Raw genomic sequence first — 57,671 nt, forward strand, 5'->3', positions numbered from 1 at the left:
CGTCGAGAGTGGGGTTTTGTCCCGCACTCGACGCTGGGACAACGCAAACAGCAGTAACAAAAAGAAAGGACCCCTCACGCTCCCATGAAAGGAGCGCAAGGGGTCCTCCCCCTAATTAAGGAACTACGGTTTGACCAGGGTGAAATTCTTGGTCGTCACCGCGCCCTGCTTGATCGACACTGTTGTCGTTTGTGGACGGAAGCCGTCCTTCGCGACGATCAGGGTCAGCGGGTTGTTGCGGTAGTCCAGCCAGAGGCCGTAGTTGCCGTTCGCGTCGGTCTTGAGCGTGTACGACGTGGCCCAGCTGTCGATTTCGACGGTGGCGCCGGCGAGTGGGACCAGGGCGCCGGAGGCGTCCTTGGTGGTCACGGTGCCGGTGATCTTGCCCCAGGTGGTCGGCGGCTTGACGGTGAAGGACACCGGGATGGCCGTCGAGCCGTACGGGGTGTTGCCACTGATCGAAAGGTTGGCGGTGAGTACACCCGGTTGGGTGATCTCCGGGACGCTCGCGTCCAGGGTGACCGTCACCGTGGCGCTCTTGCCGGGGGCAAGGGTGCCGGTGGTGGCGCTCTCGGACAGCCACGTCACGTCGCTGCTGCCGCCCTGGTCGTACCCGGGCAGCACCTCGGCGTTGGCCTGCGGCGGGACGCCGAAGCCGCCAGGGTTGCCGCCGACCTTGTAGAACCCGAGCGCGCTACCGGCGCGGTAGAGCGAGTTGTTCGAGTTCGGCAGGGCGGTCCAGGCGTTGCCGGCCGGGTCGTACGCGAAACCGGTGTTGGTGATCGCCGCGCTGGAGTTGATGACGCCACCGCTGACGAGCAGCTTGCCGTTGGCCGCCGCGTAACCGGCACCCCAGGCGTCGGACGGGAGGTCCGCTACCGGAGACCAGCTGTTGGAGCTGGGCGAGTACGCGTACGAGTGCTTCGTGGTCGCCGCACCGGTGTTGCCGCCGGCGCAGTAGAGCACGCCGTTGATGCCACCGCAGGACACCCAGGAGATCGCCTCCGGGTAGTCCGCCACCTTCGACCAGGTGTTCGCGGCGGTGTCGTAGACCTGTACGTCCTTGACGCCACAAGCGTCGGCCGTGCAGCCACCAACGGCATAGATCTTGCCGTCGAGGACCGCGTGACCGGAGCCCGCGTACGGGGTCGGCATGGCCGCACCGGTGGACCAGCTGTTGCTGGCCACGTCGTAGATCGAGGTCGCCGCGAGCGGGGCGCCAGAGGCACCCCAACCGCCGGAGGCGTAGATCTTGCCGTTGACATAGCCGCCGGCCGGGGCTTCCCGGGTGCCGGCCGGGGAGGTGCCCAGCTTCGTCCAGGCACCGCTGGCCGAGTCGTACGAGTAGAGGTCGGCGGTGTCGTCACTGCCGGCGTACCCGAACTCGGAGAAGACCTTGCCGTCGCCGGCGATCGCCAGGTTGTCCTGGATGATCGTCGGGAAGTTGGCCAGCGCGGCCCACGGCGCGTCGGACGGGTTGGCGTCCTTCGGCGCGGCGGTCTTCTTGGCCGCCTGCGCCGCGATCTTCATCGAGCCGGTGACCGGCTTGACCGGGACGTTGTGCACAGCCGCGCCCTTGCCGCCGGGCGTCTGCTGGGTGAACCCACCAGGCGCTTCGCCGATCTTGTACGTGGCGGGTGCGCTACCGCTGTTCGTGATCTTCACGTTCGCGGTGGCCTGGCCGCCCCACGGGACCGTCTTGCTGATCGTCGCGGGAGTCACCTTCAGTTGGCCGGCGGCCAACGTGAAGTCGGCCTTGGTGACGCCGTCGGTGCCGACGTTCACGCTCGCCGTCGCCGTGGTGTAACCACCCTTGGCGGCGGTGAAGTTGTGCGCGCCGGTGGCCGACGAGAAGAACCAGTAGTAGCCGTCGCCCTGGCCAGCGTCCGTCGCCGTGGTGGCGTTCTCGGCCGGCTTGTCCGTGTCGGTGACGACCGCGCCGGTGACGCCGGCGTGGGTGTTGCCGTCCGTCACGTGACCGACGACGAGCCCACCATGAACCGGCACACAGGACCGGTCGCCGACGAACACGTTGTCGAGCTCCCAGTAGTACGCGAACGAGCCGGTGTAGTGGAATCGCAACTGGACGGCGTTCTTACCGGCCGCGCCGGTCACCGGCAGGTCGATCTTGGCCGGTCCGGGCACGCCGACCGTGCTGCGCTGCCAGAGGTTCGTCCAGGTCGTACCGCCGTCGGTGGTCACGTCGACCGCCGCGGTGGAGTTGCCGAACGGCTGGTAGTGGGTGTCCGCGGTCAGCACCGGGTTGGTGCTGCCGGACAGGTCGTAGACCGGGCTGGTCAGCGTGGTGTTCTGGGTCTTGCCGACGCCGAGCTTGTCGGAGTCGACGATCGCGAACCCACCGGCACCGCCGGTCTTGTTGCCCCGCTTGCCCGGGTCGTCGAACTCCCAGCCGCCGTCGGCGGTGGCGTTCGCGACCGTCCAGCCGGCCGGCGTCGACGTGGTGTCGAACGACTGGCTGGTGCCGTTCAGGGTGTACGTGTAACCCGGCGCGGTGCAGGCCGACGAGACCTTCAGCGTCAGGTCCTTGTGCAGGTCGCTGCTGCCGAGCGTGACGGGCACGTCGGCCGCGTCGTAGCCAGGCACGTTGGACGCGACATGCAGGGTGTACGTGTTGCTGGCTGGCAGGTCGATGCTGTAGCGGCCGGTGGCCGGGTCAGTGGAGACCTTGGTCGTCGTACCGTTCACGCCGACGCTCGCGTAGAGCGGCCAGCCATGCCCGGAACCGTCGATGATGGTGCCACTGAGACTGACCTTCGGCACTGACGCGAGCGCGAAGTTGGTGGTGATCTTCGCGCCGTCGCCGACCACGACTCCCGACACCGTCTGGCTGGTGTAGCCATAAGCGCTGGTGGTCAGGTCGTACGTGCCGGCACCGATGGACAGGTCGTATTTGCCGGTCGCGTCGGTGGTGGCGGACAGGTCGCCAGCGGCCACCTTCGCGCCGGCCACCGGGGCGCCGGAACCACTGTCGGTGACGGTGCCGAGCAGCTCGCCGTGCGGGCCGGAGCTGAACGCGGCCACGCCCTTGGGCGTACCGAGACCGGTCGGGCCGTCGTAGCCGGGGCCGGCGGTGCACAGGTACGCCGGGTTGCACGTCCCGTTGAGACCGGTGGTCACGTCGTTCAGCGCTGAGGTGTGGTCGTACGGCAGCGAGTTCGGGAAGCTGCCGGCGGCCGGGGTGCCGGCGCTGGCGTACACGCCCGCGATGATCGGCGACGACGCGCTGGTGCCGCCGTACTGCCGCCAACCGCTGTCGCCGTACGTGTTGTAGACCGAGACGCCGGTGGCGGGGTCGGCGACCGCGGAAACGTCCGCGACCGCGCGGTTCGCGCAACCGGTGTCGTGCTGGAAGGCCGGCTTGGGCTCGATGGTCGAGCAGCCGCTGCCGGGCCCGCCGTACTGGTTGTGCCAGACGCTCTCGGACCAGCCGCGGGCGCTGCTGTCCTTGGTCAGCGCGGTGCCACCGACGGAGGTGACGTACTGCGAAGCGGCCGGGTAGGCCACCCCGTAGTCACCGTCGCCGGAGCTCACCGTGACGGCCACACCGGGGTGCTTGTAGTACTGGTCGTCCCAGGTCAGCTCGGCCGGGTCCTCACCGCTGCCGGGGGTGCTGGTGTAGTTGGTGCCGTAGCTGTTGGACACGAACTTCGCGCCCAGCGAGACGGCGGTGTTCACCGAGCTGCCGAGGTCGTCGAAGTTGGCCGAGTCGGCCTCCACCAGGATGATGTGGGCCTGCGGCGCGGACGCGGACACCATGTCCACGTCGAGCGCGATCTCGCCGGCCCAGCCGGTGTTCGGCGCCGGGTAGCTGCCCTGCACGCCGCGCTGGTTGACCTTCTTGAAGCAGCCGTTGGCGGTGGTGCACGCGGGCAGGCCGTACTGCGCGCGGTAGACCGTCAGGTCGGCTTCGGCGTTCGGGTTGTCGTACGCGTCGACGATGGCGACGGTCTGGCCGGCACCGCCGTTGGCGGGCAAGCCGTACGCGGCCTGCAGGTCGCCCGGGCCGTAGCCGGCCGGCGGGTCGGCCAGCGGCCGGATCCCGGTGCCGGACGCGGTGTCGGTGCGCTTCAGCGCGAAGCACCGGAACACGGTCTTGGAGCTGGTGCCGCACTGGGCGGTCACCGCGGGCTTGGCAGTGCCTGGTTTGGCCGCGGACGGCCCAGTGGGTGCGGCGCCTGCCGGCTGCACGACACCCAGCACCAGAGCCACCGCGGCGGCTCCGGCGAACAACACGTTTCGTGGTCGGAATATTCGGTCGTGGTCTCGCGTCATGCGTTCTCCCTGCGCAGCACGATCATCGGCGACCTGACGCTATGGAGCGCAAAGAGTATGGGTAAGACGGGAAAACCCTTGTAATTCCCTTGCCTACCCGACCTGCTATACGTCCCTATGTGGCCATGAGAGGCGCTACACAGCCTTTTGATAGGCATTCTGCGGCTAAGCGCACCCCGATCAAGATCACTCTGTGTACGCCAAACGGCACTCTTGGGGCTGATGCGGGGATTTGTCGGCTACGCGGGGTGGTGACAATAGCGGGAAATCCCTGATGCTCGACCGAATGGGGACATCGCGTGGTTTTCCCCGGCAGGCCGGCCGATCAATCTTTTGGTGGGCATCGTCGACCAAACGGACGTTGCCTGCCCGATGTTGACGGACAAGCCTTAACCCCGTGTTTTCCGGACAGCCCGCGGGGCGATCAGAACTGCTTGAGCAGTGTTGGTCCGGGGTGTCCGCTGGCGGTTTAGTGCTTTATGGGACCGCCGGGATCGGAAAAACGACCGTCCTGCGGGCATTAACGAACCTTGTTCGCAGAGCCGAGCCGGACGCGGTTTTCCTGCATTGTGAGCCGTCCGAGCCGGACCGGCTGCTGCCGCTGTCCGCGCTCGCGGATCTGCTCGCCGGAGACAGCGGCGACGATATCGGTGCCGACGCGATGGCGGCCGCGATGTCCGCGTTGCCGGGCCGCCAGCGGTCCGTGTTGGTGGGGCTGTGCCGCGGCGAGCTGACTCACGTGTCCGAGCGACTGGCGGTCCGGATCGCCGTTCGGGATTTCCTCGCCGAGCTCGGCCGAGATGGCCGGCCGGTGTTGCTGGCGCTGGACAACGCGCAGTGGATCGACCCTGCTTCGGCCGCGGTGCTGGAGTTTTCGCTGGGCCGGATGGGGCCGGCCCGGCTCCGGGTGGTGGCCGCCGAGCGGGTGTCGGCCGGCGGCGCACCGGCGGCTACCCGGCTGTGCCCGGACGGTGGCACCGAAGTGGAAGTGCCGTCGCTGCCGGCCGGCGCGTTGATCGCGCTCGTACGCGCCAGGGCCGGCGACGCGCTGCCCGGCTGGGCGGCCCGCCGAATTTGCGCGGTCAGCGACGGAAATCCTTGGTTCGCGGTGGAAATCGCGGCCGCTGCCGCCCATCGCGACCGGCCGCTGCAACTCGGCGAGCCACTGCCCGTACCAGCCCGACTGCGCGCCTTGGTGGCTCCGCAGCTGGCGCAGTTGTCGGCCGCCGCCATGGAAACTCTGCTTTTCGCCGCCGCCACTGACCGGCCCACTATCGAGCTGCTTCGGCGCGCTGGTCGGAGCCGGGTCGCCGAGGACCTGGCGGAGGCGGCCGGCGCCGCGGTCGCCGACCTCGACTACGACGGTGTCATCCGGTTTTCCTATCCGTTGCTGGCCGCGGTGGTTTATGACCGCGCGCCGGGCATTCGGCGGGCCGCCGTACACGCGGCTCTGGCCGGGGTGGTCGAAGATCCAGTAGCGCGGGCGAGGCACCGGGCTTTGGGCGACACGGCCAATATCCGGTTCGCGGCCGCCGAGCTGGACCGGGCCGCCGAGCTCGCCGCCGGTCGTGGCTCACCGGCCGCTGCCGCCGAGCTGGCCGCCCTGGCGGCCCGTCGTACGTCCACAGTGGACGGTGATCTGGTGGTGGAACGTACGTTGCGCACGGCCGAATACGCGGCCGGTGCGGCGATGTTCGACTTGGCCCGGCCAGCTGCCGAAAACGTGCTGGCGGTGGCCGTGCGCCCGTCCGACCGGGTGCGCGCCGGGTTGGTGTTGCTGGACGCGGCCGGGCAGGGTTTGGTGCACGCGGCCGGACTTTTCAACAGCGTGTTGGTCGATGCCGGCGACGACCCGGCGCTGCTCGCGCCGGTCCGGGTGTGGGTTGGCATCCGGTATTTGCTGGAAGGGCGGCTGGTCGAGGCCCGGGTGGAGGCGCAGCAGGCGGTTTCGCTGGCCGAGATCGCCGGTGACGAAGCCGTTCGCGGGGTCGCTCTGCAGGTGCTGAGCATGGCGCAGCTTTATCTCGGTGACCCGAACGCGGAGCGTACGATAGAGCGCGCTTTCGCTGATTCGGTCGGGGCTTTTGGTTCCCGCGCCAAACGGGCCCGGCTGTGGTTGATGTCCGGCCGGCTCGTACCAGCGCGCAACGAACTGGCGCAGTTGGCGGTCACCGCGGACCGGCTGGGGCTGCCCAGCCAGCTCTGGATGGTGTTGCCGGATTTGATCGACGCCGAGGTAAGACTGGGAAACTGTGCCGCCGCTTTGCAGTTTGGGGCGCGTGGCCTGCGACTGACCGACGAAGCCGACCTCGGCCGCGGCCCGGTGCTGTTTTCGGCCGCCCTCGCCGAGGCCGCCGGCGGATCACTGCAACGCGCTGGCGAGTTGGCCCGAGGTGGGGTAGCAGCCTCCGAGGCGGACGCGGATCGGTTGATGCAGCTGCGATCTTCGGCCCTTGACGGGCACGTTTCGTTGCTGGCAGGGCGACCCGCCGAGGCCCTGGGTCCGCTTCGCCGCGCCGGCAAGCTGTCCGAGTCGATGGGCATTGGCGAGCCGGCGTTGTGCGACTGGCAGGCCGACCTCGCCGAGGCGTACATCCGGCTCGGCAACGACGACCGCGCCCGTACGGTCATCGAGCGGGCCGTCGGCCAGGCCGAACATCTGGACCGGTCCGGAGTGCTGGCAGCGCTCGGCCGGGCCGAAGGCCTGCGGCTCGCCTCCATCGGGCAGGCGGACGGCGCCGCCGACGTTTTGCAGGCCGCCGCCGACCGGTTCGCCATGTTGAGCATGCCGCTGGAACACGGTCGTACTTTGCTGGAACTGGCCCGAATGGAACGCCGTCGCCGGCACCGGTCGGCCGCCGAGCGCGCCTCGGAAAACGCACTGGAGATTTTCGAGCGGGCCGGAGCCCAACCCTGGTTGGAAAAAGCCCGGTCGGAAGCTGGCACGCCGGATGCCGTACGGACAGCCGGGCCGGTTTTGACCGCCGATGAGCGGCAAGTGACCGCGATGGCCATTGGCGGCGCCACCAACGCCGAGATCGCGCGTACGTTGTTCGTGAGCGTCAAGACCGTCGAGGCGAAACTTTCCCGGATCTACCGCAAGGTTGGCGTCCGGTCCCGCCGGCAGTTGGCTTTGAAACTGGGAAACTCCAGCGACTCCGACGGCGTGGTCGACATCGCCGCCGGCTGATCGTGTTGATCTTGGTTAGTTGGTCTACCCAAAACGGACATTCACGCAATATGTCTGTTTTGGGTAGACCAACTAACCAAGATCAACAGCGCAAGCAACAACTGGGACCGGGGGCCGCCGAGGCTCCCACCTGGGAGTTCATAGACTGGGCGGCATGGACGCGCGTACCGGCTTACCGGTGGTCGGCATGGTGGGTGCCGGGCAGCTGGCCAGGATGACCCACCAGGCGGCCATCGCGCTCGGGCAGTCGTTGCGGATCCTGGCGGAGCGGCCGGACGATGGCGCGGCGCTGGTGGCGGCGGATGTGCAGGTCGGGCATCACACGGACCTGGAGGCGCTGCGGCGGTTCGCGAAGGGCTGCGAGGTGGTCACGTTCGACCACGAACATGTGCCGCCGGACCACTTGCGGACGCTGGCCGCGGAGGGTGTGCCGTTGTTGCCCGGGCCGGACGCGCTGTTGTACGCGCAGGACAAGCGCGCCATGCGGGAAAGGTTGACCGGCCTGGATATGCCGGCGCCGCGGTGGGCACCGGTGTCCACTATGGATGATCTGGTGGCGTTCGCGGATCGGGTCGGATGGCCGGTCGTACTCAAGGCCAGTCGCGGTGGGTACGACGGCAAAGGTGTGTGGGTTGTTGGCAGTGCGGCGGAAGCGGTTGAGGTCGTAGGATCGCCAACTCCGTTGATCGTGGAGGAAAAAGTCCCGCTCGTACGGGAACTGGCCGCGGTGGTCGCGCGGTCGCCGTTTGGGCAGGTGTCCGCGTGGCCGGTGGTGGAGACCGTGCAGCGGGACGGGATCTGCGTCGAAGTGCTCGCGCCGGCCCCGAATCTGCCCGATGACCGGGCGGTGCAGGCGCAGGAAATGGCGATCCGGATCGCCACCGAGCTCGGCGTGGTCGGGATTCTCGCCGTCGAGCTTTTCGATACCGGCAAGGAAATGCTCGTCAATGAGCTGGCGATGCGGCCGCACAACTCCGGGCACTGGACCATCGACGGCTCGATCACCAGCCAGTTCGAGCAGCACTTGCGCGCGGTGCTCGACTATCCGCTCGGCGCGACCACCGCGCTCGCGCCAGCGACCTGCATGGCGAATGTGCTCGGCGGCGCCAGCGGCGGAATGGCGTTTGATGAGCGGCTGCACCACATGTTCGCCGCCGAGCCGACCGCCAAGGTGCACTTGTACGGAAAATCCGTACGACCAGGCCGGAAAATCGGGCACGTGACGGTGCTCGGCGAGACCTTCGATGACGTTCGCGCGCGGGCCGCTCGGGCCGCGCGGTGGCTGTCTGACGCTGCGGAATAAGGGAAAACATGGCACCGGCAGTGGGCATTGTGATGGGAAGCGACTCGGACTGGCCGACCATGCGGGCCGCGGCCGAGGCGCTGGCCGAGTTCGGAATTGAGTATGAGGCGCAGGTGGTTTCCGCGCACCGTACGCCCCAGGAAATGCTGGACTACGCGAAAAACGCGGCCGGTCGCGGGTTGAAGGCGATCATCGCCGGTGCTGGCGGAGCCGCCCATCTGCCGGGCATGGTGGCGTCGGCGACGGTGTTGCCGGTGATCGGCGTGCCCGTACCACTGAAATACCTGGACGGCATGGATTCGCTGCTGTCGATCGTGCAGATGCCGGCCGGCGTACCGGTCGCCACCGTTTCCATTGCCGGCGCCCGCAATGCCGGCTTGCTGGCGGTCCGCATCCTAGCCAGCTCAGACGTTGCCCTGCAACAGAAAATGGCCGACTTCCAACAGTCCCTGGTGGAGCTGGTGACCGCGAAGAACGCAGCCCTTCAGGAACAACTTCCGCGCTAGCGGTCAGAAATCCACGCCCGACCGGGCCTGGGTGGCGATTTCGCTGTGATACCAGGCAATCTTCTCGTGGATGTGGGCTTGCTGTGTACGCAGCTGGGCGATCTGCTCTTCGACCGCGCGGTCGTGCTCTTCCAGCAACTCGACCCGTTCGGCCAACGTCTCGCTGCCGACCCGGGCGAGCTCGGCGTACGTGTGCATGCGGTTGATGGGCATGCCGGTGTCCCGCAGGCAGCGCAGGATGCCCAGCCAGCTCACGTCGTCCTCGGTGAAGAACCGGTGACCTCCGCTCGTACGCCCGATGTCGGACAACAGCCCGATCAGTTCGTAGTAACGCAGGGTGTCGAGGCTGAATCCGGTCCGGTCGGCCACTTGGCCAGGGGAATAGTGCTCCATGGCCACCAGTCTTCCAGCAGACCTTGACCTGGAGCGCGATCCAGGTAGCAGTCTCGGTGACAGGCACCCACCGAAGAGGAGTGGCATCGCTGATGTTCGTACTAGGCGCAATGAATTTTGGTACCAAACAAGACGAGAAGACGTCGTTCGACCTGCTGGACAGGTTCGTCGACGCCGGTGGAACGATGATCGACACAGCGGACTGTTATGCGTTCTGGAGCGATCCGAGCGGGCATGGCGGCCTCAGCGAGACGTTGCTCGGCAAGTGGCTCAGGCTGCGGCCAGGCATCCGCGAGCGGATCCAGCTGAGCACGAAGGTCGGCGCCGAGCCCGGTCCTACCGGCGAGTGGCCGGCGAACCGCGAGGGGCTGTCCGCGCCGGCGATCGAGGCCGCCATCGAGGGCAGTCTGCAGCGGCTCGGCGTCGACCACGTGGAGATGTACTGGACCCACATGGACGACCGGCGGGTCCCGTTGGAAGAGGTCGGCGGCGCGCTGAACGAGCTGGTCACGGCCGGTACGGTCGGCCGGCTCGGGGCCTCCAACCAGCCGGCCTGGCGGGTCGAGGCGGCCCGCCGTACGGCCGCCGCGCACGGCTGGACCCCTTACACCGCGGTGCAGCTGAGCTACTCGTACCTGCGGCCGCGCCCCGGTGAGATGCCGCCCGGTGTCAACCACGAATTCCCGTGGGCGACGGACGACGTGCTCGACCACGTCCGCAGCGAAAACCTGGAGCTCTGGGCGTACACGCCGCTGCTGGCCGGCGCCTACACCCGCCCGGAGCGGCTTCGCGAGGTGTACAACCACCCTGGCAACACCGCCCGTCTGGCGGTCCTGGACGAGGTGGCCGGCGAGCTGGGCGCCACCCGCCACCAGGTCGTACTTGCCTGGATGACGGCCGATGCGCACGTACGCCCCATCGTCGGAGTCAGCACCGCCGCGCAACTCGACGAAGCAGTCGCCGGAGTGGCTCTCACCCTCACTCCCGACCAGCTCACCCGCCTCGACGCCCCATCGTGACGTTCCGTAATGACTGTTCGTCCGCATGGGAACCCAGCGAGGGCGTTGCGGACTAAGGCCGGCGAGCTAGCGGAGGGTGACGTGGGAGGGGGTGAGCTCATCGACGGAGTTGACGCCCAGCAGCGCCATCGTACGGCGGAGTTGGCTGGTCAGGATCTCGGCGGCGCGCTCGACTCCGCGCTGGCCGCCGGCCATCAGGCCGTACAGGTAAGCGCGGCCGACCAGGACTGCGTCGGCGCCGAGCGCGAGGGCGGCGGCGATGTCGGAGCCGGACGTGACGCCGGTGTCCAGGTAGATCTCGGTACGATCGCCGACCGCTGCGGCCACTGACGGCAGCAGCTCCAGCGGGACCGGCGCCTTGTCCAGTTGCCGGCCGCCGTGGTTGGAAAGCACGATGCCTTCGGCGCCGGCGTCGACGACTCGCCGGGCGTCTTCGACGGTCTGGATGCCCTTGATCACGATCCGGCCCGGCCACGCGTCCCGGATCCAGTCCAGGTCCTTGAGCGTCACGGTCGGGTCGAACATGTGGTTGATCATGTCCGCGACGGTGCCCTCCCAGTGCGAGAGCGAGGCGAACTGCAGCGGCTCGGTGGTGAGGAAGTCGAACCACCAGTTCGGATGCATCGCGCCATCGAGGAAGGTCTTAAGCGTCAACGCCGGCGGGATGGTCATGCCGTTGCGTACGTCCCGCAGCCGCGCACCGGCGACCGGTACGTCGACCGTCAGGATCAACGTCGTGTAGCCGGCCGCGTGCGACCGCTGGACCAGCTCCTTGCCGGCGCCGTGGTCGGACCAGATGTAGAGCTGGAACCACTTGTCCACGTCCGGCCCGGCCGCCGCCACGTCCTCGATCGACGTCGTCCCCATCGTCGACAGCGCGTACGGGATGCCGTATTTCTGCGCCGCTCGTACGACCGCGCGCTCGCCCTCGGTGTGCATCATTCGGGTGAAACCGGTCGGTGCGAAAATGATCGGGTACGCCGACGGATTGCCCTGAATGGTGGTGGATGTGTCAATTTTGGACACGTCTCGCAGGATGCTCGGGTTGAACTGCAATCGGGCGAAAGCCGACCGGGCCCGGCGCAGGCTGACCTCGCCGTCGGCGGCTCCGTCGGTGTAGTCGAAGGGCGCCGACGGGGTCCGCCGTTTCGCGATCCGTCGCAGGTCACCGATCGTCTGAGCCTTCGCGAGCCGGCGCTCGGTCGGATCCCACTCGATCTTTTGGGTCTGCAACAGGGGTTTCAGTTCGGACCACTTCGGAAGTCGGCGCGTTGTCATCGTTCCCCTAAAAGCCGAGGCCAAGTCGCCTGATCCTACAGAATATTCCCTGCTGCTCTTCCCATCACATGATCACCGCCACGCTGTACGGCGACCCGCCAAATCAGTTAGCATTAGACAACTAACGAAGTGTGCGGGGAGGGTAAGCCGTGGCTGTGGAAGACCAACAGATCCAGGCAGCGGGCAGCAAGCACCGAGGTCCACGTCGGATCGAGGAGTTGGGTCCGCACTACAAGTGGATCGCGCTGTCCAACACCACGCTGGGCATCCTGATGGCGACGATCAACTCGTCGATCGTGCTGATCGCGCTGCCGGACATCTTTCGCGGCATCAACATCAACCCGCTGGAGGGCGGCAACTCCAACTACCTGCTGTGGATGATCATGGGTTTCCTGGTCGTCACCGCGGTGCTGGTGGTGGGTTTCGGCCGGCTCGGCGACATGTACGGGCGCGTACGGATGTACAACATCGGTTTCGCGGTTTTCTCGATCTCGTCGGTGTTCCTCGCGGTGACGTGGATGACCGGCCCGGCGGCCGCCTGGTGGCTGATTGGCTGGCGGATCGTCCAGGGCATTGGCGGCGCCTTCCTGTTCGCCAATTCCAGTGCGATCCTGACCGACGCCTTTCCGGTCAACCAGCGTGGTATGGCCCTCGGAATCAACGGTGTGGCAGCGATTTCCGGGTCGTTCATCGGCCTGGTGATTGGTGGCGTGCTGGCCCCGATCAACTGGCACCTGATTTTCCTGGTCTCGGTGCCGGTCGGCATTTTCGGCACCATCTGGGCGTACCTGAAACTGCACGACACCAGCGAGCGGCGCCGGGCCAAAATGGACTGGTGGGGCAACATCACCTTCGCGGTCGGCCTGATCGCGTTGCTGGTCGGCATCACCGGTGGCATCCAGCCGTACGGCGGTCACACGATGGGCTGGACCAACCCGCAGGTGCTGGCACCGCTGATTGGTGGAGCCATCCTGCTGGCGATTTTTGGTTACATCGAAACCAAGGTCGAAGCGCCACTGTTCAACCTGTCGCTTTTCCGGATCCGCGCTTTCGCGTTCGGCAACATCGCCAACCTGCTGGCTTCGCTGGCCCGCGGTGGCCTGCAGTTCATCATGATCATCTGGCTGCAGGGCATTTGGCTGCCACAGCACGGATTCTCGTTCGCCGAGACGCCGTTGTGGGCCGGCATCGCGATGCTGCCATTGACCGTCGGCTTCCTGATTTCCGCGCCAGTGTCCGGCATCATCTCAGACCGCATTGGCTCGCGCTGGCTGACCACCGGCGGCCTCGCGTTGACCGCGGTGACTTTCTTCCTGCTGGCGTACATCCCGGTGAACTTCGAATATTGGCAGTTCGCGGTTTTGTTGTTCTTCAACGGCATTGGTATGGGGCTGTTCAGCTCGCCGAACCGGGCGGACGTGATGAACGCGCTGCCGGCCAACTCGCGTGGCGCCGGCGCCGGCATGACCGCGACCTTCCAGAACTCCGCGATGGTGTTGTCGATCGGTGTCTTCTTCAGCCTGATCATCGCCGGCCTCTCGCAGCACCTGCCGGCCGCGATGAACGCCGGCCTGCAGGCGCACGGAGTGTCCGCGGGTGACGCGACCCGGATCGCCGGGCTGCCCGCGGTGGCCGTACTTTTCGCCGCTTTCCTCGGTTACAACCCGATCCAGCAGCTGCTCGGCCCAGTGCTGAACATGCTGCCGCACGCCCAGGCCGCTTTCCTGACCGGCCGCGGCTTCTTCCCGCAGCTGATCTCCGGACCGTTCTCGGACGGCCTGACCGCGGCCTTCTGGTTCGCGATCGTCGGCTGCCTGATCGCCGCCGTCGCGTCCTGGCTGGCCGCGCCTTCCCGGCGGAGCAGGAAAATCGGCGTCGAGTCGCTGGGTGCGGAGCTCGCCGAAGTGGCTGGTGAGCCGGCCACCGACATGCAGTCGAACTTGCTACCGCAGCAAACCAACGGAGCCCACGCGGCGGTGAACGGACGCATCCAGCACAATGCTGTGATGACTCCCGACCCTGGAGTGTCGCTGGCTGGCAGCGTGCGTACGCCGGCGGGCGCGCCGGTGACGTCCGCGGTGGTCACCGTGACCGGCGTCGATGGCGGCCAGATTGGTCGCGCCCAGGTCGACCCCACCGGTGCGTACGCGGTGACCGGCCTGCGTCCGGGCCCATACACGCTGATCGGCACCGCGCCGGGTTTCCGGCCGGAGGCGGTCGCCGTGGTGGTCCGGTCGGACGTGCCGGTACGACGTGATTTCGTGTTGGCTGGCAACGGATCCCTTTCTGGAGTGGTCAGGGCGAGCAGCGGTCAGCCGGTGCTGGGCGCGGCCGTGTTGGCGATCAACAGCGACGGTGACGTGCTCAGTCAGGCGGTCACCGACGAGGTCGGGCACTTCGCGATCAACGGCCTGCCGGCCGGCGACCTGACCGTGACCGTCAACGCCGAGCACTTCCAGCCGGTGGCCGCCGCGGTCCAGGTGACGCTCGGACAGCCGGCCGTGCTCGACCTGCGGATCGCTCCGGTCGGCGGTCTCGCCGGGCTCGTGTCGGCGCCCGGCGGCGGCACTGTCGAGGGCGCTGTGGTCACCGTCATCGACCCCGCTGGCCAGGTGATCGGCACCGCTCGTACGAACGCGGACGGCTCGTACCGGATCCCGGACGTGCCGTCCGGCGACTACACCGTGGTGGCGAACCTCTACCAGCCGGCGGTCGCGACCATCCACGTGAATGGCGGCCTGACCAGCGCGGATCTGGCCTTTGCCGCCCCCGCCCAACCGATCCGCGGGTAGTCTGCATCATGGGCGAGAGTGCGGCGAAGCTGAAGGTGCAGCCCGGAATCGATCCGGACCTGCCGGGTCGGCTGCGGATCGCGATCAGCCGGATCTCGCACCGGCTGCGGCTGCAGGCGCAGACCGACGACATGACACCGACCCGGCTGTCCACCATCGCGGTGGTGGAGAAGAGCGGGCCGCTGCGGCTCGGTGACCTGGCCGCACGGGTGGGTACGAGTGCGCCGACGATGTCCCGCATCGTGGACTGGCTGCTGCAGCAGGGTTATGTGGACCGCTGGCCGGATCCGGACGACCAGCGGGCCGGCCTGATCGGGATCGCGCCGCGGGGCTCCGCCTGGATCGCCGAGATCCGTACCCGCAACGCCGGCTATCTGGCGGACAAGCTGGCCATGTTGACCGACGCGGAGCTCGCCGCGTTGGCTGCCGCGGTGCCCGTACTGGAGCGCATCGCCGCCGAATCCGAAACCCAACCGTAACCGAGAGACCAGCATGGTTGATTTCGTTTGTTGACGTTTCGGCTTCGAGGTGTCTAGGGTCACACTCCGCGGAGGTGGCCTCATGCCAGGGATTGCAGAACACGAACGCCAGCAGGAAGTCCTGCGGCTGTTGGAGACCGATGGGCGGGTCAGCGTCAGCGACCTGACCGACCGGTTCGGGATTTCGGCGGTGACCGCCCGAAAAGACCTGGAGAGCCTGGAGCGGCGGCACCTGCTCAGACGCGTACGCGGTGGCGCGGTTCGCTCGCATGGCGCCGACGAAGGCGCCTTCGAGATGCGGTTGCGGCACCGCGCCGACGCGAAGCGGTCGATCGCCCGGGCCGCCGCGGCGCTGGTCCAAGACGGCGACGCGATCGCCCTCGATGGCAGCACGACGTGCTATTACATGGCGCTTGAGCTGCGGGAACGCCGCAGTCTCATCGTGGTCACCAACGGTCTGCGTGCGGCCGACGTGCTGTCGGAGTCGGACTCGATCACCGTGGTGTTGCCCGGCGGCACGGTCCGCCGGTCCTCGTGGTCGCTGGTCGGCGACTTCGGTGACGCGTTGACCAGTCGTGGCCAGTTGCAGCACGGGTTCTTCGGTCTGCGGTCCCTCTCGGTGCAGGGTGGACTCATGGAGTTGTCCGCCGAGGAAACCACCGCGAAAGTGCGGATGGTGGCCGCCTGCACGTACGTCCACGGGCTTTTCGACTCGTCCAAGATCGGCCGGTTCTCGCTGCACTCGTTCGTACGAGCATCCCGGGTGAGCAGTCTTTTCACCGACGACAGCGCGAGCGACCAGTTGGTGGCCGACTGGAAGGAGATCGGGGTGCCGATCAGCCGGGTGCCGATCGTCGCGGAGGGCGCCGCCTGATGGCCAGCCGCAACGTGATCGCGGTGGATCTCGGCGCCGAGAGCGGCCGGGTGATGGTGGCCCGTTTCGACGGCAGCCGGCTGACTTTCGAGGTCGCGCACCGATTCCCGAACGGTGCTCGTACGGTCGGTGCCGCGTTGCGGTGGGATCTGGCTCTGCTCTGGGAAAACATCCGGGACGGCATCGCGCGGGCGGCCACCATGGTCGATAGCGTCGACGGCATCGGAGTGGACAGCTGGGGGGTCGACTACGGATATTTGGACGCCGCTGGGCGACTCCTGGAAGATCCGGTGTCGCATCGAGATGACCGTACTCGCGGGATGATCGACACCGCGATCGGCATGGTTGGCCGGGAGCGGTTGTACGACAGCACCGGCATCCAGCTCAACGACATCAACACGATTTACCAGCTGCTGGGCGAAAGGCAGACCGCCGCGGGCCGCCGCCGTCAAGATGAAGCCGCCTTGTTGTTGCTGGTGCCCGACATTCTGAACAACCTGCTGTGCGGTGCCACCGTCACCGAATTCACCATCGCCAGCACCACCGGTGCGTACGACATGGCGAACCGGAAATGGGCCACTGGCCTGCTGGACGACCTGGGTATTCCGACGCATTTCCTGCCCGAGGTGGTCGACGCCGGTACGGACCTGGGCCCGTTGCTGCCCAGTGCCGGCGATTTTCCCTCGCTGGCCGGCGCTCGGGTGATCGCGCCGGGTTGCCACGACACCGCGAGCGCGGTGGCCGGAGTGCCGTTCGCGGACCCGGCGGCCGCGTACATTTCGTCCGGCACCTGGTCTTTGGTCGGGGTGGAAACGCAGCGACCGGTCATCACGCCGGCCACACGCGCGGCGAACCTGGCGAACGAGGGCGGTGTCGCCGGCACCATCCGACTGTTGTCGAACTGTACGGGTTTGTGGCTGTTGCAGGAATGCCGGCGGGAGTGGCGGGCCGCCGGCCACGACCTCGGCTATTCGGAGCTGGTTATTTTGGCGCGGCAGAGCCCATCGGGCAGCGTGGTGAACCCCGACCACCCGGATTTTCTGCGGCCAGGCGACATGCCGGCGCGGATCGCCGCGTACTGCCGGCGGACCGGGCAGGCGGTGCCGGACGGCATCGGGGCGACTGTCCGATGTGTACTGGAAAGCCTCGCGCTCAGCTACCGGCTGACCGTCGAGGACATCGCGACGGCCGCCGGCCGGCCAGCGCCGCTGATCCACATCGTCGGCGGCGGGTCGTCGAACGAGCTGCTGAACCACCTCACCGCGGACGCGGCCGGCATCCCGGTGTACGCCGGGCCGATCGAGGCGACCGCGTACGGGAACGCTTTGGTGCAGCTGGGCGCGCTGGGGGAGCTGTCAGGGCTGGCGCAGATGCGTGAGGTCGTACGAGCCAGCGACCGGCCGAGGGTGACCACCCCGACCGGCGCCGCCGGTGGGGGAGAAAGATATCCCAGGTTCCGTGAGCTGGTACGGGCCGACGCGGTCTAGTTGGGACCGCGGAGTTGGCTCGATGAGTGGAGGATGTGCAATGCCAAGGACGACGTTGCTTTCCCGAAGCGTCACCGTTTTCACCGCTGTGTTACTGGTCGGCGTGGTGGCGTTGACCGGCTGCAGCAAGAAGAACACCGGTGCCACCGCCGATGGCACCAGGAAAATCACTGTCGCTTTCGTGCCCAAGCTGCAAGGAATCCCGTATTTCGAGGCGATGAACTCCGGTGGCAAGAAAGCCGCCGCCGCGCTCGGCGTCAACTGGATCTACAAGGGCGCGACGACCGCTGATCCGGGCGCGCAGACCGACATCGTGAAGTCGCTGATCCAGCAGAAGGTGGACGTGCTGGTGGTCGCGCCCAACGACCCCGACTCGCTCGCGCCGGTGTTGCAGGATGCCAAGAACGCCGGCATTCACGTGATGACCGCGGACACCGACGCACCGAACTCGATCCGCGAGGTGTTCGTCAACCAGGCCACCGTGGACGGCATCGGGATGGGCCTGACCGACTCGATGGTCAAGGCCATGGGAGGCAAGGGTGAGTACGCGATTGTCTCTTGTGGACAGACGGCCGCCAACCTGAACTCGTGGATCGCGGTCCAGCAGAAGTACGGCGCGCAGAAATACCCGGGCGTGAAGCTGGACGGGATCGTCTATGCCGGTGAGGATCAGGCGAAGGCGGTCACGATGGCCAAGCAGCTGATGGCCGCGCACCCGAATCTCACTGGTTTGGTGGGCGAATGCACGTCGTCCGCACCGGGAGTTGCCCAAGCCGTACGGGAAGCCGGAAAGACCGGCAAGGTTTTCACCGTGGGCCTCGGAACTCCACAGGCCATGAAGCCGTATCTGCAGGACGGATCGAGCAGCAGCGCGATCCTGTGGGACGTGGAAAACCTCGGCTACCTGACCGTGTGGGCCGCCAAGCAGGTCGCGGACAAGAAGCCTTTCACCACCACCAACAACGTCAGCGGTTCGCTGCCGGCCGTACAGTATTTCGGCGACAAGAAGATGCTGCTGCTGGGTGACCCGTTGGTGATCACCAAAGACAACGCCGACAAGTACAGCTATTAGGCCGTGTCTCTCCATTCCAGGCGGCGAGGGCCGAGCCCAAACGCCGTCTGCCGGCACCGGGAGATCGCCCCCATACAACAAAGGTATGAAGGCGACCTCCCGGCACCGGCAGAACGCCGTTTGGATCTCGACCCTCATCCACCTGGAATGGAGAGACACGCCCCATGAGCTCGCCTTCGGTTCTGCTGGAGATCGCTGGTGTGCAGAAGCGGTACGGCGGCGTGCATGCGTTGCGTGGCGTCGATTTCTCCGTACGAGCCGGTGAGGTGCACGCGCTGGTGGGCGAGAACGGTGCCGGCAAGTCGACGCTGATCAAGATCGTGTCCGGTGCCGAGTCGCCGGACACCGGTCAGGTGTCGCTGGACGGCAAGCCGCTCTCGCTCGGCAGCACCTCGGCGGCGCTGGATGCCGGCATCGCCACTGTCTACCAGGAACCGCAGCTGTTCGGCGAGCTCACCGTGGCGGAAAATGTCTTTATCGGGAGGGAACTGCGCCGCTTCGGCCGGGTCGACTGGCCGAAGCAGCGCACCCAGGTCGCGTCCTTGTTGCGACGGCTTGGCCTGGATCCACGGCTCGCGGACGTACGGGTCGCCGATGTCCCGGTGGCCGAACAGCAACTCGTGTCGATCGCCAAGGCGTTCGCCCACGACGCCCGGATCCTGATCCTGGACGAGCCGTCCGCGATCCTGACCGACCGGGAGATCGAGACACTTTTCACGGTCGTACGAGGACTTCGCGACTCCGGCATGGGCGTTATCTACATCAGTCACCGACTGGACGAATTAGCGCAGGTGACCGACCGGGTCACCGTGTTGCGGGACGGGCAGGTGGTGGCGAGCCAGCCGACCCGCGAACTTTCGGTACGCCAGGTCGCCGAACTGATGGTCGGCCAGCCGCTTTCCGACCTCGCCGGCAAATCCGCCGCCTCCGCGCAGGGCTCGGTGCCCGCACTTTCGGTGCGCGACCTGTCGCGCGGAGAAGCCTTCACTGACGTGACTTTTGACGTACGCACCGGTGAAGTCGTCGCCCTCTACGGGCTTGTCGGATCCGGCGCAGGCGACATCGCGCGCGCTCTCTTCGGGATCGACACCGCTTTTTCCGGAACAGTTAGCCGAAACGGCAAGGTCATCACGCTGGCGGACCCGATTGACGCGGTCCGGCACGGCATCGCGATGCTCCCGGCGAACCGGAAACTGCAGGGCGTTTTCGCTCCGCAGAGCATCGCCTTCAACATCTCCAGCGCGCACCTGACATTCCTTTCGCGCCTGCGGCTGTGGGTGGACCGCCGGCGCGAGCAGGCCACCGCCACCGACCTGATTTCCCGGATGGGCATCAAGGCGCCCGGTCCAGGTACCGCGGTGGGCACGCTTTCCGGTGGCAACCAACAGAAAGTGGTGCTGGCCCGGCAGTTGGTCGAGCGCCCGGACGTGCTGGTGCTGCAGGAACCCACGCAAGGCGTCGACGTGGGCGCCAAGGAAGAAATCCACCGGACGATCGCCTCGCTCGCCGAGGCCGGCAGTGCGGTGGTGCTGGTTTCCTCGGATCTGCAGGAGGTTCTGTTGCTCGCTGACCGGCTGCTGGTCGTACGCGCCGGCCGCATCACCGCTCGCTACGGGCGTGCCGCCGAGCAGGTCGAGGTGTTGGCTGCGGCCGCTGGGGAGGTCGCCGAGTGACCACAGTGGACACCCCGGTCCGGCGGCGGCCGATCGTCCGAGCAATCGAGGGCCAGGAACTCGCGCTGGTCGTGGTCATCATTGTGTTGTGTGTGGTTCTTTCGTTGATGACCCGTACTTTCCTGACCGCGTCGAACCTGAACAACATCCTGTTCTCGGTGGCCCCGATCGCCATCATGGGGATCGGGATGACCGCGGTGATCGTCACCGCCGGCATCGACGTGTCGGTGGGCAGCGCGGCGGCGCTGGTCATGGTGATCGTCGCACTGCTCGTACGGGACTCCGGCCTGCCGTTTCTGCCGGCCGTCGTGGTGGCGCTGGTGTTGGGGTCGATTTTGGGGACTCTGAACGGATTACTGGTCGCGTACGGGCGGGTCCACCCGATCATCATCACTTTCGGGACACTGAACATCTACCGCTTCGTGTCTTTGCAGATCTTCAACTCCCAGGACGTCACGGGCGTCCCGCCGACGCTGCAGTTTTTCGGCGGTGGGGCCAGTGGCAGCACCCTGGGGGTGTCCAACGCCTGGTGGCTGGCGATGCTGATCGGCGCGGGAATGTGGATTTACATGCGATATTGGGCCACCGGGCGGCATCTCTACGCGATTGGCGGTGATCCGGACGCGGCCCGGCTGGCCGGCGTAAAAGTGGCCCGGCGCAGGGTCGCGGCGTACGCGATGACCGGTCTGCTGGTGGGCCTCGCGGCCTGTTGCCTGATCGGCAGCGGCGGCCTCATTCAGCAAAATTCCGGCACTGGCTTGGAGCTTCAGGTCATCGCGGCCGTTGTCATCGGCGGCACCAGCATTCTGGGCGGTCGAGGCACAGTTTTGGGGACACTGCTGGGCGCCCTGCTGGTCGGCATCGTCTCCAGCGCGATCACCTTGCTCGGCTGGCCCAGCGACCTCACCGACCTGTTCATCGGTCTTTTCATCCTGCTCGCCGTCGGGGTTGACCTGGTGCGCCAGCGCCGCCGGCTGGCCGGCCACCTCGGACGCCGGAAGGTTGGCTGATGGCAACGCAAACGGCGGAACCGGCGGGCAATCCGGTCAGCCGGATCGTCCGGATCATTCTCACCGAGCGGGTGGCGCTGCTGGCGATCCTGCTGGTAATCATGGTGGGGTGGCTCAAGTTCCTGGAAGCCGGCGACTATCTGACCGCGCCCTACGACATCTCGTACATGGCGTCGGCGCTGGAGTCGATGGTGCCGCTTTGCCTGCTGGCCATCGCCGAGCTGGTGGTGATGGTTTCCGGCCGCGGCGGCATCGACCTCTCGGTCGGCGCGATGGTCAGCCTCTCCGGTATGGTCTTCGGCTTCCTGGTAGGAAAATTGTCCTGGCCGGTGCTGCCGGCAATTGTCGTGTGCTTGCTCTGTGGTGCCGTGCTGGGCGCGATCAACGGCGCCCTCGTCGCGTACCTGCGCTTCCCGGCGTTGATCGCCACCCTTGCCACCTACTACGCCTTCAGCTCGATTTCCTTGGTGAGCAGTCACAGCGACCCTATTTCTGACAAGCCGGTGCAGGACCTGCACTCACTCACACAGCCGGTCACTGTCGGATTCCTGCCGCCTTTTCCGTTGCAGGTGCTGACTTTTCTGCTGCCCTGCGTGGTGGTCGCGTGGCTGGTTCTGAGTCGTACGACCTACGGCCGGAAACTCTATGCCGTCGGCACCAATGACGCGGCCGCCCGCTTCGCCAGCATCCGCGTCTCCAGCGTACGTTTCCGCGCTTTCGTCGCCGCCGGCATCATTTCCGCCGTCGTCGCCGTCGTCACCGTTGGCCAATTCGCCTCCGCCCGTCCAGACGCCGGCACCGTCGGCAACGGCATGGCCCTGCCCGCCATCACCATCGCCGTTCTCGGCGGCGTCGCCATCTCCGGCGGCGTCGGCCGCATCGGCGGGGTGGTAGCGGCATCTTTGCTGATCGTGTGGCTCAACGCGGGCATCCTGCTGATGTTCACCGGCTCCCAAGGCAGCCAGTTCCAACTGCTCGCGCTCGGTGTCGTTCTGATCGGGTCAGCGTTGTTGAACTCCTTCACGCTGCGCCGGTACGGCTCTTTGCAGTAGGTCGCAGCGTCAATGCCACCGCCGACCAGTACTAGCGGCGGACTTTTCGCAGTGGGTCAGTGGAAGCTTGATAGGCCGTCCAGAGCAGTGTAAGCAAAGCAAGCGCAGCAACGATTAAGAGGAGGTCTCCGGCGGGTACGTGCCGGCCGGCGGCCGAAAGTGGGTAGGACGCGGCAAAGCCGAGGTACGAGACCGCCTGGTAGGCGGCGGTCAGCCCGGCCAGCCGGTCCGGTCGGGCGATCCGCTGCACCTCGCGGAGCCCGCAGACCTGGCAACATCCGTAGCTGGCGCCAAGAATCAGCGCGGCGAGGACAGCCAGCGCTGGCTGCACCAGGGCCGCCGCAGCGGCCGCGACGAGAACTCCGACCACCACGAGTCCCAAAGCGGTGCCCAACAGCCACGGTTTGCCCGGCCTGTCAACGAAACGGGCGAGTGGCTGGGTGGCGATACCGGTGGCCGCGCAGAGCGCGGTCATGCCCGTACTGAATATCAGCGCGTTGTCGCCGAGACTACTTTTCACCAACCCGGGCAGATACGCCACCGCGATCGACACCGAGCCGAAAACCCATGGTGCCAACGGAACAACGACAAAGAGGAATCGACGGTCGCGGATTTCCGGTATCCGTAGCTGTCCCAGCAAGCTGCCCGGGCCGGTATGAAAGCGAGTCTCCGGTGCGCCGAAAATGAGAAAGAAGGCGACCGCCGCGAGCAACAGATGAGGCAGGTACGGGACCACCGTCGGAGCCGGCCCCCACTGCGCCAACACGCCGGAAACCAGTGGCCCCAGGCCAAAACCGACGCTCATCGCCACCGTGATCCGGCGCGGGCTCAGGCTGCTGCGGGAAGCTGAAAGTTCCTTGATCCAGGCGGCTCCCGAGCTGAAAGCGGCGCCACTGGCGACCCCGGCGAGCAGCCGGCCGGCGAAGAGCCACCCGGCGCCGGTGCCGCCCAGGATCAGCAGCAGGCTGGCGACAGCCGAGACCACCAGCGTTGGAGCCATCACTCGGCGGCGGCCGTACCGATCCGACATCGGGCCGCCGAACAGCAGTCCGGGAATCAGCCCCAGCACGTAGAAACCGAAGGTTCCCTGCACGGTGGTCGTCGACAGGCCGAGCGTGGACTGGTACATCAGCAACAGCGGCGCGAACTGCTGCGCTCCCCATCCCACCGCCGCCACCGCGACGCCGGCCCGGAGCCACCCTCGCGGATCACTCGACGCGGTCAGGTCGACTGCGCCCGTACGCGCCTCGTCAGCTGTCACCCCCCGATCATCGCCGCTGCGATCCCGGAACTCGAGTGGCAGGAACGCCACTATGCGTACAGTTTCGGCCACCAGATGACAGCCAGAAAGAGAACCTGGGATTCTAGACAAATGTGGACAGTCGAATTCGACTCATCTGATGAACCGCGACGAGTCTGGGGCCGCGGGCGGGCGCGGATTTCGACGGGCCGGTGCTGCGGCCTCCACTTTGACCAGCGGTGCTGGCCGTGCTGGCCGGACCGGAGCCGCTGAGCCGGAGTTGCCGGCCACCGGTTGGTTCGCGACCGCCGGCGGTCGCGGTCCGGATGTCGAACCGCCGGGCGAGCGATAGAAGGAGTAGTTTCGTAAAGATCTTTCGTTTCGGCCGGTGGAGGTGGCGTGCAGGCGAGCAGCAGTCCGGCGTTGTTGCGCGAGATCAACTGCGCCAAGGTGTTCGCCGCGCTGCGGGGCCGCGATGCGTTGCGGCTGACCGAGATCGGCGAGCTGACCGGGCTGTCCCGCCCGACGGTCTCGCAGGCGTCCGAGCAACTGGTGGCTGGCGGGCTGGCCGAATATGTCGAGGAAGAGGCAGCGGACCAGCCGCGGATCGGCCGGCCGGCCCGGGCCGTACGTTTTCGCCGCAGAGCGGGATATGTGCTGGGGATCGATATCGGCCCGCACAAGATTCTCGCGATGCTCGCGGACCTGACCGGCTCGGTGGTCGCGAAAAAGCGCCGCGACGACGATTTCGCTAGCTCTGGGCAGCAAGTTTTGGCCGCTGTAAGGGAAACTGTGACGAGCCTGCTGAAAGAGGCGGGTATTGCCCGCCATGAGGTGTGGTCGGTAACGGTGGGCACACCGGGCATCGTGGACCCGCACACCAGGGCGGTGACCTTCGCGCCGAGCCTGCCGGACTGGAACGAGATCCGGCTGGCTGACGCGCTCCGACGCTCGTTTTCGGCGCCGATTCAGGTGGAAAACGACGTCAACCTCGCGGTGATCGCGGAGCGGTGGCTGGGGGTGGCCACCGGGGTTAGTACGGTCGTGTTCATTCAGTGGGGCGCGCGAGTGGGTGCCGGCCTGGTGATCGGCGACCGGTTGCACCGCGGCGCGGCCGGAATGGCCGGCGAAATCGGCTATTTGAGCGTACTGGACGGGCAGGCCGGGGTGGTGCCGGACGAATCTGGGTTGGGGCCGCTGGAAAGCCGGGTCGGTGCGGGCGCCATCATCGAGGCGGCCGGCAGCCGGCGGCGGCGCGGCCGGCGGGCCGACCGGCGGGCCGAGGAAACCGACGCGACCGCGGTTTTCGCCGCCGCCCGTGCGGGCGACGAGGCGGCCGCGCAGGCGATCGACGAGGTGGCGGCCCGGCTGGCCCGCGGTCTTTCGGCTCTGTTGCTCGTGCTGGATCCCGAGATGGTCGTCCTTGGCGGCGGAGTGTCCACCGCGGGGCCGTCGCTGCTGTCGGCCATCGAGCGGCACATCGAGCCGCTCGCGTTGGCCAAGCCACTGCTGACGCTGTCCGCATTGGGCGACGAGGCGACCGCTCTCGGTGCCGTCCGTCTTGCCCTCACCGACGTGGAAGACCGATTGCTCCCGGCTGCCACCGATCCGCTGGCCCGCTGACCGCGTTCGGCCATTCCCGGAGCGGAGGCGTCCATCCCTTGACGCCCATCCGCCGGTCCGTCAGGGTGATCCGTAAATAACTTTCGAAAGATGCCTTCATTAGTACGCCACCTGGAGGGTCAGTCATGCGTGCCAAGGCTTTGGTGCTGGTCACCGCCGTTGCGGCGGCCCTGCTCACCGCCCCGCAGGCGCCGGCGAACGCGGCTGGAGCACCCTTCGACTCCCGGCCGGCGCAACAGGCACTGACCCGGCTGATCGGACCTCGCTACGCCAGCCAGGTGACCTTGCGGGCAACGCGGAAGGGGACCGGCAAAGACCGGTTCCGGGTGTCCGCCGACCACGGCCGGCTGGTCGTGGAGGGCACCAGCCCGGCCGTCGAGCTGACGGGCTTTGGTTGGTATCTCAAGTATGTCGCGCACGCGAACATCGAACTGGAAGGCAGCCAGCTCAACCTGCCACCGCGCCTTGCGCTGCCAGCGCAGCCCATCGAGCACACCGCGTCGGTGGACAATCGCTTCGCGCTGAACGACACCAATGAGGGCTACGCCGGCGCGTACCTGACCTGGCAGCAATGGCAACACCGGATCGACGTGCTGGCCTTGCACGGCATCAACGAGGTGCTGGTTTACGAAGGACAGGAGGCCGTGTACGAGCGCGCCTTCCAGCAGTTCCATTACACCGCGGCACAAATGCGGAGTTGGATTCCGCAACCGGGCCACCAGCCGTGGTGGCTGCTGCAGAACATGTGCTGCCTGGGCAGCCCGATCTCGCAGCAACTCATCGACCGTCGCGCGGTGCTCGGCCGGCAGATCGCGGATCAGTTGCGATCGCTCGGCATGACGCCTGTTCTTCCGGGCTATTACGGGACAGTGCCGGCCGGATTCAGTGCGAAGAACCCCGGTGCGCACACTGTTCCGCAGGGTATCTGGGCGGGGCTGGAACGGCCGGACTGGCTCGATCCCACCGACCCGTTCTTCGCCAAGGTCGCGGCCGCCTTCTACCAGGTGCAGACCCACCTTTTCGGCCCCAGCACGATGTACAAAATGGATTTGCTGCACGAGGGCGGGATAGCCGGACCGGTCGATGTCGCGGCCGCTTCGCAGGCTGTCCAGCGGGCGCTGGAAACCGCGCATCCGGCCGCGATCTGGGCCATTCTCGGCTGGCAGTCCAACCCGCTGCCAGCGACCCTGCAGGCCGTCGACCGGTCGAAGATGTTGGTGCTGGACGGGCTTTCCGAGCAGGGCTCGGTCACCGACCGAGACCAGGACTGGATCGGTACGCCGTATGCCTTCGGCACCATCTGGAACTTCGGCGGACACGACAACATGGGCGCCGGGCTCGCTGAATGGAACCGGAAGTTCCATGCGTGGCAAGCAAAATCTGGTACGGCCTTGAATGGCATCGCGCTGATGCCGGAAGGTATCGACAACAACCCGGTCGCGGTGGACTTCTTCGCCGAAATGCCTTGGCAAGATGGCCCGGTCGACATGGCCAGCTGGTTCGCCAGCTATGCCCTCGCCCGCTACGGTACGGCTGACCTGCATGCCGCGCAGGCTTGGCAGATCCTCGGCAAAACCGCGTACAACCTGCCGACCACGGTCGACGGGAAATATCCGACTGCCTTGTACGACGATGAGCCGAGCATCACCGACACCGGCGCCGCGCTGGGCTACGACCCGAACACGTTCACGCCCGCCCTCGGCGACCTGCTCCAAGTGGCCCCGCGGCTGCGGAACAGCAGCGCCTATCGGTACGACCTGGTCGATGTGGCCCGTCAGGTGCTGGCCAACCAAAGCCGTGCGCAGCTGCCGCCCATCCAAGCCGCCTTCGCTGCCAAGGACATCACGAAATTCGAGCAGTTGACCGGAAAGTGGGCGCAGAGCATCAAGTTGATGGATGCCCTGCTCGGCACTGACAGCAATTTCCTGCTCGGCAGCTGGCAGGCCGAGGCGAGCGCGCAGGCCGCGAACCGGACCGAGGCCGCAGCGCTTCGGTACGACCTACGGTCCCTGGTGTCGCTGTGGGACTCGGGCACTCCGGATCTGCAGGACTATGCCCGCCGGGAGTGGAACGGGCTGGTCGGTGACTATTACGGCGGCCGCTGGCAACTATATTTTTCCAGCCTGGACAAGGCTTTGCGGACCGGTCAGCCGGCCGCCGACATCGACTGGCACGCGTACGCCAACACCTGGGCGCATCAGGACACCGCTTATCCGAGCCAGCCACATGGCGACTCGTACGCGCTGGCCAGCCGCGTCGCGGATGGGCCGGCCGGCACCCTGACCGCGACCGCGGCGACGGCCTGGGTGAAGCCCGGCGGCACCGCCCAGGTGACCGTTGTTTTCGCCAACAGCAACCTGATCCGGTCGGCGGACAACGTCGGACTGACGGTGTCCGCGCCGGCCGGCTATGTCGTACGCCCAGCGACTCCGACGACCACCAGGCAGGTCCCGGTGGGAGGCACCTTCACCGCCAAATGGACCGTCGCCGCGCCGGCGAACGCGCCCTCCGGCAGCACGCCAGCCCTGAATGCCGGCGTTTCTTGGCGCTCTGGCTCGGAAAGTTCCCGCGCCACCGCCGCCGCTCAGCTGTTGGTCACCGGTGACATCGCGGCTCCGTACACCACGGTCTCGACCAACAACGCCGGCTTCGCCCAGTCCGGGGACAATTTCTCGATCGCCGGCGGCGGTGCGGACGTGTGGGGTGACCGCAACGAATTCGGAGCGGTCTATCGCAAAAATGTGCTCGCCGACGACCAGGCAGTGATTACCCAGGTGACGAGCCAGGACAACACTTCGCCGTACGCGCGCGCCGGCCTGGTCGCGAGCAACGACCTGTCCGCGAGCGGATCCGCTGGCTACGCGACGATCGGGGTGACACCTGGCCACGGCTGCGTCTTCGGCTGGGACCGGGACGGCAACGGCACGATCGACAGCTCCGCGGAAACCGGCGGTTTCGCGCCCACTGTCTACGTACGACTTGGCCGGCACGGCGACCAGCTCAACGGATCTTGCAGCAGCGACGGGAAAAACTGGACTGTGGTGGGCAGTGCGACCGTTCCTGGGGTGGCCGCCGGCGAAGACGTGGGCATGGTTATGAGCGCGGTCAACGCGAACACCGGCCTGACCGGCCTGGCCCGTTTCCACGGCTTCGCGGTCGGCTCGTACGTGCCAGCCGCGCCGACGACCGGCGCGGCGCTGAGTGTCGGCAAGCCGGTGACCGCGCAGTCGTCCGAGCCGGGAAACTCGGCGACCGCGGCGAACGACGGGAGCCGGTCGAACGATCCGTACTGGGGTAGCAAAATGGAGACCACCGGCACCTGGTGGCAGGTCGATCTCGGGGCCCCCACCGATATTTCCGCGGTGAACGTACGAAACTACGTCGACGGGACCCGCTTCTACACGTACCAGCTGCTCGGCAGCACCGACGGCACGCACTATTTCGTCCTGGGTGGCAAAAGCAACACCAACCCCGCGACGGACGCCGGTGACACCGCCCGTACGGAAGCGACAGTGCGCTACGTGAAGATCATTGGCCTGAGCAACTCGGCGAACTCCAGCTTCCATCTCACCGAGGTCACCGTTTTCGCGAGAGGTTAGGTCAGTTTGGGGAGGACCTTGGCGGCGACCGTCTTGTTGGCGGCGAGTTGCGACTCGGGGTGGGCGGTGTCGCTGTATTTCAGCGTCATCAGGAAGGTGCCCTTCAGCACCCGGAGATCCTGGTCACCGCCCACATAAGCGGCGTCGCCGACATCGGTCACTGGCTTGGACGAGGAGTCGAGTTTCTGGGCGGAATCGAAGGCTTCCCTGGTCGTACGCGTAAGGGTGATGCGTACGACGAGAAAGGCTGGGTCGAGGGTCCATTCGCAGGACAGGATGGGTCCGTTGGTGCCTGGGAAGTGTTTGGCGACCGGCTTCCCGACGGCGACGCTCACGTCGTTGTCGGTGATCAACGTGCATGGATCCGGTACGGAGGTTTCGGCCGAGCCGCTGTCGGAGGAGGCACTGGCCGATGGGGAAGCTGCAGCCACCACCGGTGGAGCGGCGGGCGCGGTGGTTTTCTTAGTAAGGAGGCCACAACCGGTCAGCGCGAGCGCGCCGGTCAGCAGAACCGTGGCGAGGGTGAGGGTACGGCCGGCCATAGGAACTCCTTGGACGAGCTGGCACCAGTTCGGCCAGCCGACCGAGAAAGTTAGTGACCGGTGCGATCCTCGTCACCGCGGCAATGGACCCGTACGAGGGCAACCCGCGCTGCCCCCGCCGAGGCACTTTCGGGCAAGCGCGATAAGGGCCTGAAAAGCTCATCGCGGGCCCCGCCGAAGCGGAGCCCGCGATGGAACTACGGCAAAACTACGGACGGCCCAGCCCGCGGTATTCCCAGTTGGCGGCGCGCCACAGCTCCGGGTCGAGGCAGTTGCGGCCGTCGACGATGCGTGTCGCGTTCACCACATCGGCCAGCGCGACCGGGTCGGCGTGCCGGAACTCCTCCCACTCGGTGAGCACCAGCACCACCTCGGCGCCCTTGGCGGCCTCGTCGAGCGACGCCGCGTACGACACCTCGGGGAGGTCGCGGCGGGCGTTCTCGTTGCCCTCCGGGTCATACACGACCACTGAGGCGCCGGCGTCGTGCACCTTGCGGGCCACCGCGAGGGCCGGCGAGTCGCGTACGTCGTCGGAATTCGGCTTGAAGGCGGCCCCCAGCACGGCGACCTGCTTGCCGGCGAGGGACCCGCCGACCAACTCGGCGGCCAGGTCCACGACCCGCTGCCGGCGACGGAGGTTGATCTCGTCGACCTCGGACAGGAAGTTCAGCGCGGCACCGACGCCCAGTTCCTCGGCGCGGGCCCGGAACGCCCGGATGTCCTTGGGCAGGCAGCCGCCGCCGAAGCCGACACCGGCGCGCAGGAAGCGGTTGCCGATCCGCAGGTCGTACCCGATCGCGCGAGCGAGCTGCGTCACATCGGCACCAGCGGCCTCACAGACCTCGGACATCGCGTTGATGAACGAGATCTTGGTGGCCAGGAACGAGTTCGCGGAGACCTTGACCAGCTCGGCGGTGGCGAAGTCGGTGACCACCACGGGGACCTCGCGGTCCTCGGCGGCGGCCAGCTCGTACACGCCGCGGTACGTCTTGTCGAGCATCTCCTTGGCCCACTCGGTCTTCACGCCGAAGACGAGCCGGTCCGGACGCAGGGTGTCCTCGACCGCGAAGCCCTCGCGGAGGAACTCCGGGTTCCACGCGACCTCGATCTCGGCGTGCTCGGGAGCGTGCTTGGCGATCAGCTCCTCGACCCACTCCGCGGTGCCCACCGGCACCGTGGACTTGCCGACGATCAGCGCGCGGCCGTGGATGTTCTTCACCACCGAGACCACGGCGGCCTCGACATACCGCAGGTCAGCGGCCAGCGAGCCCTTCTTCTGCGGGGTGCCGACGCAGACGAAGTGCACGTCGCCAAAGCGCGCGGCCTCCGCGTAGTCGGTGGTGAAGCGCAGCCGGCCGGTGGCCAGGTTGCGCTGCAGCAGCTCGTCTAGGCCGGGCTCGTGGAACGGCACCTGCCCGTCGGCCAGCTTGCCGATTTTGGCTTCGTCGACATCAACGCCGAGCACGTCGTAACCCAGCTCCGCCATCGACACGGCGTGGGTGGCACCGAGATAGCCGGTGCCCAGTACGGTCAGCCGAGGGCGTTGCGGTGTGATGGGTGGCACGCTGGGGAACCTCCGTTGGCTTCAGCGTTTGGGCGCTCTGCGGGGCGGTTGTGCCGCTGCGAATGGGCGCACTTTGTTAACGGAACAATGTCGTCGGACGAGGATAGACGGTGTGGATCGTGTCACCCATGTCCGGGAGTGTTACTGGCCGGTAGTCTGTGACCTGAGTCACCGACGTGTTGCTTTGCGTTGCTGGTTACCGGCCCGTAAATCACGCTACTTTCATATTCTCGCATACCGCTTGAAGAGGAGAATTCCGTGGACCCGTCATTTCAGACCTACCGCCTGACGGATGACCACGACACGGTGCGCGCCGCCGTTCGGGAAATCGCCGAGAAGGCCATCGAGCCGTACGCGAAAGACGTGGATGAGCAGCCCAGATACCCGCAGGAAGCGCAGGATGCGCTGGTTTCGTCCGGTTTCCACGCCGTTCACATCCCGGAGGAGTACGAGGGTGCCGGCGCCGACTCGATCGCCACTGTCATCGTGATCGAGGAAGTCGCCCGGGTGTGTGCTTCGTCATCCCTGATCCCGGCCGTCAACAAGCTCGGCAGCATGCCGGTCATCCTGTCCGCGTCCGAGGAACTCAAGCGCGAGGTGCTGCCCCCGGTGGCCCGCGGCGAGGCGATGTTCTCGTACGCGCTGAGTGAGCGCGAGGCCGGTTCGGACGCGGCCGGCATGCGTACGCGGGCACGCCTGGACGGCGACCAGTGGGTGCTCAACGGCACCAAATGCTGGATCACCAACGCCGGCAAGTCCACTTATTACACGGTGATGGCGAAAACCGACCCGGACGCCGGCACCCGCGGCATTTCGGCTTTTGTCGTACACAAAGACGATCCTGGTTTTTCGGTGGGTACGAAGGAAACCAAGCTCGGCATCAAGGGCTCGCCGACCTGTGAGATCCACTTCGAGAACTGCACCATCCCGGCGAACCGCATTATCGGCGAGCCGGGCACTGGTTTCGGTACGGCGATGAAGACGCTCGACCACACGCGGCTGACGATTGGCGCGCAGGCGGTCGGCATCGCGCAGGGCGCGATCGATGCTTCGCTCGGATATATCAAGGAACGCAAGCAGTTCGGCAAGTCGATCAGTGAGTTCCAGGGCGTCCAGTTCATGCTCGCCGACATGGCGATGAAAACCGAGGCCGCCCGGCAGCTGATCTACGTCGCCGCATCCAAGGCCGAGCGGCAGACCCCTGACCTGACTTTTGCTTCCGCCGCCGCGAAATGCTTCGCGTCGGATGTGGCGATGGAGGTCACCACGGACGCCGTGCAGCTGTTCGGTGGGTACGGCTACACCACCGACTTCCCGGTCGAGCGGATGATGCGGGACGCCAAGATCACCCAGATTTACGAGGGCACCAACCAAATCCAGCGCATGGTGATGGCCCGCCAGCTGCTCAAGCGCTAGCCGTTCGCCGTCTGGAGGAGTTGGTTGGCTAGTTTTGGTGCCCTGTTTGTCTCGTTTTGTGGGCGGGTATGCGATGAGCATTCTCTGTAGCCGCCACCTTGTGGAGGGACGTCCGCATCGACGCGATGCGTGCGTCAGGCGAATCACGCACTTTGCTCTCGATCCTTGGCGTACGTGAGCACTTATGATTTGATAAGTGCTCAACGGATCGTAAGTGGGGTGCCAGGGTGGCTCATCCGACCAGACTTTTGCAGGACCTGGTGCACCAACGCGTACGACTGGGCATCCTGGTAGCGCTGGCTGGCAGTCAGCGGCTCGGCTTCACCACGTTGCGCGACGCACTCGGGCAGCCGGACAGCGGGCTGAGCCGGCATCTGGGCGTGCTGGAGGCGGCCGGCCTGGTGGGGACGCGGAAGGTCATCGAGGACAACCGGTCCAAGACCTGGGTGTGGCTGACCGACACCGGCCGGCAGGCGTTGCGGGCCGAGCTGGATGGCCTGCAGAGCATGATGGCCGGCCTGTCGGACTCCATGGCCGCGGCTGATGAGATCGCCGGCTCGGCCGAGGTTTTTGTGGAACTGCTGGGAGATTGGCCACCAGTTGGTACGCCAGAAGGGCCTTCGCCGGACGAGCTCGTGCTGGTCGATCCGCCGGCTGGTTTCCAGCTGGTACGTGACCTGCCAATTGACGAGAAATACGAGCTGGCGGGCGTAAAAGACTGGGGACGGGCGGAAAGTCAGCGGCTTGCGTTTCGCAGCCACGGCCTGCGCGGCGGTCGCCTGCGGCAGTGGGGACAGCGGCCGAGCGACGCGGACAGCGGCGCGGGCGTGATCGTGAGCCTGCTGTTGATCGAGTTGGGCAGCGAAGCGGCGCCGCCGGCGATTATGGGCACATTCGCGCCGTCGACACTGCCAGTTCCTCAGGTCCCGGACAGTCGAGGGTACGTCCTGCACCTCGGGGGCCGGTTCCCGTTCGCCGGGGTCTGCTGGTTCGGCCATGGGTGCCACTTGATTTGTGTTACCGCACAGGCAAACGAGCCGGCGATCGTACGACTGCTGGGCGCTCAGACCGCGGCTGCCCAGCACCGCCGGCTCACCGAGCTGAAAGCTCCGGGACAGGAGCGGGCATGACTATGGATCCATCAGACTGGCCAGTGTCCGAAGTGGACGACTATCTGGGTCGGGGGGCCGGCGAACGTCGGTTGGTGGCCGGCACCGGCACTGCCGAGACCGCCATGGTGGTCGGCTCGACCGGGCCGTTTTCCCAACTGGTGGGCCGAAAGGCGCTGGCCGCCGGGGGCACCGCGACCGATGCGGTGGTGGCCACCTCGCTGGCGCAAATCGCGCTCGCGGCCGGTGGCTGGGTGTCGTACGCGGGCATCTTCAGCCTGATTCACTACACGGCCGCCACCGGGAAAATCGACTCGCTGAGCGGTGGTTTCCAGCCGTTCGCGGCGGAAACCGACCCGGCCAGCATCCCGCGCCGGCCAGCGCCCAGCGGCCGGACCGCGCTGGTGCCCGGGTTCATGGCCGGGGTCGCCGCGGCCCACCAGCGGTTCGGCGCACTGCCTTGGGCCGACCTCTTGCAGCCGTCGATTTACCTTGCCGAGCAGGGCTTTCCGGTACGGTCCGGGCAACAGCGCCAGTTCGATCTGCGGGCCGACGTGCTGGCCCGTACGTCCGAGGGTCGGGATATTTTCATCAGGGACGGCAAACCGCCGCGCGAGGGTGAGGTTTTCCGGCAGCCGGCGCTGGCCGCCAGTTTGCGCGCGCTGGCAGCCGAAGGCGTCGCCTGGATGTACGAAGGTCCGTGGGCACGGGAATTCGTCGAGGTCGTCGGCCGCGAAGGTGGTCATGTCAGCCTCCAGGATGTGGCCAGCTACCAACCCATCTGGTCCGATCCGGTGAGTACGGACGTGTACGGGCACCAGGTTTTCGCGGTTGGCCAACCCGATCGTGGTGGGGTCGCGCTGCTGGCGGGTCTGAATCTGGTCGAGGCGGCCGAAATAGCGGATCCGGTCACCGATCCGGACGCGCTTTACTGGCTGATCCAGATCGCCCGGCAAACCGTCCGTACCGGATCGGACCTGGAGCGGGAGATCAGCAAGGAGCACGCCCGCGAGCGGTGGCAGCGGATGCGGGCCGCCGGCGGTCCGGCCGGGCCGGTTGGCAGTGAGTCGGGCGGCCATTCGGATTTCGTCCTCGCCGTCGACGCGGCCGGAAATGTCGCCGCCGCCTGCCATTCGATCAACACCAGCCTGTGGGGCTCGACCGGACTTTTCGTCGGTGGCATCTCGATTCCGGATGCGGCCTGTTTCCAGCAGCAGGTGCTGGCCGCGCTGCCGCCGGGCGCGCATCTGCCTTTTCCCACCAATCCGGCGATCGCGTTCCGGCACGGCCGGCCCGTACTGGCCTCCAGCAGCATCGGCGCCGGCCTCGGATCGTCGACTTTGCAGTGCGTGCACGCCGTGCTGGCGCTCGGCGCCGGCGTCGACGAGGCCGCCGGCCGGCCATTGGTGCACGGCCCGGACTATTTGGTCGGCGACTCGGTGAATGCGCCGGTTGCGGATTCCTTCCAGCGGACCGCCGAACGTATCAACGGTCCGGGAGTAGGCGCGGGCTGGATGGCGGCGGTCCGCAAGGCCCGCGACGCCGCAGTGCCCAGGGATCAGGTCTGGGCGGCGGTGATGGCCGAGATCCCGCAGGTCGTCGACGACCGCTTCGGCCCGGAAGTGCTGGCAGGGGTGGAAAAACTGGGGCTGAAGACGTCTGCGCGGTCGGTCGACGACCCGACCGTCCCGCGGGGTTACTGGGGCGGCATCGCGATCAGTGAAAGCGCTCCACGCCTCACCGGCGCCCGTACGCCGTTTCTTCCCGGTGAGGTCGAAGGCCTCTGACCACCGCGAGGGTGACGTTTTCCAGCAGACAAACGTCACCCTCGCGGCGGGTTTTATGAGCGGCGGGCGGTCAGAATGAGACGGCGGGACGCGAGGGTGTACGGCTCGCCGTCGGGACTGGAACAGAGCGAGATATCAGTGAATCCCGCGGCCCGGAGCAAAGTGCACAGGTGGCCGCAGGTGAGGACGTTGTAGACCGCCGTCGAGCTGACGGTCTCGGTGCCCCGGCTGAATCGGTAGTGGGACAGCTGGAGGCTGTTGGCCACGTCGTATTCCCGGCTCACCTCGACCGTGATGTCACCGGTCGCCATGGTGTCCTCACCGCCGGTGAAGCCGGGCAGGATGGACTCCGCGGCCCCGCCGTAGTCGATGACGAGGCCACCGCCGGAGCGGACCGTGGCGGCCAGCGCGGCGAAGTAGTCCGCGGTGCCGGTGGCGTCGAAATAGCCGAGGCTGTTGCCCATGCAGATGGCCGCGTCGTACGAGCCATCAGCCGGAAGTTCGCGCATGTCGGCGAGCCGGAAATCCACGTCTGGCCCCGCCTTTCGCGCGTACCCAATGGCCTCCGCGGACAGGTCGACGCCGGTGACCCGATGTCCGCGAGCGGCCAGCGCCAGGCTGTGCCGGCCGCTGCCGCAAGGAGCGTCGACGATCCGGGATTTTGGCGCCAGGTCGAGAGATTTCTCGATGAAGTCGACCTCCGCCGCGGTCATCTCCGGTGGCACGGCACGCCGCCAGAACTCGTTCGGAAGCTCGGTGAAGAAGGTGCTGTACCAGGATGAGGAAGTGCTGTTCGACAAGGGAATGTCTCCAAACAGGGGTGTACGGAAAAGAGAAAACGTGTTTTCCGGGCACCACAGACAAACCCTCGCCGCAGGTCAGGATGACCGGCGGAGCGCGGTGGCCCGGAACGAGATCCGGGCAGCCATGGCTTCCTCCACAATGATCGCCAGGCCACTGCCTGACGAAACGTATCCCCGACAATAGCAGGAACGGCGGCGAATCCGGCGTGAGTTTGGCCTCAGGCCGTCCGCAGGTATTCGGCCAGCACGGTCTTGGCCGCCTGGGCCGCGGTCAGCTCGCTGGTGTCGATGACCAGGTCCGCCACCGACGCCATCCAGTCGCGACTTTGCGCGTACGTCCGAAGATGCGCGAGCCGCCAGTCCCGCACCTTGCCGCTGACGGCCGGATCGTCGGCGAACTCGTCACTTTTCTCTATGCGGTCCCGAAGAACTTCTTCCTCGGCGTCCAGCAGCACCATGAACGCGGAGACTTCCTCGGACCGGAAGCGGTCGAAGATCTCCTGGTAATACTCCTCGCGGAGCAGCGTCTGCGGCACCACCCATGGCCGGTGCGTGAACCGGGCCAGCTGAATGGCGCCCTCGGCGACCAGCGGCCGCCACGGCGTCCAGTCCTGGAAGTCGTCGACGGGGATGTCCCCGAGGCTGTGCCGCAACAGCGCGCCGACCAGCTCCGGATCATAAACCCGGCAGTCCGCAAGCACCTCGGTCAGCTCGTTCGCGGTCGCCGTCTTACCGGCCCCGAACGTGCCGTTCAGCCAAATCAGCACGTCCCGAGGTTAGCCTCGGGAGCGCTGGAATGATCATGCGCGGGGCGCTTGAGAAGGATTCAGCGCGGGCTGCCGCCCTTGGTGAGCCGCGGGTTGAGGGCGACCACGCTGGTGCTGGCCGGGCTGGTGGTGACGCTGGTCTGCCAGCCAGGGGGCAGCACGTTCGCGCAGTCAGCGGCCTTCTGGCGTACGCACAGCACCGCGTCCAGGTTGGACGTTTCCGAGGCGGGCGACTGATAACCGGGCACCGCGCTGTCCAGCACCACGATCGTGGTCCTGCCCTGCGCGGTGCCCAGCAGCTGCCAGATCCCGAACTCCGGCGTCTCCTCGAAACCGGCCAGCCCGATCCGCTGGGCGCCGGCCGCGCGGATCATGGCGACCGCCGCCGCCACATCGGGATTTCGGGGCAGTGCCTGCGTGTCCAGCGGTCGCTGTTTGAAGACGGCCGGACCCAAAGCCCGCGGCGAAGCGACCAAAGCCGTCATCCCGGACAGCGTGACGGTGACCGCGAGTCCGCCGCCGATGGCGGACTTCAGAGAGGTCGCGCTCGGCCATTTCTGGGTCAGCCGGTTGATCGCGACCGGGATCAGCGGGCAGCCGGCCAGGATCGCGCCGAGGAACAGTCGGGCAATCCAGGGCTGGTACGAAATGTACGACACGAAGGCCACCGACGAGATGACCAGCGAGATCGCGTACGCGCGCTGAACGGCTAGCCCGACCGCGATCAGCGCCAGGATCGCACCGATCACCAGGTAGGTCTGCCACGGGTTCGGCTCGTATTTTTCGTCGTTGTCATAGCGACAAAGAAACTTGTTCGTACCGAATTCGGTATTCGGGTCATAAATGCTGCGGTGCGCGAGCTGGTGGATCGCGCTGGTGGCAGCGCACACCGCCTTGGTCTCCACCGGGTCCGCGCTGACCAGCTCGCTGGACATGATTTTGGTGCCGTTCATGGCTATCGTGATCGGATCGTGCGCGCCGATCAGGATGCTGTTGGTGGCTGGCGGCCCGCTGGGCGAGCCCCACAGAATGGTCTCGACCACCAGGTACGGCCCGGAGATCGCGATCACGATGACCGCCGCGAGAGCGGCCCATTTGACGCCGTCGAGCCGCTGGCGAACGAGGATCCACACCCACCACAGGCCAAAACCGGCGGCTAGCGGGATGGTGGTGCTTTTGGTCAGTACGGCCATGCCCAGGGTTATGCCGGTGATGGCGGCCAGCCACCAACTGCCCTTGCCGTCCCGGAATTCCAGCACCAGGCTGGCGAAACCGAGCAGGAAGAACCCGGCGATCAGGTCGTTGGAGGTGCCGGACGCCTGCACGACCAGCGCCGGCGCGGTAAGGGTGAGGACCGCGGCCAGCATCCGGCCGGCCCGGCCGCAGCCGAGCTGGCGGGCGATCCGGTACGCGACGATGCCGCACGCCAGCGCAGACGCCCACTGCATCAGCGGGGTCGCCCAGATCGTGTCGCCCAGCACCCGCAGCGTGAAGCTCAGGTATTCGCCGCCCGGCGCGTAAGTCACCTGGCGATAGATGATCGACGCGTACGGGTAGATGGAGTCGTTCAGCCGCCAGTGCTCCAGCCGCGCCAGGTGATACGTCATGCTGTCCTGGGTGTTCGGCAGCCACACTTGGCCAAGGATCAGCTCCACCAGCGCGAAGGCCGCCATAGCGACCACGGCCACCCACTCGTACGCGTACACCTGACCGGCCCGCGCCCTGACGACGGACCACCACTGGCGAGGGTGTGCGTCAGCCGGGATCTCGCTCCCGCCACGCCGCCAGCGCAGCACCAGGACTGCTGCCAGCGCGAGGACCACCACGACCCAGACCAGGACCAACGCCAGCCTGGTCGCCGCCGACGGGATCGACAGCAGCTCCAGCACGACCACCGCGGTGACACTGGTCAGCACTCCTGCGCGCAGCACCAGTCCACTCAGGTCGGCGCCGGGGCGTTTGAGCAGAAAGAAAAAGAGGGCCCCGGCGATGGCCGGCAACGTTGCCAAGGTCACCAGTCGAACGATACAGGTGGGGTTCTAGTGCGGTGGATTCTGCGGCCAGTTGAGGGTGTTCTCGCCCGCATAGCCGGCCGTCGGCGGGTCGTTCGTACCGGCGCCGACCAGCGGCGAACCGGCCGGGCCGCCGCCGAAGGGAGCCGGCTGGCCGCCGTACCCGCCGTAGCCACCCGGGCCGCCGAAGCCGCCGACCGCGGCCGGCCGGGCCCGCCAGCGGGCCCACTGGGACGGCACCACGATCGGCATCACTCCGACCAGCCCGACGATCATCGCGCCGCCGCTGACCACCAGGATCGACAGGCCGTCACCGATCGGCTGATAGACCCCGAGCACCGACACCAGCGCCGACGGGATCAGCGCGAGCACGGTCAGCACCAGGAACGGCAGGCCGACGATGAAGCTCGCCAGCGGCGACATCCGGGTCGCGATCAGCATCGCGTAGACGACTCCGCAGGCCGCCAACACCAGCAGCGGCAGCACCAGGCGGCTGGGGGTGATCGCGAACTGTGCATACGCGCTGTAAGTCTGTTTCACGCTCCAGCCGACGCCGATCAACATCAGCGGGGCGAGCAGGATGCCCAGCACCAGGCCCAGGATGTGACGCATGGCCGCCCTCCTATGATTTCGGGTTTGGCCGGACCTTAGCAACGTCGTACGGGCCGGGGCGGGACTCTGGAAAAGCTGTGCCCTTCAGTCCTCCAACAGCGCGGCGAGATGGGTAAACTGCCCGCCACGCAACCATTCCTCCCAGCCTGGCCGCTGTCGCAGCTGCGCGAATGCGGTCCGCGCGGACCGCAGGTCGCCGCGCCGGGCGGCCTCCATCATCGCGTACACGTCCCGCGGCCCAGCCGGCCCGAGCAGCGCCAGTGTCGCCGAGTCGGAGTTCTCGTACGCGCGCTGAAGCAGCAGCAGCCTGTTCAGCTCGCTGAGCGGATCGCGGGAGTCGTCCACCCGCAGATCGAGCGAGATCTCGTCCCACGGTTCGGCGCCGCGGTTCGCGCTCACCACCAACAGCGCCGCCGACTGCCTCCCACGGAGGTCGCCGCCGGCCCGCTCGCCGGCCTGCAACGCGGCCAGCAGTCGCTCGGCCAGCTTCGCCGAGCCGGGCCCTGTTGGTGCATTCATGGTCATCGCGTTAGCCATCGCGGGCAGGACCTCGGCGTTGGCCAGCATGTTCCCCTGCACGGCCCAGCCGTCCCCGGTCAGGTGCCCGGCGACCGCGAGACAGTCGACGCCGGTGTGGACCGCGACCGTACCGTCCGCCGCCAGCATCGCCACCTGCCGTACGGATGGGTCGGTGTCCGCGCCGAGCAGCTCGGTCAGCGTCACGTCCGGCCGCTGGCCGGTCGCCAGCCGGGCCAACCCGCGCGGCCCGTAGCCGCGTCTGGTTTGGGACTGCGTCGCCACCGCGCCGACACCGCAGAGCGCGTACGGGACGGCCCTGCCGACGGCGAGAACACACGAGGCCACCGCGACCGCGAGCTCCCCACTGCCCGGATCACGGGCCACGATCGAGTACGTCATCCAGCAACCCTAGGCACGTTTTGTCGCCTCCGACGAACACCGGTCCCGTCCAACGCGCTCGATGTCGGTGGGCCTTGGCGCCGATGTTGGGATCTCGACTCTCCCCCCGGAATCAAGACGACTTCGTCGTCCAAAGCCCTCTAGCCGGCGGTGAGGCAGGAGTGCGCGGCGGGGAGCGGGTCCGTGCTGGTCGGTGGACCTGGGTGCAGGAGATAGGCGACAGCGCCGCGGCCGGGGTGGACTGCGGTGTCGACGGTGCCATAAGTGCGCAGAGCCTCGGGGAGGCCGGTGACCTCGTACGGCTGGCTGCCGGCCACCAGCAGCCACACACGGGTGGCGTTCGCGAACAGCGGTTCGGCGGGATGGGCCTGGCAGGTGGCGTCGGCGGGGCGGAGCGAGACAACACCGCGAAGCTTGGGACTGCCGGTGCGGCGCCAGTAGATCCGGGTGAAGGCGGCCGCGGCGGTGTCGGCGAGTACGACGTCACCGGACTTCAGTTGGGTGCTTACGCCATCCAGCAGGAGATGGACGGGTGGCAACGCGGCGCGAGTGGCGGCGACGGCGCTGGCTGAGGTGAGGACGCGGTAGCCCATGCCGGACACCAGCAGCACGATGGCGACCGCGGCGGCGCCGACCCTGGTGGGGTGCCGCCAGGGCGCTGGGGCTTCCTCGGCGGCGTCAGCGACCCAGTCCGGCGAGTCGGCGGCTGTACGGGCGCCGTCGACGGCCGCGCCGAGCAGCAGGAGGACGGACGGCACGACCCAGAGAGCGGCCCGCTCCCAGAGCGGGTACGTGCCAATGGTGGTGGTCAGGGCGGCGGCCGCCAGCGGGGCGAGGACGAGCAGGCCGTCGAACGGGCGGCGGATGAGCAGACGTACGGCACCCAGGACCGCGGCCAACAGGACGGCCACCGCGACCGCCGCGTCCAGTGGATTGGAGGCGAAGTGGCCGACGAGTTGGCTGGTCCACGCGGTGGTGGTGCCGCCATTTGGCGGGAAGGCGCCGAGCCGCTGCCAAGCGTCCCGCAGGGCTGAGTCGGCCGCCGACGGGCGGAGCGCGACCAGCCAGTCCAGCGCTAGCGCGGCCCAGAAAATCAGGCTCCAGATCGCGAAACCGGCTACCCGTACCCACTGCGACCGCAGCACCATCTCGATCAGCAGCGCCAAGGCCAGTGCTGGCACTGTGATCACGGCGGCCTGGCTGACCAGCAGAGACACCGCGCCCAGGCCCCACCAGCCGGCCATCGCCCGGCGATCCTCGGTGTGTCTCACGGCCACCGCGGTGCCGATCAGGACGACCGTGCCGAGCACTTCGAACGAATACTGCCCGGCGGTCGCCGATGCGAGCACCAGAAACTGATTGGCGGCCGCCAACATGAGCACGGTGAAGGCGCCGGCCAGCGGGAGCAGCCGGGCCGCCAGGATGACCAGCAACGCGGTGGCCGCGAGGTCCGCGAGCAGCGAAGGCGCGTGCAGGACACGCTCGTCGGTGCCGCCGAGGTCCACCAGCACGCCCTGCAGCCACAGCCAGCCGGGCGGAGCGGTCTGCAGGCCCAGGCCATGCGTCGCCCAGCTGGAGGCGCCCAGCACGGTCGCCTCGTCGGCAGTCAACGTGTGCGTGTTCCACCAGGCGCCCAACCGCAACCACAGGCCGTACCCGATCGGCAGCACCAACAACAGCCAGAACCAGCGAGCCAGCTGAGGCGGGAGCGGACGATACGGCCGGCGGGGCGGCGGCTGCGCAGGCTCGATCAGGCCGCGCGACCGGGTGTGCTTGCGGCCGGTCGCGACCGGCTCAACCGGGACGCCCCGGGGCATCTCCGCAGCCTAGGCGCGCTTGCGGGCCCGGATCTTGCCCAGGATCCACAGCGCTTCCACACCGTCTTTCCAGGTGATCTTCTTGCCCTGCTCACGGCCGCGGGCACGGTAGGAGACCGGCACCTCGTACGGCCGGATGCCGCGCTTGAGCAGCTTGCCGGTGACCTCGGCCTCCATGCCGAATCCGGGTTCGCGGATGTTGAGCTTGCGATACATCTCCAGCGGCATCAGCTTGAAGCAGGTCTCCAGGTCGGAGATATACGCGTTGTAGAGCACGTTGGCGGCCATCGTCACGCCCTTGTTGCCCATCACGTACCAGAACGAATACGCCGAGTGCGAGCCGAAGGTCCGGGTGCCGTACACAACCTCGGCCTCACCGTCCAGCACCGGCTCCAGCAGCGACGGGATCTCCTCCGGCGCGTATTCCAGGTCGGCGTCGCAGATGATCATGTAGTCACCGGTCGCGGTGGCCACCGCGGTCCGGATCGCGGCGCCCTTGCCCTTGTTGACCGGGTGGTCGCGGCGGGTCAGCCGGGAGTCGGTGATGTCGTCGAGCACGGCCGCGGTGGAGTCCCGGCTGCCGTCGTTGACCACGACGAGCTCGATCTCGCACGGATACTCCACTCCGAGCACGCGCTTGATTGCGGCGGCAAGAGTGCGTTCCTCGTTGAACACAGGCATCAGCACGGACAACTTCATCTAGCTCGAGCTCCCTGGGTTTGTCGTCTCGGCACCACCGGTGAGCATATCGGCGATGCGGAGTGACACCGCCCTCCGCCCCGGAAGGTGGCCGGTCAAGCACCCTGTCGGGACCGGTGAAGGTGGTCTGACCAGCGTCGTCGGCTGCGTTGGCAACGACGCCGGTACCAGGCATTCGTACGCGACCGCCGTGGTGTTACCTGTTTCGCCGCCGCCTTTCAACGAACCTCAGACACAGGACACTAGGAGGTGGCGGCTTGGAGGAGGAGGTCGGCGGCGCGGGCGGCGCCACCGGCGGCGAGGGAGGCGGCACGCATGGCGGCGACGCGGTCGCGGTATGCGGGAGTGTCGACGATAGAGACCGCTTCGGCGAGGCGTTCGGCGGTGGCCTCCTCGGGTGGTACGTGGACGCCGAGGCCCAGCTCGGCGACCCGTCGAGCGGTCATCTCCTGCTCCATCATCTGCGGCACGACGACCATCGGTACGCCGTTGGCGATGGCCTCCTGGGTGCTGTTCATCCCGCCGTGGGTGATGAAAACCCGGCTGCGCTCAAGGACCTGAAGCTGCGGGACGTGTGACGCCAACGTGAAGTTGTCCGGTGCGTCCGGAAAATCGTCGGCCGAAAGTTTGCTCCCGTGCGCCAGCACGACCGGTCCGGCATCGGCGAAGGCTTTCATGCAGGTACGGAAAAACTCCTCCTGCTGGTTGAAGACCGTGCCGAGCGAGATGAACAGCACCTGGTCGCCACCGAGCTCGAGGTGACCGCCCCGGTCATCCAGCGACGGCCCGACGAACTGGACACTGTCATCAAGACTTTCCCTGTCAGGATGGAATTCCGCCGGCATGGAGACGATGGTCAGCGGCGCCTCGCGAGTGAAGAACTCCATCGAATCATCGATGGTCACGCCGTATTTGGTGGCCACCGCCGCGAGCCGGACCGGGTCGATGAACGGCTCACCGGACTGCTGGAGCCTTGCTCGCATCATGTTCGCGGCCGGCGAGTTGCGCCCCATCACGTACGAAGGGGAAATCGCCGCGGACTTGACGTCCCTTCCGGTGACCGCGAGTTTGCCCCACAAGCCCATGCTTTCGTAGACGACCAAATCGGGGTCCAAAGTGGACAGGTAGTCCTGCAGCGGTTCTGCGAGCCGATCCGCGCGCTCGGCCAGCATGCCGAAAAGCCGTCCGAACGGCGGCGTTTTTCCCGGCTCCGGCTTCCACTGCGCGCCGACGATCGAGTCGCTGAAGTCGTCGGCGTATCCGACGAACTCGGCGCCAGTGGCGAGCACCGCCGCGCGGAACTGCTCGCTGACGAAATAGCTCACCCGGTGTCCGCGGCGGACCAGCTCACTGGCCATCGCGAGGCTTGGGTTCACGTGCCCGAACGCGGGCATGAGGACAAAAGCGAAAGTGGTCATCGTATGTCTCCGTTTGGACGACTCTTACCGGTCGGCAGGTTAGTGCGCTGGGATGTACGTTATGACGCGACTAGCCGGCCGTCAAGTAAGTGCTCAGTGATCTCTCAGGGGGCGTCTTTCCAGGCGCCCTCTCAGGCGGACCGCTTGTCGTACATGCCCGTGAAGGCATCCCAGAGCTGTGCGTAGCGGCCATCGAGGTCGAGCAGCTGGTCGTGAGTGCCCTCCTCGACGATCCGGCCGCCGTCCAACACGATGATCCGATCGGCACGGGAAGCGGTGGTCAGCCGGTGCGCGACGACCAGGGTCGTACGCCGGCGGGTCAGCGCGTCGGTCGCGCGGTTGACGGCGGCCTCGCTCGCCACATCCAGCGCCGCGGTGGCCTCGTCCAGCAACAGGATGTCCGGGTTCACCAGCTCGGCGCGGGCCAGCGCGATCAGCTGCCGCTGGCCGGCCGACAGGCCCCGCCCTCGCTCGCCGACCGGATGGTCATAGCCACCGGCCAGCGATGCGATCATCCGGGCCGCCCCGACCGCTCGGGCCGCCTGCGCGATCGCCTCGGCAGTGGCGTCCGGCCGGCCGTACGCGATGGCCTCACCGACGGTGCTGCCGAACAAGTACGGCTCCTGCGGGACCAGCCCGAGCCGCTGCCGGTAGCCGGCCATGTCCAGCTCACGCAGGTCGACGCCGTCGACCCGAACGGCACCGGCGGTCGGGTCGTAGAACCGTGCGACCAGCTTCATCGCGGTCGACTTGCCGGCTCCGGTCTCACCGACCAGCGCGACCGTCTCTCCCGGTGCGATCCGCAGGCTGACACCGGACAGTGCCTCGGTTTCGGCCCCGTTGTAGGCAAAGTGCACGTCTTCGAGGACGATTTCGCCGGTCAGCTGGGGAACCGGCCGGGGATCTTGCGCTTGTGGCGTGGATGTGGGCGTACGCAACAGGTCGGACAGTCGTCGAACGCCGACCGCGGCCTGCTGGTAGCTGTCGAAAACCTGCGAAAGCTGTTGTACGGGCGAGAAGAACAGGTCGACGTACAACAGGAAGGCGATCAACACGCCGGCCGTCAGCAGTCCACTGTGGACCTGGCTGGCGCCGACCCAGAGGATCAGCGCGGTGGCCGCGCCGGACAGGAACTCCACAAACGGGAAGTAAATCGAGATATAGCGCTGCGTACGAGCCCGGACCTGCCGGTATTCGTCGCCACGGGACTGGAAAGTGGCCATGTCGTGAGCTTCCCGCCGATACGCCTGGCTGACCTGCAAACCGGCGATGTCCTCGGCGAAAGCCGCGTTGACACCACTGACTTTTTCCCGCGCCAGTGTGTAAGCCGGCACGCTCTTGCGTCGGAACCACACCGTGGTCAGCGCGAGAATGGGCAGTGCCGCGGCCAAAACGAACGTCAGCTCGGCGTCCAGCGCCAGCATCGCGACCAGCACGCCGCCGAGCGTCAGGACGCTGACCAGGACCGTCGCGAGCCCGCTCTGCAGGAACGTGGAAAGCGCGTCCACGTCGGTCGTCATCCGGGTCAGAATGCGACCGGACAGCTCCCGCTCGTAATAGTCGAGTCCCAGTCGTTGCAGATGCGCGAAAGTCTTGATTCTGAGGGTGTAAAGCAGCCGCTCGCCGGTGCGCCCGGTAATCAACTGCTCGCCGGTCGAGATGACCCAGTCGACCAGCACGATCACCAGCGCCGCCGCCGCGCTGACCAGCAACACCGACAGGGACTGGCGGGTGACGCCGTCGTCGACACCGGTGCGTACGAGCGCCGGCACCAGCAGGTTCGCGACCGCGTCGGCGAGCACCAGGGCCAGCCCCGCGAGCAGTGGCCAGCGCAGCGGTTTCAGTAATCGGCGCAACGAAAAGTCCGGCTCCGGCAGCCGGGCCGCCGGCTCGTTCACGGCCGGGTCGGTGTCGGTCGGCATCGCGGCCAGCCGGTCGGCGGTCTTGCGATCGAGCGGACCGTCCGCGAACAGGCTTTCCCGTACCGGCGCCTTGGACGGCTTGTCGTTGGTCCCGACCACCGCGAGCCGCCGGCCGTCGGCCTCTGGAGCGGCCTTTTCCCCTTGCGCGGACGAATCCTGACCTGCTTCCAGTCCCGACAGCAGCTCGACGAACAGCGGACAGCGGGCGTCCAGCTCCTGCTCGGTGCCGATGTCGACGAGCTTGCCGGCATCCAGCACCGCGATTCGGTCGGCGAGCGCGAGGCTGGAGCGGCGGTGCGCGATGAGCAGTGTCGTACGCTCCGCCAGCTCCGGTCGCAGCGCGAAGTGGATCTCGCCCTCGATGGTCGCGTCAATCGCGCTGGTGGCGTCGTCCAGGACCAGGATCCGCGACCGGCAGAGCAGCGCGCGGGCCAGTGCGACCCGCTGCCGCTGGCCGCCGGACAGCGTCAGGCCCTGCTCGCCGACGACCGTGTCATAGCCGTCCGGCAGCTCGCTGATAAAACCGTCTGCCTGCGCAGTCCGGGCGGCCGCGATGACCTCGGCCTCGGTGGCGTCCGGGCGGCCGTACGCGATGTTGGCGCGGACCGAGTCGGAGAACAGGAAGCTGTCCTCGAAGGCGATCGCCATCGCTCGCCGCAGCGAGTCGGTGGTGGTGGCTCTCACGTCCAAGCCGCCGACTCTTATGGCGCCTTCTTGCACGTCGTAGAAGCGCGGGAGCAGCTGCGCGATCGTCGACTTTCCGGAACCGGCGGTGCCGACCAGCGCTAGCGTCTCGCCCGGTCGCACGGTCAGTGAGACGCCGTCCAGCACCGGGCGATCGTCGTCGTATCCGAAACGTACGTCCTCGAGCTCGATCGACAGCGGGCCGTCCGGCAGCGCGACCGCGTCCGGCGCCTCGGTGAGCGTCGGGCGGGTGTCGATGACCTCCATGACCCGCTCGATGCTCGCCCGGGCCTGCTGGCCGATGGTGAGCAGCGTGGCGAAGGACCGGACCGGGCCGACGAACTGGCCGAGGTAGGTGGTGAAGGCGAGGAAGGTGCCGAGCGTGACCTGGTGATGCAGAGCCAGCACTCCGCCCAGCGCCAGCGCGGCAACCTGGCCAATCGCCGGCACGGCCTGCAGGGCCGGTGCGTAGCGGGCCGTCAGCCGTACCGACCGCATCCGGGCGCCGAACAGCTGCCGGGCCTGGCCGGCCAGCCGGTTGAGCTCGCGTTCCTCCTGGCCGAAGCCCTTGACGACACGTACGCCGGTGATCGCCGCCTCGACGACGCCGGCCACCTCGCCCTCTTCGTGCTGGGCGGCCCAGTTTGCCGGGAAGAGGTCGCGGCGGCTGCGGTACGCGATGATCCACAGCACCGGGGCGATGGCGAGCGCGATCAGGGTCAGGACCGGCGACAGCCACAGCATCGCCACCAGCGAGATCACGAACATGAGCAGGTTGCCGATGATCATCGGCATGAACGCGAGCAGTCCTTGGACGAGCGTCACGTCCGAGATCGACCGGCTGACCACCTGCCCGGTGTTGAGCTGGCCCTGTCGGGTGCCGTCCAGGCGTTGCAGCGCGCCGAGCAGGTCGTTGCGCAGGTCGTACTGGACATTCAGCGACAGCCAACCGGCGTGGTAGCGGCGCAGGAAAGCGCCGCCGAACCGGCCGGCGCTGAGCACCAGCATCAGGAGCACCCAGCCGACGATCGACGGCTGAGCGAGGCCGTGGTCGGCCACCACCGTGTCGACCACGTGCTTGGTGATGAGCGGCATCACCGCCGCGAGCCCGGCGGCGGTGACAGCGCCGCCAAGCGCCAGGAACATGCGGTAGCGGTGGCGGAAGCAGTAACCAAGCAGACGGCGCAGCCAGCCGGGCCCAGATGGTTGTTGACTTGAATCGTTCACGCCGTAATCACATAAGCGATTCTAACGAGCCCTGCCGACATCCTCTGATTCGTTTTGTCATGCCCTTTAGACGACCCTGGTGACCCGCTCGTCGGACTCGATTTGTTCGGTCAGCTCGTCGTCCGCGTTGCGTACGACCACGATCGATCCGCCCACCACCAAGGGCGCGAGCAGCCATTCCGTCACCGGCGTCTGGTCGGCCGCGTGGATCAGCACCCGGTCGCCCTTACGCAGGTCGAACGCGGCTGCCCGGGCGCCGGCGGCTTCGTACAGCTCCGCGTGCGTCTGACCAGCTCTGGCCAGGTCATCCGGGCCGACCGGCGACACCGGGACGAACCGGTCGCCGTACGCCCGTACCTCCGACACGAAGTCCTCCGCCCCGGCCGGCACGTCGGCGCTGATGCCCGTAAGGCTGTCCATTCCGACTATGTAGGTGTCCGTCGCGTGCAGCGCGAGCGCCTCCTTCGCCGTCTCGTCGCCACAGAAGGCCACCTCGCAGGCGCCATCAACCAGCGCCAGCCCAGCCGCCCAGGTCCCGAGCACCACGGCCGCGTGCAGCCAATGCGGCGGCAACAACACCGCTGCCCGGTCGCCGGCGCCCAGGCCCAGCCCGTCCACCAGCATGTTCGCGGTCTTCGCCGCCCAGTTGTCCAGCGTCGCGCCGGAGAGCTCGATGCGCATCCCGATCGCGTTGTCGTAATAAGTCAGCAGCGGGCTCCCCGGATCCGCCGAGATCCGCTCCGCCACCACTGCCGGAATCGTCTGTGGAGTCATCCCGTCAGCTTCTCCTGCCACCGCCACTGCTGGCACCTCGGCCTGGAGGTCGCCGCCACCACTCGCCGAATGCAACGACACTGCTCGGTTTTGTCCGTTTTATGGACCGTATCGTTACATTCGCGGCTGCTCGAGCGCTCAGGAGTCACTCGAGTCGCAGGGGTAACGCTGAGCCCGGAGTGTGAGACTCTAATCCCGACATATGGGAATTAGTCCGGTCAGCCGCATTCTGCTGTTCTTATTGGGACTGGTGGGATCAACTTTCACCACCAGTAACCGGATTCCGCAAACAACGCCGCCACATACCCCCACCCAGTACCAGGTCACCCACAGTCAAAAGCCGCACCCACGCCGGGTCTTGCCACCATGCCCTTAAGTTAAGCGTTTCGCCTGCTCGGAATGGGTGTCGGAGTGCTGGCGGGGTCGGCCGAGTCTGTGTCGAAGTTGTTGGTCTTGTTCAGTTTGCCTACCCAAAAAGGACAATTCAGTCCCATGTCCGTTTTGGGTAGGCAAACTGAACAAGATCAACAACAAATCTCACTACCAGTAGCAACAAGCACGTGGCTGGGTGACGCTGAGTGTTGCGGGCTGCTGACGTGCGTCGCGCTCGTCCCCCCTTGCGCGGACCGAGACCGCGGCGCTGTCTCGCCGACCTGCGGAAAGACCCAGCTCATCCCCTCGCCTCGCGCATCCAAATATGGGCTCTAACCTGCACAAACAGCTCTTAGCTTAAGGGCATCGCCCCCCACAAACGTGATGCTGGTTCGTTCTCCCCGTCGGCGGGCGAAGCCCTACCGCACGTCCGGGGTCGGCGGCGGCCCACAAAACCCGGGGCACCGCACCCAAACCCGGCCGCCGACCCCGGACGTGTGGTAACCCCCAGGCGCCGACGGGAAGAACGAACCTCGCCACCCCGTACCCAAGCCGAACCCCGCCCGTCCCGTTCTTCCTTGAGGCTCCGCCCGAAGGGCACCCCACCCGCTGCACAATCGGATTCCGATTGTGCAGTTCTACATAGGGGCGCGGCGCGAAACTGTCGTACCCACCTCGAAAAATCACCCCCACCCAGTGACGGGTGGGGGGTGGGTTTGAGGACCGATGTTCAACTAAAAATTAAGGTCCACCTCTCGACCCACCCCCCGCCCGTTCAAAGGGAGGGGGAAAGAAAAACAGACACCTACGACAATTTCGCGCCGCTACGGCTTGTCGCGGCTAAACCAGCCACACAGGTTTCCATCCCGACCCCGCCCGCGCGGTGGCCGGAGGCCGCCCAGGTTCGTGGCGGTGGGGTGCCCGCTCTTTGGGCGCCCCGGCGATGCGAACCGGACGCGCCGCCGCAGGAACTGCGGCCAGAGGCACGCGCCGGCCCAGACACGTCCTGTTGCCCGGTTTGAGATGAAATGGTGCACTTGGTGCAATTGTGGCGGGTGGGGCGGATGAGGGGTCGACAAACATGAACCGAGTGCTGGCTGGGCTGGGTGCCTTCAGCCTGATCGTCGCGGGCGCACTAGCCGCGCCGCCCGTTGTGCAAGCCGCCCCGAAACCGGTTGTGACCAGCGAGAACGACGTCGAGCTGGGGGATTTCGCGAAGCCGAAGCCGGAGGTGATGCGGGCCGAAGGACTGCCCGACGGAGCGCCCTTGTCCACCGACGGCATGGTGACCAAAACAGCAAAACCGCCGACCCTGCGGCTCACTCGTACGAACCTGAAGCCGTTCTCCATGGTGGGCGTCACCTGGCAGTACGACAGCGCGGTCGACGGGGTGTCCGTCGCCGTACGGACGAAGTCCGGGGCGTCGGAGTGGTCGACCTGGCAGGCTGAGGGGCTCGACGACGCCGCTGACGACCAGCCTGATCAGCGCGGCGGCAGTGCGCCGATCTGGACCGGGCCGGCGGACGCGATCGAGGTGGCGGTCAGTACGGTCAGCGGCGCGGCGCCGCGCGACCTGCGGCTGGCGCTGATCGACCCCGGCACCTCCCCGGCCGACGCGGACGACTCGCTCGCGACACCAGCGGTCTCCGAACAAGTTCCCGAAGTGGTCCCTGCGAGAGCAGAGAAAGGCATCCGGGGTTCGGCGCCGATGCCGCGGATTTACCGCAGGCAGTCCTGGGGCGCCGACCCGCGAATGATGACGTGGAAACCGACGTACTCGCCGATGGTCAAGGCGGTCGCCTTTCACCACACGGTCAACTCGAACACGTACACCGCGGCCGAGGTGCCGGCGATCATCCGGGGGATCTACCACTACCACGCGATCACCCACAAATGGGGCGACATTGGCTACAACGCCCTGGTCGACCGGTTCGGCCGGATCTGGGAGGGGCGGGCCGGCGGAGTCAACCGGGCGGTGATCGGCGCGCATGCGGGCGGGTTCAACTACGAGACGTCCGGGATCGCGATGATCGGCGACTTCGCTACGGCCAACTTGCCGCAGTTGATGAAGAACGCGGCCGCCGCTTTCATCGCGTGGAAGCTCAGCATGTACCACGTCAGCCCGAACTCCACGGCCACGCTCACCGGCGGCCCGAACACGCTTTACAGCGCTCGGGTGACCGTCAAGGTGCCGACGGTTTTCCCGCACCGGCAGACCAGCAACACGGACTGTCCAGGCGAAGGTGGCATGCGCGCCTTGCCAGGAATTCGTTACCAAGCGTTGCACCGCATCCATTAATCGCCGCACAGCTGTACGGCGATGGAAACCGAATGGGAGTCAATGCGACGTCCGTCACCACCGGGCCGGCCGGTCGTCGTAGGGTAGGGCCGTGTGTTGCCCACGGATGACCTACTGCGCGGGTGCGTGATCGGCGTTGACTGAATCTGTCTCGGCGGTCGGTCGAGTGCTCATCGACGCCACCGCTGTTCCGGCCGACCGCGGCGGCGTGGGCCGCTATATCGACGGCCTGGTGCCGGCGCTGGACGCGATCGGGTGTGACCTCGCGATCGCGTGTCAACGCTCGGACGCTGAGCGGTACGAGCGGCTGGCGCCATCGGCGACGGTCATACCGGGCCCGGCCGCGGTCAGTCGCCGGTCCGCCCGGCTGGCGTGGGAGCAGACCGGCTTGCCGCTGGTCGCCCAGCAGGTGAACGCGAAGGTCATCCACGCGCCGCACTACACCGCGCCACTGCGCTCGTCCTGTCCGGTGGTGGTGACCGTCCATGACGCGACCTGGTTCACCGAGCCAGCGCATTACGAGCGGGCCAAGGGCACCTTCTTCCGGTCGGCCATCCGTACGTCCCTTAAGCGCGCGGCTCGCGTGCTGGTGCCGTCCAAGGCAACCCGGGACGAGCTGATCCGGCTGTTGGACGCCGATCCGACCCGGCTGGATGTGGCTTATCACGGCGTCGACGCGGAGCTGTTCCACCAGCCCGACGACGCCGAGCGGGCCCGCGTACGCTCGCGGCTCGGTCTGGTCGGGCCGTCCTGTCCCGGCGGCTATGTGGCCTTCCTCGGTGCCCAGGAGCCGCGCAAGAACGTGCCGAACCTGATTCGTGGTTGGGTGAGCGCCTGCGAGCGGCGGGCGGACCCACCGGCCCTGGTCATCGCCGGTGGCTCCGGGCACGACAGCGAGATCGACCAGGCGATCGCCGAGGTGCCGGCCCGGCTGCGGTTGCTGCGCCCGGGCTACCTGCGGTTCGCGGACCTGCCCGGGTTCCTTGGCGGCGCGGACGTGGTCGCCTACCCGAGCCACGGCGAGGGCTTCGGCCTGCCGGTGCTGGAGGCGATGGCCTGCGGTGCCGCGGTGCTGACCACGCCCCGGCTGAGCCTGCCGGAAGTGGGCGGCGACGCGGTCGCGTACACCGAAGAGGACGCCGCCCGGATCGGGACGGACCTCGCCGCGCTGCTGGACGATCAGCCGCGGCGGACCGCGCTCGGGGCGGCGGCGCACGAGCGGGCCGCGCAGTTCACCTGGGCGTCCAGCGCCGAGGCGCACGTGGCCGCGTACGCGCGAGCAGTCAGTCCGTGACCGGAGCTCTTTACGCTGTTATCCCGGCCGGTGGCAGCGGCACCCGGCTGTGGCCGCTTTCCCGTTCGGCCGCACCGAAATTCCTGCACCCGCTGGGCGGCGGTTCCCGGAGTCTGTTGCAGTCCACTGTGGACCGGCTCGGCCCTTTGGTGGCAACGAAGGAAACCCTGGTCGTCACCGGGGTGGCGCACGCGGCCGGGGTGGCTCGGCAGCTGTCCGACGTGCCGACCGGCAACATCCTGATCGAGCCGTCGCCGCGCGACTCGGGGCCGGCGATCGGGCTCGCCGCGGCGGTGTTGCACCACCGCGACCCGGACGCGGTGATGGCGTCTTTCGCCTCTGACCACGTCGTACGCGACCAGGAAGCGTTCGTACGAACCATTCGTACGGCGGTGGAGCTCGCCGGCACCGGCCTGCTGGTCACCGTCGGAATGACCCCGACCCGTCCGGAGACCGGCTACGGCTATCTCAGGCGCGGCGGTCCGCTGGCGGTCGACGGTACGTACGAAGTCGTCGCTTTCGCCGAAAAACCGGCGTACGAGGTGGCCAGGTCCTATGTGGACTCCGGCGACTATCTGTGGAACGCCTCGATGTTCGTCTGGCGGACCGACGTGTTCCTGGCCGAACTGGCTCGCGAACTGCCCGAACTGCACGCTGGCCTGCAGGAGATCGCGGCCGCCTGGGACGGCCCCGATGCGAACGCCGTTCTCGGTAGGATCTGGCCCACTTTAACGAAAATCTCGGTCGACCACGGCGTGATGGAGGCCGCGGCCACGCGTGGAATGGTGGGCACCGTGCCGGCCGACTTCGGCTGGAGCGATGTCGGCGACTACGACTCGGTCGCGCAGGTCGCCCCGCCGGCTCCCGGCCAGCCGGTTATCCTTGGCGACGCTGAGAAAGTGCTGGCCATCGACAGCGCGGACGCGGTCGTCGTACCAGGTTCGGACCGGTTGGTCGCGGTGCTCGGCATGCCGGGCGCGGTGGTCGTGGACACCCCGGACGCGGTCCTGGTGTGCCCACGATCTCGTTCCCAGGAAGTGAAATTCGTCGTGGAAGCCCTCAAAGCGGCCGGTCGTACGGACCTGTTCTGACTTTGTTTACGGCCAGGCCGGGGTGATCGCCGGGCCGTTGGTGTGGGTGAAGTCGACCACGTCGCCGAGCTGCGAAGACCGCAGGAACCAGTCCGCGTCGGCGGGCAGCAGTTGGGCGCCGGCGGTGTTCGCGTTGTTCGTCTTGCCGATCTGGTCGGCGGCCCACGGCGCCGCGTACGTGTAAACAGAACCGCTCAGCTGCACCACGGACTGCACATCGACGTGGTAATAGCCGGGCGTTCCAGGGCGGCCGTCAGTGAAGAACCGGTGGTCGAACAGTCCGCTGACCACGGTGCTTCCCCGCACGGTTGGGTGAGCGGAATTTCCCAGTGATAGTGGGAAAGTGTGCACGATATGGCCATCGGACCGGACGGTCGCCAGGTGCTGCTCGCCGTCCATGGTGGTGATCTGGGCCGCGCCGGTCGTCATCGAGAGAGTGACGTCGTTGGCGAACCGCTGCCCGCCGCCGGTCCCGCGCCCGGCCAGCGCGATCCGCAGGGTGACCTGGGTGTGGCCGGGCCACTGGCTGGCCGGGAAGAAGGCAGCTCGTACGACCGAGGGCGCCAGGTTGTCCGTCGGGCCGTCGACGGTCGGCGTCTTGGACAGCCAGCGCCATTGGCCGCTGACCGCCTGCCCATCGACCTGTACGACGGCCGCCTTCTCGACCGCGGCGCGGTCGGAGACCGTCGCGGCGAAGCCAATCAACAGTGGCATACCGACGCCATAAGTCCTGCCAGCGGTGTCCAACACGTTGACGCGTACGCCCGAGCCAGCCGCGGCTGGCACGCCCGCGTTCCGGTTCAGGACAGTGAACGTCCCGGCTACCGCCACCACCGCGAGGACCGCGGCGGCCGCGACCAGCGGGCCGAGCCAGCCGCGTCGTATGACGGCCGGTTGCGGCGCGCGAAAGGGAGGCGGCTCGCGGTGATCACTGATCGCTGTGATGGCCTTGTCCCGCAGTGCGTCGCGGACGAGTGTCTCGAGGTCGTTGTTCATGCCAGCTCTCCCAGCGTGGACCGCAGCCCGGCCATCGCGCGGCTCGCGTTCGACTTCACCGATCCGGTGGAGATGCCCAGCGTGTTGGCGATCTCCTGTTCGGACAGGCCCGACCAATACCGCAGGATCAGCACCTCGCGTTGGCGCCGGGGGAGTCGGCGTACGGCCGCGAGAGCCTGCCGGTGCTCCTCGGACAGCAACAGCGGGGCGTCCGCGCCGGCGGTCTGTTCTGGTTCGGCCACCTTGAGGTGGCGACGGCTGACCTGCCGCCGGCGCAACACCGTACGGGACAGGTTCAGCACGCAAACCCGCAGGTAGCCGACCGCCGCGTCGGGGTTCTTCAGCGCATCCTGCCGGCGGTGCAGCGCGACGAACGCGTCCTGCACCACGTCCTCGGCGCTCTGTACGTCGTCGACCAGCAGCACCGCCAGCCGTATCATCGGCCGCCACCAGGTGGCATAGAGCTCAGGGATGTCGATGCGGCCCCCGGCCGATCTGGCCGTCTGCTGCCGCACCTGCTCCGCCCCACTCACCGCGATCGTCACGAAGAATAGTCGCGTGAGCGGGGCCGGAGGTTGTCAAAGCCGGGAACAAATGTCGGTCAGGTCGCCTGGGTGATCACGACTGGTCGCTGGTGCGGGTCGAGCCACCGGAGCAGCTGCACGATCGCGTCGTGCGGGCCTGCCACACAGCCGGCGGTCGCGTTTCCGTTCGTGACGTGGATGAAGAACGCCGAACCCTTGCCGGGCACCGCCGGCCAACGGTTGTAATTCATCACCACGGCGTAGTCGTACACCGGGCCGGCCTGCCCTAGGTTCTCGCTTTTGGTGGTGTCAAAGGGACATTGGGCGGCGGCGCAGTAATACGGCTCGTTGTAATACTTGCTGTTCACGTCCGACACCCACCACCAGCGATCCGAGGTGCCGACGTACCGATAGGGCAGCCCGCTGCCCGGGTTGTGCTGCCGGCCGAAGGCCTCGGTCAGCGTGAACATGCCCTCCGGGGTGTAGCTGACATATTCGCTCGCGTCCTTGGAGATCCCGGGCGGCCCGACCCGCGCCGGCACGCTGAGTGTCTGCGCCCAGCCGTCCCGGTCGCGCTGCCAGAGGGACATCGTCGCGTGCGAGGAACCCTTCGGCGCCGACACGTAAACGACCTGCGATCCCGGCACTACCTTCGGGTCGAACGGCGTCTGCGCGGCCGCCGAGGCGGCTCCCGCTGTCATCGCCATCGGCACCAGCAGGCCGACCAACGCCAACACGACAACGGCTGCCCTACGTACATTCCCGATCTTCCTCGTCATGGGCAGAATCCTGCCGTCTTGCCCGCCTTGCCGCCACCGGTTCACCGCCGTACGTCCCCATCCGGCACGGAGAGCTAGCGCGGAGCGAGGGCCAGGCGGTGGAGGGCGGCCTCGACGAGGGCTTGTACGGACGAGTCGTCGGTAGGCAGTGCGCCGACCGGCCACCAGCGCAGGTCCAGGGACTCGTCGCTCCGTACGGGCTCGGCGCCTTCCGGGGCGACGGCGACAAACTGCACGTCGAGGTGGCGAGTGGGTACGCCCAACGAGCACTTGATGGCGTGCGTGTCCACAGCGGCCGGGATTGGGTCCAGGCGCAGGCCCGCGATGCCGGACTCCTCGGTGGCCTCGCGCAGGGCCGCCGCGGCCAGCGTCGAATCGTCCTCGCAGTGCCCACCCAGCTGCAACCAACGGCCTACTCGCGGGTGCAGGGTGAGCAAGATGTTGCTGTGATCGGCGGAAAGTACGGCCGCGCTGGCGGTCAGGTGGCCCGGCACGCAGGACCGCCGCATCGCGTCCGGGCGGGCGGCGAGAAAGGCCAGATATGCCTGCCGCAGCGAGTCCTGGGGATGCGATTCGGGTCGCCAGGAGTCCAGAGTGGACACCGCGTCGGCGTGTAAGCCGCTCACAGTTCGATCATGAAGTCGCTGGGGTCCCGCGGTGCCCGGGGCGTCGGCGGGGTGGCCGGGTGGCCGACCGCGATGGTGCCCATCGGCTCCCAGTCGGCCGGCAAGGCGAGCTTTTCCTTCACTAGGTCGGAGCAGAACAGTGTGGAGGAAACCCAGCAGGAGCCCACATTCTCGGCGGCCAACGCGACCAGCAGGTTCTCCACGCCGGCGCCCATCGCGATGGTGAACATGGTGCGCTCGGCCTCGGACCGGCGGGCATCGGGATAAGGATGCGCGCCGTCGCGTACGACGCAGGGCACGATCAGCAGCGGCGCCCGGCGCATCAGGTTGCCGCGGCGCAGCCGCCGCTCGATCGCGGCCGGGTCGAACCCGTCCGCGCGCAGGTCCTGCGCCCACTGGTCCCGCATCGCGTCGAGCAGCTTCACCCGTCGGTCCGGATCGGTCAGCACCGCGAACCGCCACGGCGTGGTGTGATGCGGCGCCGGTGCGGTGATCGCGGCGGCAATTGCCCGTCGTACCGCCGAAAGATCCACTGGCTCGTCGGTGTAGTCGCGTACGGACCGGCGCAGGTGTACGGCCTCGCGACGGCCCTGGGCCAGCGCTTCGTCCGTACCAAGGGAAAACATGTCCATCTCAGAGTCGCGTACGAGTGCTGACGCGCCGCGCCCGTCGTCCACAGTGGACAGACCGGAAATCACCGCGACCGGTACGCCGGTGGTCTTGCCCTTGGCGAGTT

The 57,671-nt window shown here is 67.4% G+C and carries 42 protein-coding genes (1 of these 42 only partly in view); 21 read left to right on the plus strand and 21 right to left on the minus strand.

The features are described from left to right. Nucleotides 1-123: 123 nt before the first annotated feature. Nucleotides 124-4,293: a carboxypeptidase regulatory-like domain-containing protein gene (locus ABD301_RS09400; RefSeq protein WP_344308974.1), complete on the minus strand. Its 4,170-nt coding sequence runs from the start codon at nucleotides 4,291-4,293 to the stop codon at nucleotides 124-126. Nucleotides 4,294-4,690: 397 nt separating this feature from the next. Here ABD301_RS09400 and ABD301_RS09405 point away from each other — a divergent pair, with 397 nt between their 5' ends. The 3 genes from ABD301_RS09405 (at nucleotide 4,691) to purE (ending at nucleotide 9,292) form a co-directional block, all read left to right on the plus strand. Beyond that, nucleotides 4,691-7,483, plus strand: coding sequence for an AAA family ATPase (locus tag ABD301_RS09405; RefSeq protein ID WP_344308976.1), 2,793 nt, complete (start codon nucleotides 4,691-4,693; stop codon nucleotides 7,481-7,483). A 154-nt stretch (nucleotides 7,484-7,637) separates the two neighbouring features. Then, nucleotides 7,638-8,786: a 5-(carboxyamino)imidazole ribonucleotide synthase gene (locus tag ABD301_RS09410; RefSeq protein WP_344308978.1), complete on the plus strand. Its 1,149-nt coding sequence runs from the start codon at nucleotides 7,638-7,640 to the stop codon at nucleotides 8,784-8,786. An 8-nt stretch (nucleotides 8,787-8,794) separates the two neighbouring features. Next, nucleotides 8,795-9,292, plus strand: a complete 498-nt coding sequence (purE, locus tag ABD301_RS09415) for a 5-(carboxyamino)imidazole ribonucleotide mutase (RefSeq protein WP_344308980.1) — start codon at nucleotides 8,795-8,797, stop codon at nucleotides 9,290-9,292. 3 nt (nucleotides 9,293-9,295) lie between these two features. Here the strand turns inward: purE and ABD301_RS09420 are convergent, their stop codons facing one another. Next, a complete protein-coding gene (locus ABD301_RS09420) occupies nucleotides 9,296-9,685 on the minus strand; it encodes a MerR family transcriptional regulator (RefSeq protein WP_163570494.1) in 390 nt (129 codons plus the stop codon). Nucleotides 9,686-9,795: 110 nt separating this feature from the next. Between ABD301_RS09420 and ABD301_RS09425 the strand changes: the two genes are divergently transcribed. Then, nucleotides 9,796-10,704 carry an aldo/keto reductase gene (locus tag ABD301_RS09425; RefSeq protein WP_279581637.1) on the plus strand — a complete coding sequence of 303 codons (909 nt, stop codon included), beginning with the start codon at nucleotides 9,796-9,798 and terminating at the stop codon, nucleotides 10,702-10,704. A 66-nt stretch (nucleotides 10,705-10,770) separates the two neighbouring features. Here the strand turns inward: ABD301_RS09425 and ABD301_RS09430 are convergent, their stop codons facing one another. Further along, a complete protein-coding gene (locus ABD301_RS09430) occupies nucleotides 10,771-11,982 on the minus strand; it encodes an alpha-hydroxy acid oxidase (RefSeq protein ID WP_344308986.1) in 1,212 nt (403 codons plus the stop codon). Nucleotides 11,983-12,131: 149 nt separating this feature from the next. Between ABD301_RS09430 and ABD301_RS09435 the strand changes: the two genes are divergently transcribed. The 8 genes from ABD301_RS09435 to ABD301_RS09470 all read left to right on the plus strand — a co-directional run bounded on the left by ABD301_RS09435 (nucleotide 12,132) and on the right by ABD301_RS09470 (nucleotide 22,421). Continuing rightward, nucleotides 12,132-14,774 carry an MFS transporter gene (locus ABD301_RS09435; RefSeq protein ID WP_425551904.1) on the plus strand — a complete coding sequence of 881 codons (2,643 nt, stop codon included), beginning with the start codon at nucleotides 12,132-12,134 and terminating at the stop codon, nucleotides 14,772-14,774. An 8-nt stretch (nucleotides 14,775-14,782) separates the two neighbouring features. Further along, entirely contained in the window at nucleotides 14,783-15,253 is a 471-nt protein-coding gene (locus ABD301_RS09440; protein WP_163570490.1) for a MarR family winged helix-turn-helix transcriptional regulator, read from the plus strand. An 82-nt stretch (nucleotides 15,254-15,335) separates the two neighbouring features. Then, nucleotides 15,336-16,127 (plus strand): DeoR/GlpR family DNA-binding transcription regulator, encoded by a 792-nt coding sequence (locus tag ABD301_RS09445; protein WP_344308989.1) that lies wholly within the window; start codon nucleotides 15,336-15,338, stop codon nucleotides 16,125-16,127. Then, nucleotides 16,127-17,614: a rhamnulokinase gene (locus tag ABD301_RS09450; protein WP_344308991.1), complete on the plus strand. Its 1,488-nt coding sequence runs from the start codon at nucleotides 16,127-16,129 to the stop codon at nucleotides 17,612-17,614. The genes ABD301_RS09445 and ABD301_RS09450 overlap by 1 nt, the downstream gene beginning before the upstream one ends. Nucleotides 17,615-17,654: 40 nt before the next feature. After that, entirely contained in the window at nucleotides 17,655-18,686 is a 1,032-nt protein-coding gene (locus ABD301_RS09455) for an autoinducer 2 ABC transporter substrate-binding protein (protein ID WP_344308993.1), read from the plus strand. 164 nt (nucleotides 18,687-18,850) lie between these two features. Beyond that, nucleotides 18,851-20,359: a sugar ABC transporter ATP-binding protein gene (locus ABD301_RS09460; RefSeq protein ID WP_344308995.1), complete on the plus strand. Its 1,509-nt coding sequence runs from the start codon at nucleotides 18,851-18,853 to the stop codon at nucleotides 20,357-20,359. Further along, nucleotides 20,356-21,369 carry an ABC transporter permease gene (locus ABD301_RS09465; RefSeq protein ID WP_344308997.1) on the plus strand — a complete coding sequence of 338 codons (1,014 nt, stop codon included), beginning with the start codon at nucleotides 20,356-20,358 and terminating at the stop codon, nucleotides 21,367-21,369. Before ABD301_RS09460 ends, ABD301_RS09465 begins: the two co-directional genes overlap by 4 nt. Further along, complete coding sequence (locus tag ABD301_RS09470) at nucleotides 21,369-22,421, plus strand: ABC transporter permease (RefSeq protein WP_344308999.1); 1,053 nt, start codon at nucleotides 21,369-21,371, stop codon at nucleotides 22,419-22,421. The genes ABD301_RS09465 and ABD301_RS09470 overlap by 1 nt, the downstream gene beginning before the upstream one ends. 31 nt (nucleotides 22,422-22,452) lie before the next feature. On the opposite strand, the gene ABD301_RS09475 is transcribed toward ABD301_RS09470, so the two are convergent. Beyond that, nucleotides 22,453-23,682: an MFS transporter gene (locus ABD301_RS09475; RefSeq protein ID WP_344309001.1), complete on the minus strand. Its 1,230-nt coding sequence runs from the start codon at nucleotides 23,680-23,682 to the stop codon at nucleotides 22,453-22,455. Nucleotides 23,683-23,821: 139 nt separating this feature from the next. Here ABD301_RS09475 and ABD301_RS09480 point away from each other — a divergent pair, with 139 nt between their 5' ends. The 3 genes from ABD301_RS09480 (at nucleotide 23,822) to ABD301_RS09490 (ending at nucleotide 28,883) form a co-directional block, all read left to right on the plus strand. Further along, nucleotides 23,822-24,013, plus strand: a complete 192-nt coding sequence (locus ABD301_RS09480; RefSeq protein WP_163570488.1) for a hypothetical protein — start codon at nucleotides 23,822-23,824, stop codon at nucleotides 24,011-24,013. Nucleotides 24,014-24,060: 47 nt separating this feature from the next. Next, a complete protein-coding gene (locus tag ABD301_RS09485; protein WP_344309004.1) occupies nucleotides 24,061-25,284 on the plus strand; it encodes an ROK family transcriptional regulator in 1,224 nt (407 codons plus the stop codon). A 125-nt stretch (nucleotides 25,285-25,409) separates the two neighbouring features. Then, entirely contained in the window at nucleotides 25,410-28,883 is a 3,474-nt protein-coding gene (locus tag ABD301_RS09490) for an alpha-N-acetylglucosaminidase TIM-barrel domain-containing protein (RefSeq protein ID WP_344309006.1), read from the plus strand. Here the strand turns inward: ABD301_RS09490 and ABD301_RS09495 are convergent. Together ABD301_RS09495 and ABD301_RS09500 are read right to left on the minus strand one after the other, a co-directional pair. After that, nucleotides 28,880-29,425, minus strand: coding sequence for a DUF3558 family protein (locus tag ABD301_RS09495; protein ID WP_344309008.1), 546 nt, complete (start codon nucleotides 29,423-29,425; stop codon nucleotides 28,880-28,882). The genes ABD301_RS09490 and ABD301_RS09495 overlap by 4 nt on opposite strands. Nucleotides 29,426-29,633: 208 nt before the next feature. Next, entirely contained in the window at nucleotides 29,634-30,989 is a 1,356-nt protein-coding gene (locus ABD301_RS09500; RefSeq protein WP_344309010.1) for a UDP-glucose dehydrogenase family protein, read from the minus strand. 285 nt (nucleotides 30,990-31,274) lie between these two features. Between ABD301_RS09500 and ABD301_RS09505 the strand changes: the two genes are divergently transcribed. The 3 genes from ABD301_RS09505 to ABD301_RS09515 all read left to right on the plus strand — a co-directional run bounded on the left by ABD301_RS09505 (nucleotide 31,275) and on the right by ABD301_RS09515 (nucleotide 35,301). After that, complete coding sequence (locus ABD301_RS09505) at nucleotides 31,275-32,405, plus strand: acyl-CoA dehydrogenase (protein ID WP_425551910.1); 1,131 nt, start codon at nucleotides 31,275-31,277, stop codon at nucleotides 32,403-32,405. A gap of 227 nt (nucleotides 32,406-32,632) precedes the next feature. Beyond that, nucleotides 32,633-33,535: a transcriptional regulator gene (locus ABD301_RS09510; protein ID WP_344309012.1), complete on the plus strand. Its 903-nt coding sequence runs from the start codon at nucleotides 32,633-32,635 to the stop codon at nucleotides 33,533-33,535. Continuing rightward, nucleotides 33,532-35,301, plus strand: coding sequence for a gamma-glutamyltransferase (locus tag ABD301_RS09515; protein WP_344309014.1), 1,770 nt, complete (start codon nucleotides 33,532-33,534; stop codon nucleotides 35,299-35,301). The genes ABD301_RS09510 and ABD301_RS09515 overlap by 4 nt, the downstream gene beginning before the upstream one ends. A 53-nt stretch (nucleotides 35,302-35,354) precedes the next feature. Here the strand turns inward: ABD301_RS09515 and ABD301_RS09520 are convergent, their stop codons facing one another. The 10 genes from ABD301_RS09520 to ABD301_RS09565 form a co-directional block, all read right to left on the minus strand. Next, nucleotides 35,355-36,101, minus strand: a complete 747-nt coding sequence (locus ABD301_RS09520; RefSeq protein WP_344309016.1) for an SAM-dependent methyltransferase — start codon at nucleotides 36,099-36,101, stop codon at nucleotides 35,355-35,357. Nucleotides 36,102-36,322: 221 nt separating this feature from the next. After that, nucleotides 36,323-36,871, minus strand: a complete 549-nt coding sequence (locus tag ABD301_RS09525; RefSeq protein ID WP_344309018.1) for an AAA family ATPase — start codon at nucleotides 36,869-36,871, stop codon at nucleotides 36,323-36,325. A 59-nt stretch (nucleotides 36,872-36,930) separates the two neighbouring features. Further along, on the minus strand, nucleotides 36,931-38,886 hold the full coding sequence (locus ABD301_RS09530; protein ID WP_344309020.1) for an ArnT family glycosyltransferase: 1,956 nt from the start codon (nucleotides 38,884-38,886) through the stop codon (nucleotides 36,931-36,933). Between the two features lie 24 nt (nucleotides 38,887-38,910). Further along, nucleotides 38,911-39,495, minus strand: coding sequence for a hypothetical protein (locus tag ABD301_RS09535; RefSeq protein ID WP_344309022.1), 585 nt, complete (start codon nucleotides 39,493-39,495; stop codon nucleotides 38,911-38,913). A gap of 84 nt (nucleotides 39,496-39,579) precedes the next feature. Further along, nucleotides 39,580-40,413, minus strand: a complete 834-nt coding sequence (locus ABD301_RS09540; protein WP_344309024.1) for a DUF1028 domain-containing protein — start codon at nucleotides 40,411-40,413, stop codon at nucleotides 39,580-39,582. Between the two features lie 140 nt (nucleotides 40,414-40,553). Continuing rightward, on the minus strand, nucleotides 40,554-42,230 hold the full coding sequence (locus ABD301_RS09545; protein ID WP_344309026.1) for a hypothetical protein: 1,677 nt from the start codon (nucleotides 42,228-42,230) through the stop codon (nucleotides 40,554-40,556). 9 nt (nucleotides 42,231-42,239) lie between these two features. Continuing rightward, nucleotides 42,240-42,929, minus strand: coding sequence for a glycosyltransferase (locus ABD301_RS09550; RefSeq protein ID WP_163573618.1), 690 nt, complete (start codon nucleotides 42,927-42,929; stop codon nucleotides 42,240-42,242). A 242-nt stretch (nucleotides 42,930-43,171) separates the two neighbouring features. Next, on the minus strand, nucleotides 43,172-44,347 hold the full coding sequence (locus ABD301_RS09555; protein WP_344309029.1) for a macrolide family glycosyltransferase: 1,176 nt from the start codon (nucleotides 44,345-44,347) through the stop codon (nucleotides 43,172-43,174). 131 nt (nucleotides 44,348-44,478) lie between these two features. Further along, nucleotides 44,479-48,180: an ABC transporter ATP-binding protein gene (locus tag ABD301_RS09560; RefSeq protein ID WP_344309031.1), complete on the minus strand. Its 3,702-nt coding sequence runs from the start codon at nucleotides 48,178-48,180 to the stop codon at nucleotides 44,479-44,481. A 66-nt stretch (nucleotides 48,181-48,246) separates the two neighbouring features. After that, entirely contained in the window at nucleotides 48,247-49,029 is a 783-nt protein-coding gene (locus tag ABD301_RS09565; protein ID WP_279583239.1) for a TIGR03089 family protein, read from the minus strand. Nucleotides 49,030-50,407: 1,378 nt separating this feature from the next. Between ABD301_RS09565 and ABD301_RS09570 the strand changes: the two genes are divergently transcribed. The 3 genes from ABD301_RS09570 (at nucleotide 50,408) to ABD301_RS09580 (ending at nucleotide 54,010) form a co-directional block, all read left to right on the plus strand. Continuing rightward, entirely contained in the window at nucleotides 50,408-51,625 is a 1,218-nt protein-coding gene (locus ABD301_RS09570; RefSeq protein ID WP_344309036.1) for an N-acetylmuramoyl-L-alanine amidase, read from the plus strand. Between the two features lie 136 nt (nucleotides 51,626-51,761). Then, a complete protein-coding gene (locus ABD301_RS09575) occupies nucleotides 51,762-52,919 on the plus strand; it encodes a glycosyltransferase family 4 protein (RefSeq protein ID WP_344309038.1) in 1,158 nt (385 codons plus the stop codon). After that, nucleotides 52,916-54,010 (plus strand): mannose-1-phosphate guanylyltransferase, encoded by a 1,095-nt coding sequence (locus ABD301_RS09580; protein ID WP_344309040.1) that lies wholly within the window; start codon nucleotides 52,916-52,918, stop codon nucleotides 54,008-54,010. Before ABD301_RS09575 ends, ABD301_RS09580 begins: the two co-directional genes overlap by 4 nt. 6 nt (nucleotides 54,011-54,016) lie before the next feature. Here ABD301_RS09580 and ABD301_RS09585 read toward each other — a convergent pair whose 3' ends face one another. From ABD301_RS09585 to ABD301_RS09605, 5 genes are all read right to left on the minus strand, one after another. Then, entirely contained in the window at nucleotides 54,017-55,006 is a 990-nt protein-coding gene (locus ABD301_RS09585) for a L,D-transpeptidase (RefSeq protein WP_344309042.1), read from the minus strand. Continuing rightward, entirely contained in the window at nucleotides 55,003-55,551 is a 549-nt protein-coding gene (locus ABD301_RS09590) for a SigE family RNA polymerase sigma factor (protein WP_344309044.1), read from the minus strand. The genes ABD301_RS09585 and ABD301_RS09590 overlap by 4 nt, the downstream gene beginning before the upstream one ends. Before the next feature lie 56 nt (nucleotides 55,552-55,607). Further along, nucleotides 55,608-56,309 (minus strand): L,D-transpeptidase family protein, encoded by a 702-nt coding sequence (locus ABD301_RS09595; protein WP_344309046.1) that lies wholly within the window; start codon nucleotides 56,307-56,309, stop codon nucleotides 55,608-55,610. 74 nt (nucleotides 56,310-56,383) lie between these two features. Then, on the minus strand, nucleotides 56,384-56,935 hold the full coding sequence (locus ABD301_RS09600) for an NUDIX hydrolase (protein ID WP_425551905.1): 552 nt from the start codon (nucleotides 56,933-56,935) through the stop codon (nucleotides 56,384-56,386). Further along, a protein-coding gene (locus ABD301_RS09605; protein ID WP_425551906.1) for a coenzyme F420-0:L-glutamate ligase crosses the window boundary here: on the minus strand, nucleotides 56,932-57,671 show its 3' portion. Its footprint extends 634 nt past the window's final position; 740 of the gene's 1,374 nt are visible here — the last part of the coding sequence; the start codon falls outside the window, past its right edge; its stop codon occupies nucleotides 56,932-56,934. The genes ABD301_RS09600 and ABD301_RS09605 overlap by 4 nt, the downstream gene beginning before the upstream one ends.

The sequence above is a fragment of the Fodinicola feengrottensis genome (assembly GCF_039530045.1).
GTDB classification, from domain to species: domain Bacteria; phylum Actinomycetota; class Actinomycetes; order Mycobacteriales; family HKI-0501; genus Fodinicola; species Fodinicola feengrottensis.

What these genes read in the sequence shown, in the direction of transcription:
- ABD301_RS09490 (WP_344309006.1), top strand. Translation starts at nt 25,410, where the DNA reads ATGCGTGCCAAGGCTTTGGTGCTGGTCACCGCCGTTGCGGCGGCCCTG.
- ABD301_RS09445 (WP_344308989.1), top strand. Translation starts at nt 15,336, where the DNA reads ATGCCAGGGATTGCAGAACACGAACGCCAGCAGGAAGTCCTGCGGCTG.
- ABD301_RS09470 (WP_344308999.1), top strand. Translation starts at nt 21,369, where the DNA reads ATGGCAACGCAAACGGCGGAACCGGCGGGCAATCCGGTCAGCCGGATC.
- ABD301_RS09450 (WP_344308991.1), top strand. Translation starts at nt 16,127, where the DNA reads ATGGCCAGCCGCAACGTGATCGCGGTGGATCTCGGCGCCGAGAGCGGC.
- ABD301_RS09410 (WP_344308978.1), top strand. Translation starts at nt 7,638, where the DNA reads ATGGACGCGCGTACCGGCTTACCGGTGGTCGGCATGGTGGGTGCCGGG.
- ABD301_RS09400 (WP_344308974.1), bottom strand. Translation starts at nt 4,293, where the DNA reads ATGACGCGAGACCACGACCGAATATTCCGACCACGAAACGTGTTGTTC.
- ABD301_RS09540 (WP_344309024.1), bottom strand. Translation starts at nt 40,413, where the DNA reads ATGACGTACTCGATCGTGGCCCGTGATCCGGGCAGTGGGGAGCTCGCG.
- ABD301_RS09550 (WP_163573618.1), bottom strand. Translation starts at nt 42,929, where the DNA reads ATGAAGTTGTCCGTGCTGATGCCTGTGTTCAACGAGGAACGCACTCTT.
- ABD301_RS09455 (WP_344308993.1), top strand. Translation starts at nt 17,655, where the DNA reads ATGCCAAGGACGACGTTGCTTTCCCGAAGCGTCACCGTTTTCACCGCT.
- ABD301_RS09545 (WP_344309026.1), bottom strand. Translation starts at nt 42,230, where the DNA reads ATGCCCCGGGGCGTCCCGGTTGAGCCGGTCGCGACCGGCCGCAAGCAC.
- ABD301_RS09570 (WP_344309036.1), top strand. Translation starts at nt 50,408, where the DNA reads ATGAACCGAGTGCTGGCTGGGCTGGGTGCCTTCAGCCTGATCGTCGCG.
- ABD301_RS09585 (WP_344309042.1), bottom strand. Translation starts at nt 55,006, where the DNA reads ATGAACAACGACCTCGAGACACTCGTCCGCGACGCACTGCGGGACAAG.
- ABD301_RS09595 (WP_344309046.1), bottom strand. Translation starts at nt 56,309, where the DNA reads ATGACGAGGAAGATCGGGAATGTACGTAGGGCAGCCGTTGTCGTGTTG.
- ABD301_RS09430 (WP_344308986.1), bottom strand. Translation starts at nt 11,982, where the DNA reads ATGACAACGCGCCGACTTCCGAAGTGGTCCGAACTGAAACCCCTGTTG.
- ABD301_RS09420 (WP_163570494.1), bottom strand. Translation starts at nt 9,685, where the DNA reads ATGGAGCACTATTCCCCTGGCCAAGTGGCCGACCGGACCGGATTCAGC.
- ABD301_RS09555 (WP_344309029.1), bottom strand. Translation starts at nt 44,347, where the DNA reads ATGACCACTTTCGCTTTTGTCCTCATGCCCGCGTTCGGGCACGTGAAC.
- ABD301_RS09440 (WP_163570490.1), top strand. Translation starts at nt 14,783, where the DNA reads ATGGGCGAGAGTGCGGCGAAGCTGAAGGTGCAGCCCGGAATCGATCCG.
- ABD301_RS09460 (WP_344308995.1), top strand. Translation starts at nt 18,851, where the DNA reads ATGAGCTCGCCTTCGGTTCTGCTGGAGATCGCTGGTGTGCAGAAGCGG.
- ABD301_RS09515 (WP_344309014.1), top strand. Translation starts at nt 33,532, where the DNA reads ATGACTATGGATCCATCAGACTGGCCAGTGTCCGAAGTGGACGACTAT.
- ABD301_RS09495 (WP_344309008.1), bottom strand. Translation starts at nt 29,425, where the DNA reads ATGGCCGGCCGTACCCTCACCCTCGCCACGGTTCTGCTGACCGGCGCG.
- ABD301_RS09425 (WP_279581637.1), top strand. Translation starts at nt 9,796, where the DNA reads ATGAATTTTGGTACCAAACAAGACGAGAAGACGTCGTTCGACCTGCTG.
- ABD301_RS09535 (WP_344309022.1), bottom strand. Translation starts at nt 39,495, where the DNA reads ATGCGTCACATCCTGGGCCTGGTGCTGGGCATCCTGCTCGCCCCGCTG.
- purE (WP_344308980.1), top strand. Translation starts at nt 8,795, where the DNA reads ATGGCACCGGCAGTGGGCATTGTGATGGGAAGCGACTCGGACTGGCCG.
- ABD301_RS09480 (WP_163570488.1), top strand. Translation starts at nt 23,822, where the DNA reads ATGAACCGCGACGAGTCTGGGGCCGCGGGCGGGCGCGGATTTCGACGG.